The 57,671-nt window shown below is 41.4% G+C and carries 51 protein-coding genes (2 of these 51 cut by a window edge); 9 read left to right on the forward strand and 42 right to left on the reverse strand.

Features of this window, described 5'->3' with window-relative positions; translation table 11 throughout:
* A protein-coding gene (locus tag IGJ28_RS04495; RefSeq protein WP_003129298.1) for an ABC transporter permease crosses the window boundary here: on the forward strand, positions 1-557 show its 3' portion. It extends 535 nt beyond the left edge of the window; 557 of the gene's 1,092 nt are visible here — the last part of the coding sequence; its start codon lies beyond the left edge, outside the window; its stop codon occupies positions 555-557.
* Position 558: 1 nt separating this feature from the next.
* Positions 559-1,266 (forward strand): ABC transporter ATP-binding protein, encoded by a 708-nt coding sequence (locus tag IGJ28_RS04500; RefSeq protein WP_113849050.1) that lies wholly within the window; start codon positions 559-561, stop codon positions 1,264-1,266.
* Positions 1,267-1,363: 97 nt separating this feature from the next.
* On the opposite strand, the gene IGJ28_RS04505 is transcribed toward IGJ28_RS04500, so the two are convergent.
* The 33 genes from IGJ28_RS04505 to IGJ28_RS04665 form a co-directional block, all read right to left on the reverse strand.
* Complete coding sequence (locus IGJ28_RS04505; RefSeq protein WP_113849049.1) at positions 1,364-3,229, reverse strand: beta-glucoside-specific PTS transporter subunit IIABC; 1,866 nt, start codon at positions 3,227-3,229, stop codon at positions 1,364-1,366.
* Between the two features lie 137 nt (positions 3,230-3,366).
* On the reverse strand, positions 3,367-4,206 hold the full coding sequence (licT, locus tag IGJ28_RS04510) for a BglG family transcription antiterminator LicT (RefSeq protein ID WP_156247603.1): 840 nt from the start codon (positions 4,204-4,206) through the stop codon (positions 3,367-3,369).
* 280 nt (positions 4,207-4,486) lie between these two features.
* Positions 4,487-5,383 carry an EamA family transporter RarD gene (gene rarD / locus IGJ28_RS04515; protein ID WP_021150690.1) on the reverse strand — a complete coding sequence of 299 codons (897 nt, stop codon included), beginning with the start codon at positions 5,381-5,383 and terminating at the stop codon, positions 4,487-4,489.
* 242 nt (positions 5,384-5,625) lie between these two features.
* A complete protein-coding gene (locus IGJ28_RS04520; RefSeq protein ID WP_003129292.1) occupies positions 5,626-6,432 on the reverse strand; it encodes a MurR/RpiR family transcriptional regulator in 807 nt (268 codons plus the stop codon).
* 61 nt (positions 6,433-6,493) lie between these two features.
* Positions 6,494-7,375, reverse strand: coding sequence for an N-acetylglucosamine kinase (locus IGJ28_RS04525; RefSeq protein WP_176333263.1), 882 nt, complete (start codon positions 7,373-7,375; stop codon positions 6,494-6,496).
* 281 nt (positions 7,376-7,656) lie between these two features.
* On the reverse strand, positions 7,657-8,013 hold the full coding sequence (locus tag IGJ28_RS04530) for a PTS lactose/cellobiose transporter subunit IIA (protein ID WP_021150693.1): 357 nt from the start codon (positions 8,011-8,013) through the stop codon (positions 7,657-7,659).
* A gap of 2 nt (positions 8,014-8,015) precedes the next feature.
* Positions 8,016-8,288, reverse strand: coding sequence for a hypothetical protein (locus IGJ28_RS04535; RefSeq protein WP_003129289.1), 273 nt, complete (start codon positions 8,286-8,288; stop codon positions 8,016-8,018).
* A complete protein-coding gene (locus IGJ28_RS04540) occupies positions 8,285-9,547 on the reverse strand; it encodes a PTS sugar transporter subunit IIC (RefSeq protein WP_003129288.1) in 1,263 nt (420 codons plus the stop codon). The genes IGJ28_RS04535 and IGJ28_RS04540 overlap by 4 nt, the downstream gene beginning before the upstream one ends.
* 16 nt (positions 9,548-9,563) lie before the next feature.
* Positions 9,564-9,872 (reverse strand): PTS sugar transporter subunit IIB, encoded by a 309-nt coding sequence (locus IGJ28_RS04545; RefSeq protein WP_003129287.1) that lies wholly within the window; start codon positions 9,870-9,872, stop codon positions 9,564-9,566.
* 5 nt (positions 9,873-9,877) lie between these two features.
* Positions 9,878-11,314, reverse strand: coding sequence for a glycoside hydrolase family 1 protein (locus tag IGJ28_RS04550; protein WP_086268939.1), 1,437 nt, complete (start codon positions 11,312-11,314; stop codon positions 9,878-9,880).
* A 177-nt stretch (positions 11,315-11,491) separates the two neighbouring features.
* Entirely contained in the window at positions 11,492-12,913 is a 1,422-nt protein-coding gene (locus IGJ28_RS04555) for an MDR family MFS transporter (RefSeq protein WP_185079657.1), read from the reverse strand.
* Positions 12,897-13,352: a MarR family winged helix-turn-helix transcriptional regulator gene (locus tag IGJ28_RS04560; RefSeq protein WP_029486225.1), complete on the reverse strand. Its 456-nt coding sequence runs from the start codon at positions 13,350-13,352 to the stop codon at positions 12,897-12,899. The genes IGJ28_RS04555 and IGJ28_RS04560 overlap by 17 nt, the downstream gene beginning before the upstream one ends.
* A gap of 148 nt (positions 13,353-13,500) precedes the next feature.
* Positions 13,501-14,514, reverse strand: a complete 1,014-nt coding sequence (locus IGJ28_RS04565) for a tRNA dihydrouridine synthase (RefSeq protein WP_005469887.1) — start codon at positions 14,512-14,514, stop codon at positions 13,501-13,503.
* Positions 14,515-14,625: 111 nt separating this feature from the next.
* Positions 14,626-15,801, reverse strand: a complete 1,176-nt coding sequence (locus IGJ28_RS04570) for a multidrug effflux MFS transporter (RefSeq protein WP_113849046.1) — start codon at positions 15,799-15,801, stop codon at positions 14,626-14,628.
* Positions 15,802-16,131: 330 nt separating this feature from the next.
* Positions 16,132-16,752 carry an AAA family ATPase gene (locus IGJ28_RS04575; RefSeq protein WP_113849045.1) on the reverse strand — a complete coding sequence of 207 codons (621 nt, stop codon included), beginning with the start codon at positions 16,750-16,752 and terminating at the stop codon, positions 16,132-16,134.
* On the reverse strand, positions 16,749-17,621 hold the full coding sequence (locus IGJ28_RS04580) for a class II fructose-bisphosphate aldolase (RefSeq protein ID WP_081131127.1): 873 nt from the start codon (positions 17,619-17,621) through the stop codon (positions 16,749-16,751). The genes IGJ28_RS04575 and IGJ28_RS04580 overlap by 4 nt, the downstream gene beginning before the upstream one ends.
* A 21-nt stretch (positions 17,622-17,642) precedes the next feature.
* Complete coding sequence (locus IGJ28_RS04585) at positions 17,643-18,032, reverse strand: tetratricopeptide repeat protein (RefSeq protein WP_438845214.1); 390 nt, start codon at positions 18,030-18,032, stop codon at positions 17,643-17,645.
* Between the two features lie 20 nt (positions 18,033-18,052).
* The gene (locus IGJ28_RS04590) at positions 18,053-19,342 is read right to left on the reverse strand and encodes a PTS sugar transporter subunit IIC (RefSeq protein ID WP_438845215.1); all 1,290 of its coding nucleotides are present in this window, start codon (positions 19,340-19,342) and stop codon (positions 18,053-18,055) included.
* Between the two features lie 21 nt (positions 19,343-19,363).
* Complete coding sequence (locus tag IGJ28_RS04595) at positions 19,364-19,666, reverse strand: PTS sugar transporter subunit IIB (RefSeq protein WP_081131130.1); 303 nt, start codon at positions 19,664-19,666, stop codon at positions 19,364-19,366.
* Between the two features lie 28 nt (positions 19,667-19,694).
* On the reverse strand, positions 19,695-21,773 hold the full coding sequence (locus IGJ28_RS04600) for a BglG family transcription antiterminator (RefSeq protein ID WP_195957742.1): 2,079 nt from the start codon (positions 21,771-21,773) through the stop codon (positions 19,695-19,697).
* 322 nt (positions 21,774-22,095) lie between these two features.
* On the reverse strand, positions 22,096-24,783 hold the full coding sequence (locus tag IGJ28_RS04605; RefSeq protein WP_137264757.1) for an HAD-IC family P-type ATPase: 2,688 nt from the start codon (positions 24,781-24,783) through the stop codon (positions 22,096-22,098).
* Between the two features lie 349 nt (positions 24,784-25,132).
* Positions 25,133-25,600 (reverse strand): GNAT family N-acetyltransferase, encoded by a 468-nt coding sequence (locus IGJ28_RS04610; RefSeq protein WP_081131133.1) that lies wholly within the window; start codon positions 25,598-25,600, stop codon positions 25,133-25,135.
* 147 nt (positions 25,601-25,747) lie between these two features.
* Positions 25,748-26,596, reverse strand: coding sequence for a PRD domain-containing protein (locus IGJ28_RS04615; RefSeq protein ID WP_005469876.1), 849 nt, complete (start codon positions 26,594-26,596; stop codon positions 25,748-25,750).
* A 17-nt stretch (positions 26,597-26,613) separates the two neighbouring features.
* Positions 26,614-28,080: a glycoside hydrolase family 1 protein gene (locus IGJ28_RS04620; RefSeq protein ID WP_438845216.1), complete on the reverse strand. Its 1,467-nt coding sequence runs from the start codon at positions 28,078-28,080 to the stop codon at positions 26,614-26,616.
* Positions 28,081-28,123: 43 nt separating this feature from the next.
* On the reverse strand, positions 28,124-29,959 hold the full coding sequence (locus IGJ28_RS04625) for a beta-glucoside-specific PTS transporter subunit IIABC (RefSeq protein WP_438845217.1): 1,836 nt from the start codon (positions 29,957-29,959) through the stop codon (positions 28,124-28,126).
* Between the two features lie 318 nt (positions 29,960-30,277).
* Complete coding sequence (locus IGJ28_RS04630; protein ID WP_438845218.1) at positions 30,278-32,908, reverse strand: calcium-translocating P-type ATPase, PMCA-type; 2,631 nt, start codon at positions 32,906-32,908, stop codon at positions 30,278-30,280.
* A 132-nt stretch (positions 32,909-33,040) separates the two neighbouring features.
* The gene (locus tag IGJ28_RS04635) at positions 33,041-33,388 is read right to left on the reverse strand and encodes a 2-dehydro-3-deoxy-phosphogluconate aldolase (protein ID WP_029486217.1); all 348 of its coding nucleotides are present in this window, start codon (positions 33,386-33,388) and stop codon (positions 33,041-33,043) included.
* A gap of 45 nt (positions 33,389-33,433) precedes the next feature.
* Complete coding sequence (locus IGJ28_RS04640) at positions 33,434-34,717, reverse strand: SLC13 family permease (RefSeq protein WP_081131137.1); 1,284 nt, start codon at positions 34,715-34,717, stop codon at positions 33,434-33,436.
* A gap of 252 nt (positions 34,718-34,969) precedes the next feature.
* Positions 34,970-35,878 carry a 4-hydroxy-tetrahydrodipicolinate synthase gene (gene dapA / locus IGJ28_RS04645; protein WP_081131138.1) on the reverse strand — a complete coding sequence of 303 codons (909 nt, stop codon included), beginning with the start codon at positions 35,876-35,878 and terminating at the stop codon, positions 34,970-34,972.
* Between the two features lie 142 nt (positions 35,879-36,020).
* The gene (locus tag IGJ28_RS04650) at positions 36,021-37,145 is read right to left on the reverse strand and encodes a sialidase family protein (protein ID WP_096711094.1); all 1,125 of its coding nucleotides are present in this window, start codon (positions 37,143-37,145) and stop codon (positions 36,021-36,023) included.
* 92 nt (positions 37,146-37,237) lie between these two features.
* Complete coding sequence (pdxA, locus tag IGJ28_RS04655; protein WP_096711084.1) at positions 37,238-38,266, reverse strand: 4-hydroxythreonine-4-phosphate dehydrogenase PdxA; 1,029 nt, start codon at positions 38,264-38,266, stop codon at positions 37,238-37,240.
* A gap of 28 nt (positions 38,267-38,294) precedes the next feature.
* Complete coding sequence (locus tag IGJ28_RS04660; RefSeq protein ID WP_081131140.1) at positions 38,295-39,452, reverse strand: iron-containing alcohol dehydrogenase; 1,158 nt, start codon at positions 39,450-39,452, stop codon at positions 38,295-38,297.
* A 20-nt stretch (positions 39,453-39,472) separates the two neighbouring features.
* Positions 39,473-40,696 (reverse strand): four-carbon acid sugar kinase family protein, encoded by a 1,224-nt coding sequence (locus tag IGJ28_RS04665; RefSeq protein WP_438845219.1) that lies wholly within the window; start codon positions 40,694-40,696, stop codon positions 39,473-39,475.
* Positions 40,697-40,877: 181 nt separating this feature from the next.
* Here IGJ28_RS04665 and IGJ28_RS04670 point away from each other — a divergent pair, with 181 nt between their 5' ends.
* Positions 40,878-42,656 carry a PrpR N-terminal domain-containing protein gene (locus IGJ28_RS04670; protein ID WP_438845220.1) on the forward strand — a complete coding sequence of 593 codons (1,779 nt, stop codon included), beginning with the start codon at positions 40,878-40,880 and terminating at the stop codon, positions 42,654-42,656.
* A 111-nt stretch (positions 42,657-42,767) separates the two neighbouring features.
* Here the strand turns inward: IGJ28_RS04670 and IGJ28_RS04675 are convergent, their stop codons facing one another.
* Entirely contained in the window at positions 42,768-43,703 is a 936-nt protein-coding gene (locus IGJ28_RS04675; protein ID WP_005469848.1) for a helix-turn-helix transcriptional regulator, read from the reverse strand.
* A 78-nt stretch (positions 43,704-43,781) separates the two neighbouring features.
* Here IGJ28_RS04675 and IGJ28_RS04680 point away from each other — a divergent pair, with 78 nt between their 5' ends.
* The 5 genes from IGJ28_RS04680 to IGJ28_RS04700 all read left to right on the forward strand — a co-directional run bounded on the left by IGJ28_RS04680 (position 43,782) and on the right by IGJ28_RS04700 (position 47,738).
* Positions 43,782-44,237: a VOC family protein gene (locus tag IGJ28_RS04680; protein WP_086268930.1), complete on the forward strand. Its 456-nt coding sequence runs from the start codon at positions 43,782-43,784 to the stop codon at positions 44,235-44,237.
* A gap of 11 nt (positions 44,238-44,248) precedes the next feature.
* On the forward strand, positions 44,249-44,761 hold the full coding sequence (locus tag IGJ28_RS04685; RefSeq protein ID WP_096711087.1) for a ClbS/DfsB family four-helix bundle protein: 513 nt from the start codon (positions 44,249-44,251) through the stop codon (positions 44,759-44,761).
* Between the two features lies 1 nt (position 44,762).
* Positions 44,763-45,254 carry a MepB family protein gene (locus IGJ28_RS04690; RefSeq protein WP_279282031.1) on the forward strand — a complete coding sequence of 164 codons (492 nt, stop codon included), beginning with the start codon at positions 44,763-44,765 and terminating at the stop codon, positions 45,252-45,254.
* 446 nt (positions 45,255-45,700) lie between these two features.
* A complete protein-coding gene (locus IGJ28_RS04695) occupies positions 45,701-46,702 on the forward strand; it encodes a bile acid:sodium symporter family protein (RefSeq protein WP_438845221.1) in 1,002 nt (333 codons plus the stop codon).
* Positions 46,638-47,738: an iron-containing alcohol dehydrogenase family protein gene (locus tag IGJ28_RS04700; RefSeq protein WP_113849035.1), complete on the forward strand. Its 1,101-nt coding sequence runs from the start codon at positions 46,638-46,640 to the stop codon at positions 47,736-47,738. Before IGJ28_RS04695 ends, IGJ28_RS04700 begins: the two co-directional genes overlap by 65 nt.
* 263 nt (positions 47,739-48,001) lie before the next feature.
* Here the strand turns inward: IGJ28_RS04700 and IGJ28_RS04705 are convergent, their stop codons facing one another.
* Positions 48,002-48,958, reverse strand: a complete 957-nt coding sequence (locus tag IGJ28_RS04705) for an L-lactate dehydrogenase (RefSeq protein WP_003128957.1) — start codon at positions 48,956-48,958, stop codon at positions 48,002-48,004.
* A 107-nt stretch (positions 48,959-49,065) separates the two neighbouring features.
* Positions 49,066-50,034, reverse strand: coding sequence for a TDT family transporter (locus IGJ28_RS04710; protein WP_113849034.1), 969 nt, complete (start codon positions 50,032-50,034; stop codon positions 49,066-49,068).
* A gap of 151 nt (positions 50,035-50,185) precedes the next feature.
* On the opposite strand from IGJ28_RS04710, the gene IGJ28_RS04715 reads away from it, so the two are divergent.
* On the forward strand, positions 50,186-51,025 hold the full coding sequence (locus tag IGJ28_RS04715; RefSeq protein ID WP_438845222.1) for a LysR family transcriptional regulator: 840 nt from the start codon (positions 50,186-50,188) through the stop codon (positions 51,023-51,025).
* A 603-nt stretch (positions 51,026-51,628) separates the two neighbouring features.
* On the opposite strand, the gene IGJ28_RS04720 is transcribed toward IGJ28_RS04715, so the two are convergent.
* From IGJ28_RS04720 to IGJ28_RS04745, 6 genes are all read right to left on the reverse strand, one after another.
* Complete coding sequence (locus IGJ28_RS04720) at positions 51,629-52,882, reverse strand: MrcB family domain-containing protein (protein WP_438845223.1); 1,254 nt, start codon at positions 52,880-52,882, stop codon at positions 51,629-51,631.
* Between the two features lie 70 nt (positions 52,883-52,952).
* Positions 52,953-53,993, reverse strand: coding sequence for a helix-turn-helix domain-containing protein (locus tag IGJ28_RS04725; protein ID WP_103300499.1), 1,041 nt, complete (start codon positions 53,991-53,993; stop codon positions 52,953-52,955).
* Positions 53,994-54,245: 252 nt separating this feature from the next.
* A complete protein-coding gene (dagF, locus tag IGJ28_RS04730) occupies positions 54,246-54,986 on the reverse strand; it encodes a 2-dehydro-3-deoxy-phosphogluconate aldolase (RefSeq protein ID WP_003128951.1) in 741 nt (246 codons plus the stop codon).
* A 12-nt stretch (positions 54,987-54,998) separates the two neighbouring features.
* On the reverse strand, positions 54,999-56,090 hold the full coding sequence (locus IGJ28_RS04735) for a DgaE family pyridoxal phosphate-dependent ammonia lyase (RefSeq protein ID WP_438845224.1): 1,092 nt from the start codon (positions 56,088-56,090) through the stop codon (positions 54,999-55,001).
* Entirely contained in the window at positions 56,080-57,186 is a 1,107-nt protein-coding gene (locus tag IGJ28_RS04740; protein WP_081131148.1) for an amidohydrolase/deacetylase family metallohydrolase, read from the reverse strand. The genes IGJ28_RS04735 and IGJ28_RS04740 overlap by 11 nt, the downstream gene beginning before the upstream one ends.
* 15 nt (positions 57,187-57,201) lie before the next feature.
* Positions 57,202-57,671, reverse strand: the 3' portion of a protein-coding gene (locus IGJ28_RS04745; protein ID WP_003128946.1) for a DUF4310 family protein. The gene runs 208 nt beyond the window's last position; 470 of the gene's 678 nt are visible here — the last part of the coding sequence; the start codon falls outside the window, past its right edge — the gene reads right to left on this strand; it ends in the stop codon at positions 57,202-57,204.

The following is a 57,671-nucleotide window of genomic DNA, read 5'->3' on the forward strand; positions in this document are numbered from 1 at the left end:
ATGCCTATGCTCAGCTTAAATATGGTAATCAAGAGTTTGATCAAAGCAACGGCCCTATTTCATTGATCGCTACTAAAGAGCCGAAATCTGACGTCAAACTCATCCAATCAAAGGATCAAACAAAACTAACGGCATTGACTTTTGATGATTTTGTTGAGAACTTGCCTGGTTATTCTGCCGAAAAATTGACGTTGAATGCAATGGTTTACTTTCTATTTGTAGTGGTAGCAGCAATTGTCGGGATTTTCCTCTATGTGATGACATTGCAAAAAACAGCCCTCTTTGGTGTATTGAAAGCACAGGGAGTTTCTACCGGCTATCTCGTTCGTTCCATCGTGGGACAGTCATTGATCGTAAGTATTGCTGGCGTTTTGATTGCTTTTGTTCTCAGCTATTTGACTAGTCTAGTATTGCCAGCTGCGATGCCGTTTACAGTCAATTTACTACAGTGGTGTCTTTATGGCATGGTTCTGATTTTTGTCTCGATCATCGGTGGTTTATTCTCCATTCGAACAGTCACAAAAGTCGACCCGATTACAGCGATTGGAGGCGAATAAGATGGCACAAACAGTCTTATCTATGGAACACATTACAAAAACATTTGGTTCTGGCCATACCGCAGTTACCGCTCTAAAAGGAATCGATTTTTCAGTGACAGTCGGTGAATTCGTCAGCATCATTGGACCTTCTGGATCTGGCAAAAGTACGTTCTTAACGATTGCCGGCGGACTACAACGCCCCTCAGAAGGTAAAATCATCATTGGTCAGCAGGACTTTACTGATTTACCTGACAAAAAACGATCTGCTGCCCGTTTCAAAGAAATCGGCTTTATTCTGCAAAGTTCAAACCTCGTTCCTTTTTTGAAAGTCAGTGAACAGTTTGAGTTTGTAAACAAGCTGAACAAAGACAACCAAAAAGAAGCAGCGTCTCTTTTACGTTCCCTCGATATTTGGGAGCTCAGAAATAAATTCCCTAAAGAACTCTCAGGAGGCGAACGTCAACGAGTAGCAATCGCACGCGCATTGTTCAATGATCCTTCACTGATTTTGGCAGACGAGCCGACGGCCAGCTTAGATTCGGAACATGCTTTTGATGTTGTCAAATTATTGGCTAAAGAAGCGCATGAAAAACAAAAGGCGATCATCATGGTAACCCATGATCCAAGAATGACCCAATGGAGCGATCGGGTCTATCGCATGCAAGATGGACTTTTAGTCGAAGAATCCATCAACCCGCACACTTCATCAAAAACTTCAGAAGAATAACTAAAAAAGCTATCCAAACATAGGGACTCGCGACTGCGATGTTCCTTCCGTTGGATAGCTATTTCTATTACAATTCACTGATTAAGACGCACCAGGTTTATTTGATGATTGCTAAGAAATCTTCCCCTTGCAAGACGTCTTCTTGATTCATATCCAACACATCTAAATAGTTCGGCGTATTCGTAACAACAATTGGCGTAACGGTTGAATACCCGGCTTCTTTGATTAGGGAAAGATCAAATTTGACTAATAGATCACCTTTTTTCACTTGATCCTCTTGTTTGACAAAAATCTCAAATCCTTTGCCCTCAAGCTCAACAGTATCCATTCCAATATGCATCAAGATCTCTACCCCATCTGTCGTTGTCAAACCAATCGCATGTCCTGTTGGAAATAGCGTAGTAATCGTCCCGTCAGCAGGCGCGACTAATGTACCGTTTGCTGGATCGATGGCAATCCCTTTGCCCATTGCTCCAGATGAAAAGACTTGGTCTTTCACTTCATTCAGTGGAACAACTCTACCAGCCAATGGACTGCTTAATACGACCCGCTCATTGGTAGTGGATGGTGCAGGTACTTTTGATTTTTCTGTATCTGTATCTGCGGGATTCGGTTGATCTTCAAAGCGCAAAACAAAAGTTAAGACAAAAGCTGCGCCAAAAGCAACGGCCGTTCCAATCGCAGCGGCAATCAAACCACTCATATCTTGTGTGTCTTGAGGGATAAAGGATGGTAAGCTCAAGAGACTGACTAAACCAAAAGTATAGTTCTTAACTTGACTGAAACCGACGATTGCACCACCGATCGCACCACTAATACATGCAGCAATAAACGGTTTTTTCAATGGCAACGTTACTCCATATACAGTTGGTTCCGTGATACCAAACAATGACGTGATCGTTGATGAAAGAGCCAATCCTTTCAGCTTGACGTTTTTGGTGATAAAGAAGACGGCTAGTGCTGCTCCACCTTGTGCCAATACAGCTGGCAATAGCATCGGCACCATTGTATCAAAACCAAATTGTGTCAAGTTCACCATCGCAATCGGCACAAAGCCCCAATGCATTCCAAACATCACAAATACTTGCCATAATCCCCCCATGATTGCTCCAGCAAGAATTGGGCTGAGATTATAGATTGCATCATAGCCGCTGCCTAACAAGTTCCCAACGATCGTTCCCAATGGACCCACAACGATAAATGTCACTGGTGCCATGATCAAGAAGACAGCTAACGGCACACAGATGATCTGTAGGAAACTAGGAATCACCTTTTTAAAGAAACGTTCCACATAGCTTTGTAAAAAGACGGCCAAAATGATCGGAATGACCGAGGAGGTATAGGCGCTGGCCCCAATGATTACTGGAATACCTACAAAACTCAATGTTTGTCCTGCTAATTCTGTGATACTTGGGTGAACAAGTGCCATGGCCAAAGAAACAGCTAGAAATTCATTGGTTTTAAATTTTTTCGCTGCTGTAAAGGCCAACATCACAGGTAAGTAAGTAAAGAGCCCATCAGCAATGGCATACCAAACCGTGTAGACGCCAGAATCGGCCGCCAGCCAATTCATCGTCACTGCTAATGTCAGAAATCCTTTGAGAACCCCGGCCCCAGCCATTGCGCCTAAAAATGGGGTAAAGATCGATGAGATGATATCGATCAATTGATTCAGCGGATTTCCTTTTTCAGCAGATTTTTCTGATTCGCCATCAAAATTGGCGACCCCTGTTAGTTCGCGATAGACATCACTGACATGGCTGCCGATGACGACTTGATATTGTCCGCCACTTTGTACGACTTGGATCACGTCATCGTCTTGATTCAACCGATTTGTATCCGCTTTCCCTTCGTCTTTTAGTTTGAAACGCAAGCGCGTCGCACAATGGACCACACTGTTGACATTTTCTTTGCCGCCGACCGCATCCAGGACGCGGACTGCTATTTCTTTGTTTGTACTCATTTCCAAACACTCCTTTTTTAATAAAATAAAAAACCCAGATTGAAAAAACACGGTTAACAAGCGCAAACTTGCTAACTGCTGTCTTTTCAATCTGGGTCTTGCCTGCTGTACAGTAACAATCCGTTAATGATTGAATGTTAATTTGGTTCGTTGACAACGCGTTCAATATGGATCGTCAAGTAGATCATTTCTGACTCGCCGATTGGCTTGCCATACGTTTTGATCAGATATTCGTTGATCCGCTGGACTGTCTGAAAGGCTTTCGGGTATTTTGCCTGAATCAGTTCAAACAGGAATTCGTCCTTCTCGCCTGAAAGGTCATCACTTAAATACCGTTGAGCGAAATAGTGAAGATGAGTCGTGATCCGTTGATAATTCAAGGAATCAGGATTAAAGACTTTGCCATAGAAACGACTGATGATCGCTAACACATCACGAACGATCTCAACGGCTTGCATCGTCGTCTCCATTGTTCCATTGGCTTGCTCACTATTGACAATGTGAAAGGCGATAAATCCTTTCTCCGCTTCGGGAAGCGAAACACCAAAGTTCTTTTCAAAGCGTTCGACCGCTTTAGCAGCGATAGCGTACTCCTTAGGATAAAATTTTCGAGTCTCAAACAATAGTGGATTCGGTATTTCGATTCCTTCTCGAGCCCGCATCAAAGCATAGTGAATATGATCCGTCAGCGTTAAGTAAATATTCGGTGAAAGTTCGACTCCCAACACTTGCTCTGCTTCGTCGACCACTTGCTTGACTACTTCGACCTCTTCTGCAGGAATATCCGCAAATAATTGTTGAAATTGATTTGCGGTGAAAGAGTCCTTCAAAACAAATTCTTTCTCCACAAATGCGTCGTCGATCACATCGCCGATTTTTTTCTTAAATGCGATGCCGCGTCCCATATAGATGACTTCTTCGCCGGCATCATTGGTGGAGACCACGACATTATTATTCAATATTTTTCCAATAACCATCGTTTTCCCTCATTCCAAAATAAAAAAACCTAGAATTTCCCCATAAATCTGCGGTCAATTCTGGTTTTGCCTGCCGAACAGTAACAATCCGATGTAACTGAAAAAATAATAGCACATCCTTTTTGAGATTGCAACCCTTTTCACGCAAGATTCTTTCTCCAAAAAATTAGCGGTTCTAATGGACAAGCTAGATAGTTGTTTTATTTTTCAGAATCTTGTTCGCTCGCAACAACTCCGTTAAGACAATTCATTTCCAAAAATCGTCTTAACGGAGTTGTTGTCAGTTGTTGCTTAGGTCTCGCCGGCGTTTCCATACTGCACCTAAAGTGCCATACGTGAATACTGCGATACCTAACCAAATAAATCCAAACGCGGTGAACTGCGCCAAAGAATAAGATTCGTGAAACAAGAAAACAGCTAGTAATAGCATGATCGTCGGATTTACATACTGGATAAAGCCTAATGTGATGTAAGAAACGCTTTTCGTTGCTTCCGCAAACAGCAGCAATGGGATGGCAGTCACGACGCCGGCACCAATAAGTAAAAGATTGGTAGATAATGGATAAGCCATCAATCCAACAGAAGAAAAACCTAAAATATAAATCAATGCCGCTGGCAAAATAACAAAGGTTTCAACTGTTAATCCCGTTGCAGAACTGATTGGTATGTGTTTTTTGATGAGACCATACGTGCTGAATGAAAAAGCCATGATCAGTGAAGCATAAGGGATCGCACCAGTTTGCACCGAAAGCATGATCACTCCGACAGCTGCCAAACCACAAGCAATCATCCCCGACCGACTCAACCGTTCTTTCAAAAAAACAGTTGCCAACAAAACATTGACCAATGGATTGATGTAATAACCTAAGCTAGCTTCCATAACATGGCCGGCACTGACAGTAAATATAAAAGTAAACCAATTGATTGAAATCAAGATCGCCGCCAAAATGATCATTCCTGCAAACTTTTTATTTTGCCAGATCCGCTTCAATTCAGAGACAAACTGTTGCCATCTGCCGCTAAGTCCGATAAAGCCAAGCATAAAGACAAATGACCAAATAATACGGTAGCACATGATCGCCAATGGCGAGACACCAGTGATCAGTTTCCAATAGAGGGTGATCAGCCCCCACAACACATACGCTGTGATTCCCAACACGGTTCCTTTATTTTTCATTTTCCTAGTCGCTTTTTACCTTGTCAACGTACCCATAGTCCAAGAAAAAAACTTCCCTCCTCAAATATAAGTTATCTTATTATAACGAAAATAAAGTTTTTTCCTAGTATTTCATGAAAAAAACAAAAAAAGTCCCAACCGATAGCTTTCAAAATTTGAAAAATCGGTGGGATTTTTGAGAAACAGCGTTTAATCATTTGTTGCTTATACTCTATTGGTTACTAACTTCATAGCAGACGACCTTATTTTTCTTTTACCGATAAGCGGCGCATATAAAAATAGAAAAGCAAATCAATCGTAACAATTTGCAAAATAATCGAATGAGTGGCCCCACTTCCGTAATGACCATTCTTGATATCTTCTGTCCGTGCTGTATGAATAGGTGTATCTACTTTTTTAGTCAGCTGGTTCTGCCCTAATTGAGACATTCCTAAGGTCGGCATACCAAGGCTTTTCGCTATTTCTACTAATGATAAAACATCGCGGTTTTTCCCTGAATGGGAGATTCCCCAAAACAAACTGTCTGCGCCATCATTTTTCATTTGTTGTGTCAGAAGATACCGATCTTTATCAAAAATCACTGTTTTTCCAATCCGAGTCCATTTTTGACGAATATCCTCTGCTGCTAGAACGGAAGTTCCTACACCATAAACATAGATTCGTTTAGCATGAAACATTTTGTCTACTACTTGTTGCACGGTTTGTTCATCTAATATAGGATCCGTTGCGTCAATAATCATCTTATTGTTTCTAAGAATCTTATTTTTAGCCGTTTGAAACGAATCATCATTTTGAATATCGCTATATTCATTATAGATTCGATTTTCAATATCTTTGGTTAAGGCTAACTTAAAGTCAGAAAATTTACTGAATCCCAATTTTTTAGAAAATCGAATGACCGCTGCTGGACTTGTATTCGAATGAACGGCTAACACATTAGATGTCATAGTAGGTATTTCATCAAGATTCTCGACAATATAATCTGCTAACTTCAAATCCGTAGTCGAAAGTTCATTTTTGATACTTTCAATAGTTGTTACTACACTCATTTCTGTCCCCCTCTACTGCATAGTTGCTTCAGCAATTAGTTACTTCTATTTTACATTAAATTCATGTCGAACTGAGAAGTTTACGATAAAAATAAAAGGCACCTTTTGTATTTGGTGAATCACTTAAAACCACTTCCGTAATTTGATCTTGGAGACGAGCAACAACCGATTCTCGAATAAAGTGATTTTTTTCTAGCACTGAACCTGCTAAAGCTAACTTCACTTGGGTTTGGTTCATTCTGTTTAGTAACAAACGAATCATTTCGATCAGTTCGTCAGCAGTTTCTTGTAAAAGTTTATGAGTGATGGGGTCGTTTAAATGCGCCTTCGAAAAAAACAATGATTTTTGTGCAACTTCAGCCTTGTTCATCTGATAAAGTTCACTAATTGCTTTAGCTGGATCGTTCATATCTAAAAAAGATAGAAAGTCTTGGGAGAATCTAGACAAAGGTGAACCATGGTCCATTTCTTGTGCAATATGGCGATAGCATTTCAGTGCTAGAGCATAGGCACTTCCTTCATCCCCTACTAAATGTCCCCAGCCCCCTACTCGATAGAAGTTTCTGTCAACAGATCCATAGGCGACTGATCCGGTCCCAGAAATAATCAAAGCGCCATCCGATCCTTCAAGTTTATTGATTAACCCTAAGTGAGCATCAGAAATCACTTTGGTTTTTTGAAACTGCTGCAGCTCATGTTGAACAAGATGATGTAACCCACTCGTCTCTATACCTGCAATTCCAGCTAAAACGCCGATGCAATTGCCTGATTGATGTTCTAAAACAGACTGGATCCCTTGTCTCAAAACTGCTAATGTACGATTTGTATCTACCACAATATTTCCAGCTGACAGGTGCAAATCAAAGAGTGCTCTTCCCTTTTTGTCATAGGTAGTAAATTGGGTCTTTGTCCCCCCAGCATCAATTCCTAGTACATAATTCATTTCTTTTCCTCCTAAAAAACTGCAATAGAAACGTTCCGACAATCTAGTGAGTATCTGATCAGTGATAAAAAACGACTATCAGCATTCGAACAGTATTCGAAGATAATGGATCATTATATCTCCTTTAGTACTGCTTGCTAAGAAGAGAGGATTTCCCCAATAGGTTTTGGCTTATTCATTAAATCCTTATCAAACCATTGCTTTATGAACAGCTTTATTCAGCAGATTATGAGTCACTGTATCATTTGTCGAGGATCGTTTCTATCACAGCTTAATGGATGTTAATTCTGATTGAATTGATTCAATTGCTGTTGCATTTTAATCAGTCGTTCAATCAATGCTTGCTCGCTCATTGTTGTCATTAACTGGTCTTGCGCATGAATCAACAAAAGACTGATCTGCCCTTGACCTTTTAGATCATCTTGAATCAATTTCGTCTGCAAATTATGAGCAATGGTCATCTCTGCTTCTGCCTGTTGCATACACATTACCGATTGCTCATGATTGTCTGCTTCTGCTGCATCCAACGCTTCAAAAAGCATTCCTCGCGCATTGCCACTATGAACGATTAATTCAAAAATCACTGCTTCGATATTTTCCATGATATCACCTACTTCATTTAAAATCATTTTTTTCATGGTTAGAACTGATAAATAAACAACTCGCAAATAAGGAACATTGCTGCAAAGGTTACAATCGAAAAATAAGCATATCGTTTCATGGTAAATTTTTCTTTTCGGTCAACATATAACGCAATCGCTGGAAAGATAAGACTGATAGAAACCAAATTCCCTATAAATAAAAACGTCTCAGACTGAACGTATGAATTGATTGCAATCAACAGGATGTTCACGCTAAAAACAGTTCCTAAATAAAATAATGCACCTTTGAACTGCATTCTTGTTTTTCTCATGCTTCGCCTTCCATTTCTTGCATTAATTGTTTATTGTCATAAATCTTGAAGAAGGGATAATAAACGACCGTAGCGATCAATATGTTAACAATGACCAATAGAATAGCTCGCCAATCTCCTCCGGTAGCCAAATACGCGCCGATTGGTGCCGGTAAAGTCCATGGTGGCTGCACAAACATCAAGTGCACCCAACCAGCTTTAAATACCAGCCAAGTAACCGTTGTCATCAAAATCGGTGCTAACACAAAAGGAACAAAGAATATCGGATTTAGCATGATTGGAAATCCAAAAATCACTGGCTCATTGATATTGAAGATGCTTGGAATCAGACAAGCTCGACTAATGGACTTGGTATACTTGGCTTTTCCAAAAAGAATCGCGCAAATAATCAAGCCAATTGTCGCGCCAGATCCTCCAATCCAAATGAACCATTGAAAGAATGTTTCTGGAGCAATATGGGTAGGGGTTTGATGGTTTGCAACTTTTTCGGCATTCTCAGTAAAAAATTGAAGCCAAATCGGACGTGCCACTGAGCCAACGATCGAGTCACCATGAATCCCAAAAAGCCAGAAAAAAGTAACCAAGAAAACTGGAACTAGGACCCCTAAGAAAGTATCTCCTGCTTTTACTAAAGGTGAAAAAAGAGTTTGGATCACTTGTTCAATATTCACTTTAAAGACAACATTAATCGTTCCAATCACTATGATAATAATTGCTGCTGGAATTACGGCCTCAAAGGAGCGTGCGACAGAGCTAGGAACTTGTTCCGGCATTTTAAACATAATCTTTTTGGTTTTACAAAATCGTAAAACTTCAACCGCAAAAATGGCTAAAACCATACACGGGAAAATCCCCACTGATCCGAGTGATTCCATTGGCAACATCAATCCTTGATCGAACTGTACCGGCATAATACTTAATAGAAAAGCTGCCACCGATAATTGTGCTCCGGTCAAAGGATCTAACTGATAACTTTTCGCTAAATTGTATCCGATTCCAAAACAAATATACAGAGACATAATCCAAAATGTCATCCGATAGGGAATTAGAATTTCCGTAATATGATCTGTTGCCCATTGGTGAATTGCCCAGTTTTCTGGAACAGGTGGAAAAGCAATGATCAGAAAGAAACTACCAACAATAATAAACGGAATCGCCGAAACAACCCCATCACGAAGCGCTCGAAGATGTCGTTGCTCAGAGATCTTCGACATTGGTAACGCAACCTTGTCCTCTAGCATTTCAAAGAAATGATTCATTTTTATCCTCCTTTTCTCAACTCAAACTTTCAATAATTTTCAAGAGATTCTTGCCACCTAACGGACTGTAATCTGTGGGTTTGATCAATTCAATAGGAATATGTGCTTCATCTGCGGACTGTTTAAACAAGCTAAAGCGATGCTTTACTTGTGGAGCTACAAAAATAATGTCCCAATCTTTTTCTTGGATAACTGAATCCGCCTCACCACTTCCTACTGCAGAACTTGTTAGAGCAATTCCTTTTTTTTCGGCTTCTTTGTCTAGCGCTTTTTCTACAATTGCACTAGACATCCCACCAGAACAGATAAATAGAACTTTTTTCATTTGATTTACTCTCCCTTCTTATTTTTTTCAATAAAAGAACGATACCAATAAAAGCTATCTTTCTTGTATCTACGATAATCTCCATTCCCCTCATTATCAGCATCAACATAAATGACACCATAGCGTTTATCCATCTCACAGCTGCCTGCGGATACAATATCAATGATTCCCCAAGCAATATACGCAATAACGTTAACCTGATCGATATCTCTAGCTTTAACTATTTCAGCAAAGTGCTCTTTGAAATAATCAATTCTGTAGGAATCATGAATTGTGCCATCTGCCTCGAGTTGATCTTTCGCACCGAAGCCATTTTCAGCAATTATAACTGGTTTTCTATAGCGGTCATAAACTTTATTTAATGTTGTTCGCATACCGATAGGATCAATTTGCCATCCCCAATCACTTGCTTTTAAGTAAGGATTTTTCGTTGTAACTACTAAATTCCCTGCAGTTTTTTCTGCTTCCTCGGTTGTTACCACACTGGAAGAATAATAAGAAAAAGAAACAAAGTCGCAAGTATATTCCTTCAGAATCTGGCGATCTTCTGCGGTTATATCTAGATCAACAGAATTTTTCTCAAAAAAAGAATGCATATAATAGGGGTATTCCCCTTGCATAAGCACATCACTGCAAAACCACTGATTAATCTGTTCCTCTTTCACTAATTTCAAATTATCTTCTGGTTTTGGTGTCAACGGATAATAGCAGAAACACGACACCATGGAACCAAAGATTCCAGGAATACCCATTTTTCGTGCCAGCTGAATCGTTTTTGCATTTGCAACAAATTGATAATGTAGTGCTTGAAATACATCTTGATAGATATAGTCACCATTGCTTGGTTTGATTAATCCTGTACCGTTATAGGGACTAAAAAAGCCGGCATTAATTTCATTAAATGGCAACCAAAAATCCACTTGATTTCCCCATCGAGACAAAACAAACTCTGCAAAAGAGAGGTAATGGTCAATCATTTCACGATTCTTCCACCCACCGATGCTTTCCACCAAATAAAGTGGCACCGCATAATGATTCATTGTCAAAAAAATTTTGATTCCTTTCTTCTTTAATTCCCGAAAAATCGAATCATAATATGCCACACCTTGTTCATTTGGTTGCTCTTCATTCCCCAGTGGAAATAATCGTGACCAGCTAATCGAGAAACGATATAAATCAATCCCTAACTCGCTTAGCAGCTGTAGATCTTCCTCCCAGTTTTCGTATCCTTTCGTCCCTTTTCTAAACGGATAAAATTGGGTAGTTTCTGATTCTTTTGCTTCATTGATCACCTCTTGAGTCAACAATCGCGTTTGGATTGTTGCATTATTACTTCGAGGAAGATAGGGACGGCAATCTTGTGTATCTATCCCTTTCCCATCCTTATATCCACCTTCATATTGACTAGCTGCGGTTGCACCGCCCCAGTAAAACGTTCTCAATAGTATTCACTGCCTTTCTCTTTGTGACAGCTTCATTATAGATCTTCTGATTATTTTTTTCAATATTTTATTAAATATTTTGATTATTTTTTTCAAATAGAGATTTTTCATATGAAAGAAACATTCAAAATTAAAAAAAAACCGCTTCGCAAAAAGCGAAGCGATTTGACTAGTTGATTAATTTTCTACTTCTATCAGAACTTCTGTGCGACTATCTTTGATCAAAAATAATCCCGTGAACAATAGCAGTCCCGAAGCGACGGTCATGACTAAAAACGAAACATTCATGCCGTGGAGCAAAGCGGCGGAGCCAGTCAATGTATGACTGTTGCGGGCGACCGTATTCATGATCCCAACAAAAACAGCTGTGCCGATGGCGCCGGCGACCGTCCGCAGCGATGTCAGTAATGCGGTACCATGAGCAGTCAATTCTGGCGGGATATTTTTATTGCCCCAGGTAACAAATGGCATCAATAAACAGCCCGTGGCGGCACAGCGCAAAATATTCAGGCAGACCGCCATCCAAATTCCTGTATGTATATGAATAAAAAACATACCGATATTACTTAAAACTAACGAACTGCCGCCAATGATCGTTAAGATGCGGATACCGACTTTGTCATAGATACGGCCAGCGATAGGACTCAAAAAGGCAGAAACTAACGAACCTGGCAATACCACCAACCCTGAGATCGTTGCAGATTTTCCAAGAATGGATTGTACATACAAGGGCATCAGCATTGAAGAGCCCATTAAAACAAGATAGAGTAAAATACTCCCAAACACACTTAGCGCATACTCTTTCGTTTTGAGGACCCGCAGATCCAAGAAGGGCACTGCCGCTTTCATTTGGCGGCGGGCAAATAAGATGCCGCCAATCAAACCTACGAGCAATGCACCCAAGACAGGGAGACTGGTAAAGCCATAGGTTCCTAGATTCCCGAATCCTAATGTGAAGCCGCCAAAAGTCACAGCGCTGAGTAAAAAGGAGAGCAGATCAAATTTTTTCTTCGTTACATCCAAGACATCTTCAAAGACATTCAACGCCCAAATCAACGAAACAAAAACAATGGCACCGACAATATAAAAAATGGCATGCCAGTTCAATTTATCAACGATCATTCCAGCTAATGTAGGGGCGATCACTGGTGCGGCAGTGATCGATAACCCATACCAACCCATGATTGCACCAATTCGATCCATTGGATAGATCGTCAATAGAATCACTTGAGCCATTGAGATCAAAATACCATTACCAATGGCTTGGAGGATACGAGACATCATCATAATGGGGAAATTCGGTGCTAACGCACATAGAACCATCCCAATAAGAGCGATTACCAATGCGGAAAGATATAATTTTTTGGTAGGTACCCGATTCATCAAAAAAGCGGTCAACGGCATGACGATAGCCATGGCGAGGGAATAGCCGCTGGTCAGCCACTGTCCAGTGGTCACAGAAATTTGCAAGTCAGCCACGATGGCCGGTAATGCGGTGGTCAATGCGGTGGATAACATCGTTAGTGCGATACAAGTAAGAATCAGATTAATAAAAATAAATGTTCTTTTACGGTTTGTCAGATTACTCGGTTGGTTCAATAGATTCCGCCTCCATGCGTTGGTAATAAGCTTCAATTTTTTCTAACCCGCGACCAAAGGCTTGTTTTTCTTCTTCTGTTAGATCGGTCAGCATATCTTGGTGTGCTTTGCTGCGTTTTTGTTTCATCGCAGCAGCTTCAGCTTTTCCTTCTTTCGTTAATGAGATCAACTGGATTCGTTTATCTTGCGGAGATGTTTCTTTTTTGATCCAGCCTTTTTTCTCCATTTTTTTTAAGAGCTCCCCTGCTGATGTTGAGCGGATCGCCAAATAGGCGGCTAAGTCTTTCTGATTCAGTGTGCCGCGCTCGTCCAAAACTAACAAACAGTTGAACTGACCCCGCCCAGGCATGAAGGGACCATATTTTCTTTCAGAATAACGACGATTCAATTTATACACTTCAAAAAACCGTTCAACGATCTTTTGCTCTGAGTAAGACATATGTATTGCTCCTTTTTTGTTCATTAAAACCAATTAAATAGGTACCTACTTAACAGACTGCTCTCTATTTTACATAGGTACCTATCTATTGTCAAGATTACTTCTACATATAAAAAAAGCATTTCTCTCCTTGGAGAGAAATGCTCAATTATTTGTGCTCTTCAGCAGCATCAGACACTTCTTCAGACAATGTTCCCGCAGCTTTATTAGCATGAAACTCTGCTAGAAGTCTGCGAACTTCATCTGTCGACTTAGTCGTCATCAATTGTGCGCGCAAATCGCTCGCCCCAGGAAATCCTTTGACATAAATCTTAAAGAAGCGATGCAATCCGGCAATGGATCGGGGAACCATCGTAGCATAATGGTCTTGCAGGTCTAGCTGCAATTGCAGCAACCCTAATAATTCCTCCGATGAGTGTTCTTTTGGTTCTTTCTCAAAGGCATAGGGATTTTTGAAAATGCCCCGTCCAATCATGATTCCGTCTACGCCATACTGTTGGGCTAACGCTAGTCCTGCTTGACGATCTGGAATATCGCCATTGATAGTGATCAATGTTTGAGGTGCCACTCGATCACGAATCGCTAGAACTTCTGGGATCAGATCCCAATGGGCAGGGACTTTACTCATCTCTTTGCGGGTCCGCAAATGAACAGAAAGATTGGCAATGTCTTGCTGCAACAAGTGAGTGATCCAAGCTTCCATCTCAGCCATTTCTGTGTAGCCGATCCGTGTTTTGACGCTGACTGGCAACCCACCTGCTTTTGCCGCTTCAATCAACTCAGCCGCCACATCGGGACGCAAGATCAAGCCGCTGCCTTTGCCGCGACCGGCAACATTTGGGACAGGACAACCCATATTGATATCGATCCCTTTAAATCCCATTTCCGCCATTCCAATACTCATTTGCCGGAAAAATTCCGGCTTGTCTCCCCAAATATGGGCGACGATCGGTTGCTCGTCTTCTGTGAATGTCAGTCGACCACGAACACTCTCGATCCCATCTGGATGGCAGTAACTATCTGAATTGGTAAATTCCGTAAAGAAGACATCTGGCGCCCCTGCTGTCTGCACAACATGGCGGAACACTACATCTGTCACATCTTCCATTGGTGCTAAAATAAAAAAAGGCTTCGGTAACTCCGCCCAAAAATTTGTTGTCATGCTTTCCGCTCCATTTCTTAGTGACCGGATCACTTCTTTGATCCAACTTACAAAAACATAGTCATTATACTAGGAATAAGCAAAAGAAGCAAAAAGCGAGACCATCCGCACTCATGGTCTCGCTTCTTGTTTCATTACTCGATAGACGCCTAATGCACCGATTTCGCACAAAAAGATCAGTAACGCTAGTGGAAGATAGGTATGACTGCCCATGATACCCACTAGCGGCGTACAGATGATCCCGATGCTGTACATGCCGATCCCTAAGATCGAGGAAGCGACCCCAGCGTGTTCACCTTGCCGATCCATCGCTAATGTAGTTACCACCGAATTGACGATCCCTAATGTCGCCACGACCAGAAATAGCCCAATGATCGCTAATGCAATAGAATTTCTGATGCCACTCAGCATCACCAGTACACTGCCAATAAAACCGATCACCAATCCGCTGCCTAATTGCTGGACTAGGGACAATCGCCGCGATAAAATCCCCGAAAGCTCCGCAGTCACAATGATACCGATCCCGTTGATACCGTACAAGAGGCTATACATTTGATCACTGAGCCCATAGACATTTTGGAACATGAAAGAGGATCCTGAAATATAACTAAACAATGCACCATAAATAAATCCTTGGATAAGCACCAGTAACACAAAGATGCGATCAGACAATACTGCCCGCCAGCCAGATTCCATCTGATGGATGTGTTCTTGCGGCTGTAATGTTTCCTGATAGCCAAAGAGAATACCAAGCAATAGCAGGATGCCTAAACCACCCAAAAAAAGAAAAATCGTTTGCCAAGAAGCCACTGCCAAAATCGCACTGCCTAGCAGTGGGGAAATGATCGGGAAAATACCGTTCACTGCAATCAGCATCGCAAAAAACTTCGTCAGCCGTTCGCCGGTAAATAAATCTTTCGCAATCGCACGGGTCAAAACGATCCCTGCGGAACTGGCGATTCCTTGCAAGAGACGCAAAGCTAGGAATAACCAGATATTTCGCACGAAGGGAACAAGTAAACAGCAAAGAATCGCTACGGTTATCCCTATAGCAAGAGGTTTCTTGCGCCCAATCCGGTCACTAAGTGTTCCGATTGCTAATGGACCTAATGCTAAACCAATCAGACACATGGTCAAACTCATTTGTGTGAGAGAAGCACTGATTCCTAATTCTTCTTGAATGACTGGAAAAGCCGGTAAATAAGCATCCATTAGTAAAGGGCCATAGGCGCTCAATGTGCCAAGCAATAAGGACAGCCAAATGATCCTACCTTTTGATAACTCCATTTTTCCTTCTCCTTTCCTATCTAAAAAACCTACCTCTAGAATACTAGCTGATTCCGTGGTGATTTTCAATGAGAATTTTTCTTAATTTCAGATATTTTTAAACAACTAAAACAATTCGATTGGATATGGCTTTTTTTTTGGTTCTAAGAAGCTTTAAAGACAATAGGGCGTTTCACCCTTCAATTCCTAACAGATCTCGAAAAAAGCTTATTGCCTTCTCCCTACCAAAAAACTAGTAGTAAGAAAACAATAAGCATTTCACATGAAGATAATTATTGAGTGATTTGAGCGATGAAAAGCCAGTGGCAGTATTTCAGCGATCATTTTTACTTACTCATCGTGTTGAATCTGGTACACTAACTGATCGAGCAATGGACCATAATCTACTTGCTGATAATCCGTCACATCAAATTCATAGAGCGTTCCCAAAGCAAATTCAGCGTACTTTCGTTCATTGATGATTCGTCGGAATTCTTCCTTTGTAATATGATTGGTTCCTAATGAACGGTCTTCTAAACTATCGCCATAATGATAGTGATCCATGATATAGCTCAAATGCCGTTCCGGCTCCCGATCTCGCTGGTAACGCCGTTCCCACAACACTTCGAAATCAGCCGTTAAGCGAATCGTGATTACTTCATAAGCATAAGTATCAGCAAGGTCTCGCAAGCGTCCTTTTTGCTTATCGCTAAATGGATACTCCGAAACAATGACTTTTTTCCCCGCTTCCATATATAACTCTAATGCGCGATAAAAGAACGGATAGACTTTCGTTCTTTCTTGCTCGGCCCGTTGAGATAAATCATCAAATCCCACAGAATCCGCATAATATTCTTTGATTTCGTCAATGGTGATCGTATACATGTCGGGCAACCGTTGCTTCAGTAGCTGCAGGAGATATGTCTTGCCAGTTCCTGGGCTGCCAGCTAAAAGAATAAGATACTTTTTCATTTTACTTTTCTCAATGACGTTGGGCTTTCCACATTCATGAACAAGCCGATTTTATGTTTCACTGTTTCTTTGATGGCTTCGTTTGCCGGAATGACATTGTGTCTTAAAGACTTGTTGATTTCTGTTTCACCAAAGGTCGTTTTAGCAGCTTTCGTCCACTGTACCAACAGCTCGGTCCCAACATTGAATTTGCGGATGCCATTGTTGATCAATGCCGGATAATCTTCTTCTTTGACTCCGGTTCCCCCATGGATCACTAGTGGAACATCTACTCGTGCATCAATTTCTTTTAGCAAGGGAATATTGACTTCCGTTTTTGATTTGAATTGTCCATGGTTCGTCCCAATAGCAATTGCTAATGCATCCACTCCGGTCTCTTTGACAAAGACCAACGCATCTTCTGGTTTTGTATAAACTTTGTCATCTTCAGCCACATGGATCCCTTCTTCTGTCCCACCAATCGTTCCCAACTCGCCTTCTACCGAGACGCCATGCGCATGGGCATATTCCACCACCGCTTTTGTCTTCAAAATGTTTTCTTTGAAGGGTAAATGAGAACCGTCATACATCACAGAGGTATAGCCGCTGTCGATCGCTTCTTTGATATCATCAAAATCCCGTGCATGATCCAAATGCAAGACCGCATCGACCATTTCCTCCTCCGCGATAGCTTTCATCACATGGACCAATACATTCATCCCAATGTATTTAGCAGTATCGACACTCGTCTGAATAATGATTGGTGCTCCCATTTCTTTGGCCGCGCGCAGCATCGCAGGAAGCATCTCTAAATTGTGGGTATTAAAAGCCCCCACCGTAAAATTCAATTCTTCCGCTGTTTTCGTAACTTCTTTTAACGTTGTGTACATAATCAAATCCACCTTATCTTATTATTTATTACCGGTAATCGTGACTTGTTTCGCGATTTGCCGCATCTCATCCATTTTCCCCATATAATAATCGATCCCTTGATCATCACCGGCTCGGGCTGCTTCGGCTCGTTTCTTATTGTATAAATGCATCAATTTCTTATACCCATCGCCAATACTTTTTTGATTCGCTAAACTCTGCTCTAAAAGTTGGATCGCTTGATCGCATTCATTCAAAACTGCATAGTTAAGACCAGCTTGTTCTAAAAGTGCTGCTAATTTTCGTGAGTCTTGGCTCACGGCTATTTCTTGATTCAATTGATCGATCTCTCTTTGAAGCTGCTCCACTGTCTCAGGTGCTAATTCAGTTATTTCTTTTGCTTCCTTCTTCTTGTTAAAAAAACCAAACATCACGTTTCCCTACTTTCCGATTAAAAGGCTTTTAGGATTGGGCTTAAAATCCAGGCATACAAGAGTGCAGCAACCACAGTGTCGACATCCGTCGCAGTTGCATTGACAAAGCCCATTGAATTGAAGATCGTTACGAGTAATGCTGGCAATAAGGTGATGAAGAATCCGTGAGCGATACCGCCGATGATGGCACCGCGTCTACCGCCAACCGCATTTCCAAAAATACCAGCTGTCCCGCCGGCAAAGAAATTTGTCAACATCCCCGGCAAAATCATTGCTAGTCCAAACATTGGCAATATAAACATCGCAATTACCGTTCCAATAGTCGTTGTGATAAATCCTAAGATGACAGCATTTGGACTATAAGGGAAGAACACTGGACAATCCAGTGCTGGAATCGCATCAGGAACCAGCTTCATCGCGATCCCTCGGAATGCCGGAACAATCTCCCCTAACAATAAACGGACGCCCGCCAACAATACATAGACCCCTACGACAAATTGAATCGCTTGAAGGAAAGCAAACATGATATAGTTTTGCCCACCAGATAGTTCAGAAGCAAAGGATTCCCCTGCGAATAAAACAGTCACAATATAAAGGGGAACCATTACGACCATCACAGATAAGTACGTATCTTGGAGAAATTCAAAATGGGAAGGTAGTTTGATGTCTTCAATCGATTTCTTGTTTTCGCCTCTTTCCCCAAAAAGCTTAGCGACGCCTGCTTCAAATAAATAGCCGATGGTGCAGAAGTGTCCTAATGCGATATCATCAGATCCGGTTACTTTGCGGATGATCGGTTGTGCGATCGCTGGCATAGCCACGGCGAAGACTGCGCCGACAAAGCCACCAACTAAAATCAGGACAATCCCGCGTAAGCCAGCGAAATAGCCAAATACCGTGGTCATCGTAGCCATCCACAGAATGGCTTGTCCCGTCAAGAAAATGTATTTCCATTTTGTAAATCGTGCCAGCAAAATATTAAAGACAAAAATAGCTAAGAAAGTTAATGCAATATCTCTGCCTAGACCAAGTTCATTCATTGCTTGCCCATTGATTGCTTCAATGGAAGGGATAATGCCTTGCATTTGAAACCCTTCGGTAAATATTTGACCAAAATAAGTCAAACTACCGACAATAATGCTGGAACCCGCACTTAATACTTGGAAGCCTAGAAGAGTTTTCAATGTCCCCGAAATGATTTGTCCGGTTGACTTCTTTTGCAGAATCAGCCCTAACATCGCAATCAATGCAATCGTGATTGAGGCTTGTGTCAAAATATTCTCGATAATAAAATTGATAACGCCCATCTTTTCCCCCTCTTTCCTTTCTTAAATAACGCCCTTTGCTTGTAACACCGGTGTTAGCTTCTCTTCGATCTCTGCTTTAGAAACAATATTCTTCAAATACACCATGGCAGTCTGTGGATCAATGGAGAATTTCTCGAATTGGGTTCGGAAATTTTCTGCCGTGATGATAACATCCGGTTTCATGGAAACTGCGGATGAAATATCACAATGATCCAGTTTGGCTGTCACTCCTAGCTTGGTCAAAACATCTTCTGCTGACATCTGCGCTGCAAAACTGCTGCCTAATCCTGCCCCACATACAAATAAAATATTCAGTTTGTTCATCTGTCTTCTCCCCTTTTTTTATCCTCACTTAAAAAAGTAATTGTTTAAATTGATCAATGGTTGTACATGCAATCAGCTGATTGAGTTTTGCTTCATCATTGATCAGTTCAATCAGTTCTTTCATGATCGCTAGATGTGAATAGGAATCCACCGCGGCTAAACAAAAAATTATTTTCACTGGGTCCATTTCCGGATTGCCAAAATGGATCGGCTGATTCATGGTCACTACACTAACACCTAATGTATTGACACCATCTTCGGGTCGCGCATGGGCCAAAGCCAAGTGCTTCCCGATGACGATATAAGGCCCGTATTCTTCTACTGCATGGATCATTGCCTGAACATAGTGTTTCTCAATGATGTCCTCTTTGATCAATGGCTTGGCGGCAACTTCAATAGCTTCTTGCCAAGACGCGGCCTGGGCCTGTATCAGAATGTGATTGTCTGTCAGAATATCTTTTAACATTGGCTGGATCTCCCTTTTGTTGATTTCTAAATGATTGTTTTCAAATAATGTTTCTAATTTGGAATAGATCCTGCGATCGACTCGGCCGCCGCTTTCTGCTACCAGGTCCAAAACCTTGGTAAACAGAACTGTCGGTTCATTGTCGCTAGGTTCTAGCCGCTGATAGGTTTGATGCCGATCCAAGAATTCTGAAACGATTGACCGATTGGCATCCGTTAAGATCGGATCGACCACCAGCAGCGGTTTATTGCTATAGGGCAAATGAAATGTGCTGAAAATCAGATCAACATCCAATTTGTCAACGAGAGCAACTTCCTTTGAACTTAATACAGCCACGACTTCGATCTGGGGAAACTTTTCTTTCAAGTTCTCCGCCAATAGATTTCCGGTCGCCATCCCATGATTACAGACCACTACCGACTTGTAGATCGACGCTAGATCACGCTTGATCACACTGGCAATCGTTGAAAAGTGAATCACCAGAAAAGCGATCTCATCCTCAATGACTGTTGCTCCAATCACTTCGGCGATCGTTGGCATAAACAAAGTGACTGCTCGATAAATGGGTCCATAGTTCAAACGGATATTTTCTTTCAGAGGATTCATGACTTGGATCTTATTCTTTATCCTTACGATCAATGCAGCCATGTGCTTATAAAGATTTTCACATAATGTTTCTTCTTTTAAATGAAAAGGAATATGCGTTTCTTGCTCCACGAATTGAATCAGTTGAATGGTCAATAGTTGTGCTTGCACCCATTCAAGAGAATTGGATATATCTCTTGCGTTGAAAGTCTCAATCGTGAAACGAATATAGTTGCGCTCTACTTGAGGGACTGCTGTCAATTGAAATTCTTTGATGACCTGTTCAACAAAGTCGGAAAAACCGTCCTCTTGGTAATCGATGGTTTTCCAATTTACTGCCGAAATCAGCTCGTGCCTTTTTATTCGCTGAATCCAAATCCAAGTAAACAACAAAATCTGGTTTTTATAGATATCATCTTCTTGCTTGACGATTTTTTCTGAATAGATTTTCTCCAGTCGCAGACTTTCTTCTCGGGGGAAATAATGATGGAAGATCGCCCGTGCTGGCGTAGTTTTTTCTTCTCTATTTTCAGAAAAATCGACTCTACCCAAATTTTGATTAACGAAATCATAGATCATTGTCCGAATGGCTCTTTCTGGTCCTTTATACAGCAGTCCTTGTTTGCCATAACTGACGATCTCGATCCCATACCTTAATAAATCTGCTCTTAAGCGACGCATGTCCTCATCCATCGTACTTTTAGAAATTTGAAAACGTGCTTCTTTGCGATTCAGAAAAACCGCTGTTTTCTCATAAGCGATCGATAAGACTAAATCGAAGGTCCGCTCTTGACGATTCAGCAAGTCTGCTTGTAAATGGTCTAACTGCGTTCTCACCTTTTGTTGTTGGCTGACTGTCAGATCTAAGAGGAAGCCTTGATTACGAATAGTTGCAACCTCAGGTAGCTGCTGCTGCCTCAACCACGTATTGACCTCCAAGACTTCTTGACGGATGGTCCGTTGACTCACATTGTATTCTGCAGCCAATTGTTCCGCTTTGAGCGGGTAGTGAGAAGAAATGAATTTTTGGATCAGTTCAACTGTTCTAGTTTTCATGATGGTTATTCCTTTCTGAATTCAGTATATGTTTCCGCTTACAAATAAAAAAGTAGACATTCCTTCCACTTGAACTGGCAGATACCTGCACCTCATCTGGTGGGATTGAATGATTAAATCATTTCTCTTGTTACTACCACAGCAACTGCTTTTTGTGAAGAGTCTGCTTGATAAAAGAAACAACAGCGAATAAAAAAACAAAAAAAGGAGGCTCTCATACATCGAGAGGCCTCCCTTTATAGCACTATTCAAAAAACTTACTCTTGTAAAATTGACTTTCCTAAAGAAAAGAGTTGTTCTGATTCAGTCAATGGTTATCTCGTTATTCACGAATCTCTTTATAGCTTACATTGTATTCTTTCCTATTCCGGAACCATTTGTCCAGTTCCGTGACTAGCAAAATAACGGCCCCGGAAAGCAGTGCGATCCCCCAACCGGTCAGTGATAGATTCGCCGTATGGAAAGCTTTTTGCATAAATGGCACATAGGTCAAGACAACTTGTAAAGCCACCATCACACCGATGATCAAAAAGGCTTTCGGATTGGTAAAGGACGCCTTCGAGAAAGCAGACTCGCTCGTACGAATATTGAACAAGTAAAAGATCTTACTTAACACAACAATGTTGACCATCATGGTACTCGCAACCGCTTGGTCGACGTCTTGTGTCAACAACCATTCATAGGCTAAAATGCTGATGACTGCCATCAACACTGAGACATAAGCCATTTGCCAAATATCATGAGTATTCAATAATCTGTTCCCAGTTTTTCGAGGTTTCCGCTGCATGATTCCTTTTTCTGCCGGTTCAAAAATAAAGGCAAACTGGATCGTGATTGCCGAAACCATATTGATCCACAACAGCTGAGTGGCTTGCAAAGGCATGTCATTTTGCATCAAGATCGTAAAAGCAATGATCAAGCCTTCCGCAAATGAGGTAGGCAGCAGAAATAAAATGCTCTTTTTGATATTATCATAGATTCTTCGTCCCTCTTGGATCGCCGAAGCCATGGTGCCAAAGTTGTCATCAGTCAAAATCATATCTGCAGAATCTTTGGCGACGTCTGTTCCGCTGATTCCCATTGCTACCCCAATATCGGCCCGCTTTAAGGCAGGTGCATCGTTGACCCCATCCCCGGTCATAGCTGTCACTTTCCCTTTGGCTTGCAAGGCTTTGATAATTTCCAGCTTATTTTTAGGTGTTGTTCGAGCAAACACTTGATTCCTGATGACTGCGTCTTGAAAATCACGCTCTGCCATTTGGTCCAGTTCAGAGCCAGTCACTACATTGATTTCTTTGGCCAATCCTAACTTTTCACCGATTGCTTTTGCTGTTAAAGGATGATCCCCGGTGATCATTTTGACTTGGACCCCAGCTTGCTTCATCTCCTGCAAAGAAGCGATGACTTCTTCTCGAGGCGGATCGATGATACCGGCGATGCCCAAAAGCTGCACACCTTCAGCAAAGACCGTTTCATCCAGTGAATCGACCGTCTGCTGGTCTGTTAGCGAACGATACCCCACTGCAACCACCCGTTTTCCTTCTGAAGACAACCCTTGGACCTTAGCAGACCAACTTTTTTCATTAAAGTTCTGGTCGTAGACCTTCGCCATGGCAAACAGCTTGTCTGGTGAACCTTTAACAAATAATAGGCGTTCCCCTGCCTGATTTTGTACCAGCTTTGCCATGTAGCGGTAGTCGGAATCAAAAGGCAGCATAGCGATTTCTTGATAGCCAGGGGTTTCGGGATAGGCAAATTTTTTGTAATAAAGGGTCAAGAAAGAGCCATCGGTTGGTTCGCCATTGATCCCCCAATGGTTCTCTTCTTCCACTAGCACAGTGTCATTCGCTTCAAATCCTGCTTCTAGGAATAAGGCTAGCTCCTGTTCATCTGCTTCGGTAACAGGAGAAAGCGGGAGAATCTCCCCTTTCGGCTGATAGCCGTCGCCAGTGATCTGGTATTGCTGATGTGCTAAAACGATGTCCTTAACGGTCATCTCATTTTTGGTCAAAGTTCCTGTCTTATCCGTAGCGATCACATCGACAGAACCTAATGTTTCAACAGCCGGCAATGTTTTGATGATGGTCTGCTTGTTTTTGGCCATTTCGCTGACCCCCATTGCTAAAACAACGGAAGTCGTTGCTGGTAAGCCTTCCGGGATCGAACCTACGATCATTGTCACAACGGCTAAAGAAAGTACAGAAAGAGCATAGGTTTCTAAAAACAGACTGACCACAAACAGGACAATCGCGACCCCCATGATCACATAGGTGATACCCTTACCTAACCCATCTATTTCTTTCATCAAAGGAGTCTTGCGTTCTTCTGTGCGGTTCACTTCAAAAGAGATTTTGCCGATCTCTGTTGTTTGACCTGTAGCAATAACGATTCCTTTCCCGCTACCAGAGGTAACCGATGTCGACGCAAAAGCAATGTTGCTTTGTTCTGCTAAAGCGATAGCATCTTCTAGCAATGGCATGCTCGTTTTCTCAACCGAATCAGGTTCGCCTGTCAGCGGAGATTCCTGTATTCGTAGATTGTCTGCTTCAATGATCCGTAGATCCGCTGGTACATTGTCACCAGCTTCCAAGAAAACCACGTCACCGGGAACCACTTCTGCTGCTGCAATATCTTGGCGAGTGCCTTCCCGATAGACCGTCGCTTGTGTAGACAGCATTTGCTTGATGTGTTCCAGTGCGTCCGAGGCATTGGCTTCTTGATAATAGCCAATCAATGCATTGACCAAGACAACCGTTCCGATAATGATTGCATCCGAAAGGTGTCCCATGAGTAATGTCAATAGTGCAGAGAAGATCAAAATATAAATGATCATATTGTTGAATTGCCGCAACAACAATTTCCATTTAGGGGTCTTTTTTGTTGTTAGCTGATTCAAACCAACTTCTGACAAACGTTGCGCTGCTTCCTTTTTAGTTAATCCTGTCCTATCCTTAAGTCCATATTTTTCCATTGTTTCTTCAATAGTAAGTTGATAGTTCTTTGTCTGCATTTTTTGCCTTCCTTTTTTAATTGAATTTTTTCCAACACAAATAAGCCCTCCATTCAGTGAGACACACTAAACAAAGCGCTGCTTCTTGTCCTATTCAATCAAAAAGTAAGGCAAATCAAAATAGATTTTCTGCTCACCGTCACTCGAGTCACTAGACATTCCTTTACCACCCCCTTTAAATTAGAATCAATAATAGCGTATTCATTTTTTTTAGTCAAGTCTGCAACTCCAACTCAGTTTGCCAATTAAAGCAGAACAACTATGAGGAGCACAGAAGTGAAACTGCATGGTTCGAATCGAAAAGGACGAGTGCCCCTGCCCTTTTGTTACCCATTCAGTAAGAAACAAGTCAAAGTGGATAAACCAAAAGATGCTGCGGTCCTTTGGGTCCCATTTTCTCTTCACCACTATCTACAAAACCCATTGAATAATACAGTTTTTTTGCTGCACTATTTTTTTTATTGACTGCAAGAACAATTTGTTTAGTTGCTGGAAAATGAATTTTTACAAAATTAGGCAATAATCGCAATGCTTCTTTTGCATATCCTCTCCTTAGATATCTCGCATCAGTAGAGAAACTCCGCAACAAAAGAGCGTCATTTTCATCCGTATAGTCTGCTTTTTGGGGTCCTGCATCCAAAACAAAAAAAGTCACCAATTTCTGTTGGGAAAAAGCCAAGATCGAATGATGCTGTCGATTCTTTTGGGAGATTGCAATATTTTCTTGTGGCGTCCCTGTGAAATAGGTCATTTCGTCAGTCAGAAAATAATTGACAACATCTTCTTTGTATTCATCTCGATATTTCATTAGTTCCATCTTTTATACACACCTCTTCTGGTCTAAAACAATAGCCCATTCATTTGTAGGTCATTTTATCAAGTATTGCTTGAAATTACGAATAAAGTCATATACCTGATCGTTACACAGGTATATGACTTACAGACAGGTCCAAAATCAGGCTTCTTATTGTTCAATCGCCGAATGATTCATTAAACGATTGATATGGACACCTAGAAAAACGATCTCATTCTCAGGGATTTTCGTTTGATATTCATTATCTACATACGCCTTTACCTTTGTTGCAATCTCCATAGCATTTGGGTAAAGGGCCCACATTTGCCGATACAGTCCTTCGTCTTTTTCTTGCAATAATCCTTCTGTAAAGAAACGATCTACAAAAAAACGGACATGTGTGATAAAGCGGCTATAATGAATCGAATTTGTATTCACATCTTGCTGGATCGAATAGCGGACAAGGTTTACGATAATCCCAATCAATTTCGCTTTCTTCAACCCATCCTGATTATCCGCAGACGCAGATTGGGCATTGATCAAATGAAAAGCAATATTTGATGCTTCTTCTTCTGGAAGAAAGATTTGATACTTTTCACGTAACAAAAGCAACGCTTGTTCTGCAACTGCGTATTCTTTTGCATAATAGTTTTTGATTTCCCAATACAAACGATTGGTGATACTTAACCCCTTCTCTTGGCGTTCAACAGCAAAATGCAAGTGATCCGACAACGTTAAATAGATCGTAGAGTTTAGCGGATTGGGCATTAACTGTTGGGCCAATTGAACGATTTCTTTCGTCATCTCAAAAAACCTAATGGGTATCTCATCAATTAATTCAGCAAACTGCAGAGATCTCGTTTCATCAATTGGGAGAAATACTTGATCAATTTGAGAATCCGTTATCTGCTCTCCGGCTTTTTTCCCAAATCCAATGCCTTTTCCAAGTGCAATCATTTCTTGGCCTTCATTGTCAACAAGTACAACACTTGAATTTAAGACTTTCTTGATATAAATCATGCACTATCGCTCCTTCGTCATTCTCCTGCTAGGATTGCGCCATTAGTCTCAATCACTTTTTTGTACCAGTCAAAAGAGTCTTTTTTGGATCGATCATAAGTGCCATGTCCTTCATCATCTGCATCCACATAAATAAAGCCATATCGTTTTGACAGTTGGGAGGTACCAGCACTAACTAAATCGATTGGTGCCCAGCTTGTATAACCAATCAGATCTACGCCCTCATCAATCGCTTCTTTCATTTGTTTAAAATGCGCTTCGAAATAGTCCCTACGATACGGATCATGAACGTTCCCCTCTTCAAGGATATCTTTTGCTCCCATTCCATTTTCGACGATCATCAATGGAATTTGGTAGCGATCATATAACTCGATCAGCGAAATCTTTAGTCCTTTAGGATCAATCTGCCAGCCCCATTCAGTGGATGGTAATTTAGGATTTTTCACCCCTAGTACAGTATTTCCTAGTGTTCGTTCTGCTTGCGGATCCCCAGATTCCGCCATAGACATATAATAGCTGAAAGAAAGAAAATCCACTGTATAATCTTTTAGTATTTGAGGATCTTCCGGTGCCATTTCAATCTTGATGCCACGTTTTTCCAAGTCTCGCAAAATTAAGCGAGGGTATTCTCCTTTTACTTGAACATCTGCATAAAAATTATTCTCTAGGTTCTTCTTCAATGTCAATTCCACGTCTAGTGGATCACAGGTTAACGGATAAGTCATTAATTTTGTAATCATACAGCCTATTTTGTTTTGAGGATTTTTTTCGTGTGCAACTTTTGTAACTAGTGAACTAGCGACAAATTGATGATGCAAGGCTTGATAGATCTCTTGATGCTCTTTCCCTGGAGTACATTGTTCAGGAATAATTCCAGCTGTTGTAAAGGGATGACGATGAATGCTGTCGATCTCATTAAAGGTCAGCCAGTATTCTACGTATTCCCCAAATTCCTCAAAGCAGACTGTGGCAAATCGGACAAAGTCAGCGATAACTTTGCGTTCAACCCAACCATTATATTTCAAACTCAACGCGACTGGCATTTCATAATGTGAAAGTGTCACGATCGGTTTGATTCCTAAACGCTGCATTTCTTGAAAGACATTTCGATAAAAAGCAATGCCCGACTCATTTGGCTCCAGTTCTTCTCCTGTGGGAAATAATCTCGTCCATGCAATCGATAAGCGTAGTACTTTGAAACCCATCTCAGCAAATAACGCCAAATCTTCTTTGTAACGATGATAAAAATCGATTCCCCGACGTTTAGGATAAATCGTGTCTGTTGGATCAGCGATTGCTTCTTTCACGGCGTTTACCGTCACATGCATATGGGCTGCAAAATTTTTGGTGTCGACATCTGGTTTATACGTGGCGATATCTGCTACAGACAACCCTTTCCCGTCTAAATTCCACCCACCTTCCACTTGATTGGCAGCAATCGCTCCGCCCCATAAAAAATTCTCTGGAAATGTTGATTGACTCATAGTTGTATTCTCCTTCACGTTTTTTGATTATGCTGCTTGAATTTTACGAAACAAATGGAGAGATGGATAAAACACCCTCGCTTTTAGACATATTTTCTGTTTGTTCAATTGGTTTGATAATGAAATTTTCTTTGTTAGTCACAACGCAGATAACAGTCGGGTCATACCCTGCTTGTTTGATGGCTTCTAAATCGAATTGAAGCAATGGTTGTCCTTTTTTGACATAATCCCCCGCACTGACAAGCGGTGTGAAATATTTTCCTTCTAATTGCACCGTGTCGATCCCTATATGGAATAGGATTTCAGCACCATTCTGGGTCTTTAATCCAATCGCATGATTGGTTTCAAACAACATAGTCACTTCTCCATCCTCTGGTGCTGTTAGTTCGCCAGATGTGGGGATAATACCGAATCCCTCACCAATCATTCCGCTGGAAAAGACATCGTCTTTTATTTCGGCTAGCGTAACAACTTGTCCCGCAACAGGCTGACTGAGAACTTCTGATTGAGGGTCTTCTTTTCCTTCAAAGGCCTCCATGACTTTATCTTTAAAAAGAAACAGGACTAAAACAAAAGCCGCAAGAAAAGAGACTGCTAAAGTGACTAATGCCCAAACTAAATTCATACTATTTGATTCATCAACGAACATGGTGATACTAGCAAGACCCGGACCCACTAATGCAAACGCTTTGATTGTAAAGATGCCAGCAACTGCTCCACCAACCAAACTAGAAGCCATCACCCCATATAATACCCGTTTGTTTAAAATCGTTACCCCATACAATGCGGGCTCTGTAATGCCAAACAGTGCAGAAATTCCAGCAGAAATAGCTGTTGAGCGAAGCTTTTGATCTTTTGTCCGCAGACTGACAGCAAAACATGCCCCAGCTTCAGCAATATTATGGGCAAGTGAAGCCGGTAAATAAAGCAATTCTGCCCCCATCTCGCTCATGGAAGAGACCGCATAAGGGATCATTGCTTTGTGCATACCGGTCACAACCATCAATGGTAACACAGCTGCTAAGATACCTGTTGCAACCCAGCCTAGATGAGTATAAAGCCAAATAATCGCTGCAGAGAAAACTGTACCTACCTCAAATCCTAAAGGTCCTAAAATCAATAGCGCCACTGGAACTGTGATTACTAGACTCATCATCGGAACAAAGAAGATGCGAATCGGTTTTGGAGAAAAACGAGTAAATAGTTTTTCGACTTGCGAATAAAACAAAACCGTTAAAATTGCAGGAAAAACTTGTGATGCATAGGCAATATTCTGTAATCCGATCCCCAAAAAGGTTGCTCCATCTGTCAGCAACGCTGTTATTTCAGGCAAAATCAGCGCCCCGACTGCTGAAACAGCCACTAATTGATTTACTTTTAATTTATTTGCCGTGGTCATAGCGACTAAAATCGGTAAAAAGTAAAGGGGGGCTCCACCTATAAGATTTAAAATTTGATACGTTTGGCTTTGATTATCAAGCACTCCTGTAACAGAAGCGAGTAACAGTAGTGATTTTAAAACACCACCTCCGGCAACCGCCGGTATAAGTGGCTGAAAAATGGAAATAACAAAATCCAACAGGACAGCTCCCCAAGACTGCTTTGTTGCACTTCCGCTGTCCGCATTGTCTAACTGATGCCCCAACAGTGACATCACTTCGTCATAAACTTCCACAACATCATTGCCAATGATAACTTGACACTGGACATTCTGCCGGACTCCGATGACACCCTCCACTTTTTCTAGTGCTTCTTTTTGAACTAGAGCATGATCTTTTAGGGTAAACCGTAACCTCGTTGAACAATGTTCCAAATGAGAGATGTTTTCTTTTCCGCCAATCAATTGGATGATGGTAGTTGCCGTTTCCTTTACATTCATTGTTTTTTTCTCCTTTAGATTATTTTTCTCTTCGTTGGCCAAACAAAGAAAAAAGCAGACAACACCTATTAAAACAACCAAATGAATCAGAACGATTCACTCATTGCTTTATATAGGTCCTGCCTGCTTAACCAGTCACATGCCTGTTTATTAATTGCATAATACCACGAAGAAATTGGAAACGCAACCACTATTTTTGATCCATAAGTTTGCCACCACAGCCAAATGTAAAACTCTAGGAATGAGGTAAGTACAAATTTTTAACATTCAAAAAAGGCATTTCCCAAAAGGAAAATGCCGATAAATCAGTGACGTTTGTTACATTGAAAGTTTGCCTTCTAAAACTTTCGCGTCTTTGCTGCGAAAAGCTTTAGTCAATTCACTAACAATCAGTGGGACTAATGAGAGCAGAATCACGATCACCCATTCAATTCCTGTCAAACTTTGAACTTTGAAAATTTCTTGCAAGAATGGAATGAACAAGACCGCCAACTGCAAAGCTAAGCTGACTAGAAAGGCTTTATTCATCGCACTGTTGGAGAAGACACCAATGCTGAAAATAGAACGTGTTTCGCTGCGGACAGCAAACGCACGAGTCAATTCCCCAAAGACGAGTGTAGCAAATGCCATCGTATTTGCTGTGCCGTCAGCAACGGTTGGATCTGACAAGACGTATTCCCCTAACCAATAAGCTGCCAACGTGATTGCTCCTACCAAAACGCCGTAAAAGATCATACTTGCAGCAAAGCCATCAGCAAAAATGCTTTTCCGGGAATCGCGAGGTTTTTGTTTCATCACGCCTGGCTCAACTGGTTCCATTCCTAAAGCCAATGCAGGTAGTGAATCAGTGACTAGGTTCAACCAGAGGAGTTGGATCGCAACTAATGGCATCTGATGGAAATTCAATGCAGTTGCAACGAAAATCGTGATGATTTCACCGATATTACAACTCAATAAATACTGAATCGATTTCTTGATATTGGAGAAGATCCCTCTTCCTTGTTCGACCGCATGGACGATCGTGGCAAAGTTATCATCCGTCAAGATCATATCCGCTGCCCCTTTAGCCACATCCGTCCCGGTGATTCCCATCGCACAACCAATATCGGCTACTTTCAAGGCAGGCGCATCATTGACACCATCACCTGTCATGGCGACGACCATGCCTTTTGCCTGCCAAGCCTTAACGATCCGCATTTTATGTTCAGGCGAAACTCGCGCATAGACAGAATACTTTTCTACTTCTTCTTCCAATATTTCTTGCGGCATCATGTCCAGTTCTGAACCTGTCATAGCTAGATCTCCAGAGCGGAAAATATTCAATTCTTTGGCGATTGCAACCGCAGTCAATTTGTGGTCACCAGTGATCATGACGGGGCGAATCCCTGCATCGTAACATTGAGCCACCGCTTCTTTGACTTCTTGACGGGGAGGATCGATCATTCCGACTAACCCGACAAATGTCAAATGGTTCTCGATGTCTTCTGAAGTCAGCTCTTCGGGCACTTCAGTAATGTCTTTATATGCAACACCTAGAATGCGCAAGGCATTTGATGCCATGTCAGCATTTTTAGCAGCAATTTTTTGAGCTTCTGCTTCATCAATCCTACAGCGATTCAGCAAAACATCAGGTGCTCCTTTGACCATGACGCGATAGCCTTGTTCGGTTTTATGGATCGTGCTCATCAATTTGCGTTCCGAATCAAAAGGAATCTCAGCCACACGAGGCATGTTTGCTTCTAACTCATTTTTGTCTAATTTTTCTTCGTACGCTTTGCTGACAAATGCGGTTTCTGTCGGGTCGCCGGTCACTTGGAACTTACTGCCATTGACCGTTAACTTAGAATCATTACACAATGCTCCGATGGCCAATAGTTGCTGCGGGGTTGCCGATCCATGAACGAAGGTTTCAACTACGGTCATTTTGTTTTGCGTCAATGTACCCGTTTTGTCACTGCAGATCACTGAAGCAGCCCCCAAAGTTTCGACTGCAGGTAGCTTCTTCACGATGGCATGACGTTTCACCAATCGTTGGACACCTAATGCCAGAACAATCGTAACGATGGCCGCCAGTCCTTCGGGAATAGCCGCTACCCCAAGGGAAACAGCCATCATGAAGATTTCAAGAATTGGCCGACTGTATAAAAGACCTACGATAAACATTAGGACACAGATCCCTAAACAGATAATCGATAACAATTTTGAGATTTCTGCCATTTTTCGTTGTAGCGGTGTCGTATTGTCATCTTCAGAGATCAACATGTTCGCAATACGACCAACTTCCGTTTTCATCCCGGTACTAGTAACGACACAAGTTGCACGCCCATTAGTGATCACTGTGGAGGAAATCAGCATGTTCTTGCGATCAGCTAAAACAGTATCTTCAGGCAATGCTTCTAGTGCTTTTTTGTTCACAGGAACTGATTCACCTGTCATGGCAGATTCATCTGCTTTTAGATTGGCTGCTGACAAGATCCGCACATCCGCTGGTACTAAATCGCCAGCTTCTAATTCAATGATATCTCCCGGAACAAGAGTAGCTGTTTCAATATGTTCCAGTTTCCCATTGCGAATCACTTTAGCCAACGGGGCTGACATTTTTTGTAATGCTTCCAAGGATTTATTGGCATTGTTTTCTTGTGAGATCGAAATGATGGCATTGATCACGACGATCAACAAAATAATGACGGAATCGATCCAGTCTTCAAAACCGCTGGAAACATAAGAAAGAAAAGCAGCGATCAATAGTACGATAATCATTGGATCTTCTAATTGCCCGATCACTTTTTTCAATAAACTTTCTTTCTTTTTCACTTCTAATTCATTTCTGCCGAAAGACTGCAGCCTTTTTTCAACTTCTTGACTGGATAGCCCTGCAGCTGCATTGGTATCCAACGAGCGTAAGACTTCTTCTTTCGATTTGGTAAACCATAAATCCACTGTGTTCATCTCCTAATGTTAGTTTCATCGTTCATTCGGTTTTACCAATCTGTCTTCCTTTATCAAAAAATGTCATAGCAGAAAGAAATTCCGTTCTACTATGACTGATATTCAATAAGGAGCAGATCGCAAAGGATGCTTTTATTTTCTTAAAATATGAATAGCAAATCCGCCAAACTCGCCGGCAAGATAAATATTTTTCAATTTGTTTTCTTCGTCATAGGCAGCTGTATCCATATTAAAGGAGAGTCCTTTGGCTTTTAGCTCCTCTACTGCACTTTCCAAGTTGGAAGTCCGCATAGCGATATGTCCATTTTTTCCTAAGAAAGGTGCTTTCATACATTCGAAGTAGTCACCGGCAAATTCTGATTTCTGTCCATGTCGTGGCGTCAGATTAAAGATCATGCTCAGTTGGGTGGCAAGTTCTTGTGCTTCGGTTTCATTTTCCATGTTGATACCAATATGTTCTAATTCAAAGTGATTTTCCATTGTCTTACACCTCTTTCATACTTGTTGAACAGTTGATTCCAGTTATTACATCGGGAACATCAAAATCGATCCCACGGTTAGAAATACGAGACGGATAAAGTATTGCGGAATCGTAAATTTCCAAAATTGTGCGGCTGTGTATTTCCCAGTTCCTAAAATCATTGCTGGCATCCCATCAATTGGCAGGAAGTGACCACACCAACCTGAGATCACGATGGCGCAAGCTGCGGCTGTAGGATCTAAGCCTAAACTTCTGCAAGTAGCGATCGCTAGTGGCGTAAATACATAGACTGTACCAATGGTCGATCCTGTTAATGTAGCCAACAGACTGGTCAAAATACAGAATGCAAAGATCATCACAAAAGGATTCACGTTGGTTCCCAACATTCCCGCAACCGAAGTCCCAACTAAATTGGTCAATCCTGTACTTCCTAATGCGTCTGCCACACCAATGACCCCGGCTGACATCAAGATGATCGGTGCACTGATGGCATCACGGATTTCTTTAAAGTCTAAGACACCAATCAATAAGATCACCGCAACAGATAAACCAGCCATCGCATAGCCGGCATCGCCGATTTTACTTTGTAGCAACATACCGATGACCGCAAAGATAAATACACCATAAGTCGTCAATTCTTTCCATCTCGGCAGACGGGAAGCGGTAACATTTCCGTTAGTGACATCCACATCTTTACAGTCTTCAGAAGTAGGATGATCCGGAAGAAATTTGTATTGAATGATACAATTGACTAAAAAGCCAATGGATAAAAATAAGTTAACAATTGCAAATTTAAAAACAGAAACCTCTGCCATGATCCCAGCAGAATTCAAAACAGCGATCACGATCCCATACTGCAATGCGGTATTGAAAGGAATCAACGGATGATTGGTCGCAAATCCCGCAGTCATAATCACTTTTGATGGGGGTAATTTTTTTGAATAAGGCAGTGTAGATAATAACCCAAGTGTCAGTACATAATACGCAGTTGAACCCGTTCCGAACAAACTACATCCTAACATCACTACCAGAATGATCAGAATATAAGACTTGAAGCCACCTTTGTTTGCCATCGAGAACATGGCTTTTTTGAAAACGACGATAAAACTTGTCTTCTCAAGGGCAGCGATAATGGCCATGAACTCAGCTAACATGACGATGGTCGAATTCGAGAAACCGGCAAAAGCCCCTTTAATATCCGTAATACCAAAAATGACTAGCAACAAACAGGCAAATAATGGCGCCGCTCCAAAGGGAATTTTTTCAATCATTACTAAAACAATCATTACTACGGTAATTGCTAATGCAATCATCATTTGAATAGTCATAGTGTCCTCCTACTTCTAGTCATACGCATGTGCAGGAGAGGTGACGTAAATTAGGCGGCGAATGAACGCAGATCCGCTCCTTCGCTGCTGTCACAAGGAGAGGGACAAGACCACTCTTCCTGTGAGCACTTTATCTAGCTGATTCGCTAACTCATTTTAAAGCCAACACGCTAGCGAAATTGAGCTATTCCTCCCTTACGCCACACCTCTCAGACTGCTTTTGCCTACACAAAACAAATGCTTGTGGACTTCTTAACGCATGCCTTTCGCTTTGTCTTCCTCTAATACTTTTTTCAATGCTTCGATTCCTTCAGCTGGAATTTGGTTGAATGGTGCCCGGCATTTTCCTACATTGTTGCCAAGTAACGCTGCGGCTGTTTTAACAATGGTATTGGGATTGCCATATTTGAAACAGTTGCGGAAGTTTTGAATCCGTTCATTGGCTGTCTTCGCTTCTTCGATCTTGCCTTCTACGAAAAGGTCATAGATAGATGCCATTGTTTTCGGATAAACATTGGCACAACCCGCAATACCGCCAGTACCTCCTGCTAATAGCGTCCAGATAATCAATTGGTCATTGCCTGATAATGTGTAGAATTTCCCGTTCGTTTTTGCCTTTCCTGCTTCAATATAGCCTAAAATATTGGCAAAGTTGCCGCTAGAATCTTTTGCACCAATGATATTTTCGATTTGTGCCAGACGAGCGACAGTCGCTGGTGCAATAGCATTCCCTGTTCGAGCAGGAATATTGTAAAGCACGATCGGCATATCAACTGCTTCGGCAATCGTTTTGTAGTGCGTATAGATTTCTTCTTGGCTCGCTGCTGCAAAACTCGGTGCAATGATCGATAAAACATCTGCGCCAGCTGCCTGTGCCATTTTACTTTGGGCGATTGTTTCTTTTGTAGAGATGGCTCCTGAACCAGCATAGATCGGTACCCGGCCTGCAGTTTGATCAACAACGACTTCTAAGACAAGCTTTTTCTCTTCTGCAGACAAGATATAGCCTTCCCCATTTGTACCAAAAGGAAAAATCCCGTGGACCCCATTGTCGATCATGCGATCTACTTGGTTGCGCAGTTCATCAAAGTTGATACTTTCGTCTTCATACATTGGGGTCAAAATAGGGCTGATGATGCCTTTTAATTCGATTGGTTTCATAGTAATGTCTCTCCTCTTTTATAGAACAAGTATGGAATACGGTTTCATTTTCATTAAATTGACGGATGCCCGCGCTGCCGCTTTTTTCAGGGGACCAAGCGCGATATTGGGCTGTCTTTCCGTCAATGTTACCGACGTTTGTTTATTTCTCGACACCTTCACCGGAGGTTGGATTATACACACCTACGGATTCCCGTTTTTCGCCAAACAGATCAGCAACGGTGAAACGAACATACTTCACACAAAGACGATTGCGGTAGGCATAGACCAGATGTAAATTGCCCTGGCTATCCTGGTAAAGGGTTGGGTATTCATGTTGTGAATTGTTGGTTTTGTTTTCCGCACCGATATAGCCTTCTGCAGCTTCAAAAATTCGTCCGATCGGCCATGTCTTGCCGAAATCTTCACTTACAGAGACAGCGACTGGATTCCGCAATCCCGGCCAAGCGACTTGTCCAAAAGCAGCATTTGGTGCGGCATTGACATTGTATGCCAATGCGATTTCACCGGAGTTCAGTTTGATCGCACTGATACTAGCATTGTTATTAGGTAAAACAGTTGCTGTCGGCACAGACCAACGATCGCCAAAATCAAAGGATTCACTGCTGTAGACGAAATCTGCGAAGCGGCTTCTCATGAAGGCAACTAAATGACCAGGCTCGACTTCCACGACATTGGCATGGACCCGACCGTTGCTATCTGGCATCCGAACAGCACGCCAAGTCTGTCCTTGATCATCCGATACTTGGAACTCTGTCGGGTCATTCGTCAACCCATCGGCTGAATCTTCACACAGCCACGTGCTATACAGCCAACGGCCATTACTTAAGATTTGGATTCCTTGACGGCCAAAAGTGCCTTCTTTATCAAAGAGAACTTCTGGTTTTCCCCATGTTTTTCCTTCATCAGCTGATTTTTGAACCATGATGATTGAAGTGAACTGCATGTTGTCTTTTCCTTCTTGGCGGCTGACTTGGGATGTGTAGATCAGCCAAATCTTGCCATCTGGCGCCCGGAAAAAGGACGGATTCTGTTCACTACGGTCTATGCCTTCTGAAACAGTAACGGGAACCGACCACTTCTGTGTTTCTGGGTCTAATTTTGAGACGACGATCGAGATGTCGCCGCTTCCCTCAAAGCTTCCTGCAAACCACCCACACAACATCCCGCCATCTGCTGTTTCGATCAATGCGGGTGCGTGAGCTGTGTTGTTGCCACCGGTAGGAATCAAACCAAAATCAACATTCAAAAATGTATCTCGGTACATGACACCGTTCGGCTCTGATTGTCGCACTTGTTCTAAATGAGTCAACGTGTTTCTCCCCCTAACCAAATTTTTATGTTGTGCTGCATTTGTGCTTATTTTGAATGTTCTGCCAACCGAATAGCGTAATCGATGGCATTTTCTAAACTGGCTTCACTAGCCGTCCAGTTACCTGCTTGATCAAAGGCCGTTCCATGGTCGACAGAAGTCCGAATGATCGGAAGGTTCAACGTAATGTTGACGCCTTGCACTGCTTTCCAGTTTTGTGCTTCTTGATCGTAGACAAAGCCTAAAAGTTTCAAAGGAATGTGGCCTTGATCGTGGTACATGGCGACGACGATGTCATACATGCCCCCATTGGCTTTTGAAAAAAGAGTATCTGCAGGCAATGAACCAAACACATTGATTCCTTCCGCTTTGGCTGCTTCTACAGCAGGATTGATTTCATCGATTTCTTCACGGCCGAACAATCCATTTTCGCCACAGTGTGGATTCAAGCCAGCAACTGCAACGCGAGGATTTTCGATCCCTAGATCTTTGCAAGCCTGATCTGCGATACGAATCACATCGAGGACACGTTCTTTCGTGGCCCGGTCACACGCTTCCCGTAATGACACATGGGTCGAGACATGTACGACTCGCAAGTTGCCATCTGCCAACATCATGGTATATTTATCGGTACCGGTTAGGTCGGCATAGATTTCTGTATGTCCCGCATAATGATGACCGGCAGCATTCATGGCTTCTTTGTTCAATGGATTCGTTACCGTTGCATCGATTTCTTTGGCTAAAGCTAACTCGATGACTTTCTTCACATATTGAAACGCTGCGTCACCACCGACATGAGAAACTTCCCCAATGTGAAAAGTTGCCATGTCTACGATCTTTAAGTCGATCAGGTCGATCGTTCCAAATGCATAACGCCCATCCTTGGGCTGGCTGATCACATTCACTTCCAAAGCTAATTCAGGATGTTTTGCTAAATAGTAATCAACAACACTTTTGTCTCCGACTAATAATGGGCGGCACTTGTCATAGAGTGCCGGTTTGGCAAAAGCTTTAAGGGAGATTTCAGGTCCGATCCCTGCAGGATCTCCCATTGTGATGCCGACAATTTTTTTCATGACACGCTTCATCCTTTCTGAGTTCAAATTATAAAATTTGCAGATAGATGGCCCGAGCATCTTCTGGTGTGACTTCTCGTTTGTTGTTGACCAGTAGACGTGTTACTTCCATGCCCGCTGCTACTAAACCATCCAAGTCTTCTTCTGGTACATTGAATGTTTTCAAACTCGTTGGAATTTCCAAAACTTTGACGATTTCGTCTAACTGGCTGATCATATACGCTGATTTTTCGTCAACCGACCAGTCTTGATGTCCCTCTTTGATGACACGATCATAAGCAACAGCGAGTAAGTCTTTGATTGCTGGTTCATTAAATTTCATCACTGGTGTCAACAAAATCGCATTGGAGACACCATGAGCAATATGGTATTTGCCGCCTAGCGGATAGGAAAGGGCATGAACGGCTGTCGTGCCTGATGCTGTGATTGCTACCCCTGCATAAAATGAACCAAGCAACATGTTCCGTTTTGCTGTTAATGCTTCTGGATTTGTGCAGGCTTCGATAATGTTGTTCATGATCAAATCCAATGCTTCCAGCGCAAAAGTATCACTGATTGGATTAGCTTTGGCAGATGTGAAACATTCAATCGCATGACACAATGCATCTACACCTGTGGCTGCTGCGATTGGTTTTGGCAAGTTTTTGATCATCCGTCCATCTAATAAAACGAAGTCGGCGATCATTTCAGGATTGACGATCCCGATCTTCAAGTCCTTTTCTGGAACACCCACGATAGCATTAGGAGTTGCTTCAGCTCCAGTTCCAGCAGTGGAAGGAATCATCAAACTAGGTACTTGTTTTTTTGCCAATAATGGATTATCTAATAAATCTTTGACCGTGTAGTCATCCGTTGCTAAGATCGAAGCCAATTTCGCCACGTCCATGACCGATCCACCACCGACGGCAATCACTAAGTCAGCAGCTTCTTTCTTAAAGGCATCGATTACTGCTTGCGCTTCGTGATAGTTTGGTTCCGCTGGAATATCAGCAAGAACCGTGTAATCGATTCCTGCTTTTTCAATGATTTGAATAGGCAGATCGACCAAACCTAAATCTAGAAGTCCCTTATCTGTGAAAATAACGATTTTATGAACACCACTGCTAATGATTTCTTTTAACTGCTCAAGCGCATGTTCGCCTGCCTGAATATTTTTTGGCATTTTTAAACTGTAGTCTGTTAGCATAATAAATCCTCCTTAATCATTTAATACCATCTAATTTCTTCAAGTAATTCTTCTGTCCCAAAACCACCTGATTTCGTAAGCACTTGCATCTTTTGGTTATTCCATTCGATGGCAGATAAAACAACGCCCGGTTTGATCTCAGTCAACGGCTTGATTCCGGTCACACCCAAGACTTTCATTGATTGGAACAAGGTATCCCCGCCGGTAAAGAGAAAGGTATTCTCTTGATGTTGTGACCAAAGGGCTTTGGTCAACATGCCTAATGCCTCCCCTATTCTAAACCGACAAGTTTCAGCAGATAAGCCCATTTCTTCGCTATAAGCCACAATTTCAGCTGTTGTTTGTTCGCTATAGGTTTCAAAAATGACTAATGGCTGTTTTTCCATCAACTGAAGATAACTAACAATCTCTGTTTGTCCTGCGGTTGTTTGCCAATAGGTAGGATGCAACAGTTGTTGCGCTGTTAATGAAATCCGCGGATAGTCTTGCTCAACATACTCAATTTGTTTCTTTGTGATCGGGTTGACGCTTCCACAGACAACCACTACTGGCTTTTGTAATTTGTAAGCTACTTCTTTGCCGTTGGGGAACAACTGTTGCGCGAGAACTTTTGCGAACCCTGCACACCCGACCGTCATACCCAAAAGATCGTTCTCTGCTAGGCGTTTTGCGTGGACCTGTAACATATCATCTGTCTGTGCATCAAAAACCATTACACCTGTTTCCGGCAACGACTGGTCTTTGACTAGCATTGCCTTGATCCCTGCTTCCGACTGCAGCCGCTGCATCACATTGCTTTCGGTCACAGGTTCATACGGATCATTTGCAAAAACACTTTCTGATACCAAGACATCTTCTATATATAAATGACCATCGATCACTACCCGATTCATTTCTGGATATGCGGGTAAAAAAGGAAGGGCCTCTTGTTCGCTCATATCGAGAATCGCTTTGATCTCCGCGCTGATGTTTCCTCTTAATGCTGAATCTACTTTTTTATAAATAAATGGAACCTGGGCAACTTTTGCATCTTCCAAAATCGTTTTTGTCTTCTCATATGCTTGATCAAAAGTTAGGTGCCGACTCTCGGTATTGAGAACCAACACTTCGATCTCCTGCGGAAGTGTGTTATATTGGACGACTGTTTCCGTTGAGACTAACGTTTGAATGCCTTGTCTCGAAAACTGGACCCCAGTATCCAGTGCTCCTGTAAAGTCGTCTGCAATAACTAACAACTTTAACATCTACTCACCACCTCGTACTTCATGATTTGATTATAGGGACAAAAATCAAGCGTTTACATTCTAAAAAAACGAAAAATCGTTTAATTTAGAAACGATTTCTTAAACAAGGGATATTTTTTACGTTTTACATGCTATTATTGTTCATATATGAAACAACTATCGATTGATGGAGGGAAAAGGGATGAAACGAAAGATTTTAGGTATTGCACCTTATGAAGAATTAAATCATTCCATGCATATGATCGGCGAACAATATCCGGAAGTGGAAACGACCATCTTCACCGCTGATCTGGTCGAAGGACAAAATCTTGCTGCTAAACTGTATACTGATGGCTATGACGCGATCATTTCTCGGGGAGGAACCGCTAAACTGATTCGCAAAGTTGTATCTTTACCGGTCATTGATGTCTCATTATCCATTTATGATGTTCTAAGTTCGATTCGGCTAGCAGAAAATTATACTCAAAATTTTGCGATCGTCGGCTATCCCAGCATCACCGAAAAAGCCCATTTGCTCTGTGATCTTTTAGGATACAAAATTGAGATCCACACCATCGATGAGACCATTGATGCCAATGAGATCCTTGATACATTAACAGAAAAAAACTATGAATTGATCTTATGTGATGCCATCACCAACCGCATCGCTCTTTTGAAATCTCTGAACACGATTTTGATCACTTCAGGATTGGAAAGCATCAAAAGTGCTTATGAAGACGCTTTGTCGATCATTGATCACGTCCAACAAGTCAAACACAAAAAAGAGATCCTCGAAAAAGGGATCTTGAGTCAACAGCAAGACTTGCTGCTTTATGATGATACGTATACCATTGAATTTTCTACATTAGAACCAGATTTTGCAGAAGAGATCCTCAAAGTTCTACAGGCCAAACCAGAAAAGAAAGAAATCCAGCATTACTCGCAAACACAAAATAAGTATGTTTCCTTATTAGTCAAACCGTATACTGTCGATCAGCAGCATTATCACAGCTGCGCTGTTCAAGAGAATAGTGCACCACCTGTAACCAACAAACTAGATATCACTTATCAGAAAAAAACAGAAGTCGCTGATAGTTTTTCAAAAAAGTTATTGTTTTCGCAATTTATACCTGACCGCGTCAAGCATGAAGTGAAAAAATACGAAGATTACTATTCTTCTTATCTTGTCTTCGGGGAGAGTGGCACTGCCAAAAAAAATATTGCTTACCAAATTTATCTAAATCAGACCAAAAATACCAACTACCTGATCTCGATCAATTGCAAACTCGTCACAGATAAACTTTGGAAATTTCTAGTCAATGCCACCAATGGTCCCTTTGTCGACAGCCATAACACCATTTTCTTTGAGAATGTTGAGCAATTGAACGCAGCAGCAATCGAACGCATTGTCTCATTGATCAAAACCACCAATGTGCGGAATCATAATCAGCTGATCTTTACCTATGACAACAATAAAGCAGCGGATCAAACGACTTTCAACCGACTGGCAAGCCAATTAAACTGTGCGAAAATCTATGCACCAGCGATTCGGGAACGAAAAAATGAATTAAGTATCATCACGACATTGCTTTTGAATAAAATGAACATTGCCTGCAACAAAGAAATCATGGGCTTCGAGCCGAAAGCCCTCGAATCATTCATAGCTTTTGACTGGCCTGGCAATTTCGATCAGCTGCAATACTGTATCAAAGAATTGGTGATCAATGCCCGCACCCATTATATTACCGAACACCAAGTCACAGAATTGCTGAACAAAGAACGACTGGTTCAAAATTTTACCCATCTCAAGGATCATTTTACTGCCAAAAATCCTTTACATCACCCCACGTTGTTTGACTACACCAAAGAAATCATTTTGAGCGTGTTAGAACAAAATGAAGGCAACCAGACCAAGACAGCGAATCAGTTAGGAATCAGCAGAACCACCCTCTGGCGCTACCTGAAAGAAGAGCAGTTGTAGTGAGAGACCACAAAAACGAAAAATCCCTTGCTAGCACTTCTGAAAGAATAGTCGAAAGTGTAAGCAGGGATTTTGCCCTGTTCATTACTTCTGATTCTCTAAAAACGCTCTTCACTCATAACTAGCCATGATCTTTTTGATACAGTCTAAATAATCCTTCCGCAATATCTCTGGGGAAATAATTTCTACGTGTTCACCGAAGCCGAGAAAATAATTGGTCATAAACCGCAATTCTGTCTGATCGAATTTCCCTTCGATCCACGTTCCTGTTTCTCTTTGGCAAAGAGACATATTGGAAAATGGATGCTTCAAAAAATATTCTTTCCCTGTTTCACTGACCTTAGCCTTGAAGGGAATGTTTCGATAGGTTTGCATTTGCTTCTGGTACGAATCCAGCAACTCCTCTTTTGCATACAAGGTTTGATAGGATGTTTCCACCACGATCGATGCCATAAAATCGCAACGGTAGGTCCGCCATGCTTCTTTTGTTAAATCAAATGCCGTACAATACCAGTAGCCATCCATTAGAATCAGTCGAGTCGGCAACAGCCGTTTTTGTTGCAAACCGTAGCGTGTATACTCCACTGTGATGATCGCATTTGTCAAAATACATTCAAACAACTGTTCCAAATTTTCAGTCGTGGCGATTTGACTGATTCCTTCATACTGCACACAATCCAACATAGTCGCGATTTGCTGCTGTTTCTCCTTTGGGAAGGTATGCAACAATTTTTCTTGTAGCTGGCCATAAGTAGCGCCAAATGGTGAATCGGTCAATAATTTCAATAGTTGTAAGGAATAAAAAATGGCGAAGACCTCTTTTTCGCTAAAGTAAATGGGCGGCAACAACGTATTTTGCAAGACCTGATAACCACCATAGCGTCCATTCTCGACATATAGTGGCACCCCTAGTGCTTCAAGTTCTTGAATATCACGAAGTGCTGTGCTCTTTGAAATAGCAAAAGTCTCCATCAATTCCTTTAAATGAAAGACTTTCTTTTCATTGATATAAAACATTTCTTGTTGGATTCTTTCTGTTTTTTTCATATTCTCCTCCAAAGGTGTCATGAAATGAAACCATTAACTGTTACAGTTAGTTTATCATAGAGAAAAGGAGAATTGATTATGGCATCCATCGATGTAGCACTTTTTTTGACCTTAGAAGGAAAAGGAACAGAAGCACTGGCTTTCTATCAGGATATTTTTGATGGAAAACTATTATTTAAAATGACGTTCCAAGAATTTAAAACCCAATTGGCTCCCGATACTGTGATTGAAACTGGCACCGAGCATTGGCTTTCCCACGCAGTACTGCAAATAGGCCAGACGCAAATGCAGTTGACAGATCAACCCATTGATCCTAGGATTCCTTGCCAGCAAGGAAATACCTTGTCATTGAGTGTCATTACGGATACGATCGAAAAAGCACAAACCATTTACGAGAAAATGAGCCAACACCAATTGAGCAAGATCTATCAGTCTCCTATTCAAAATGAATTTGCGGACTTCTATGCCATCTTGCAAGATCCGTTTGGTCTGGTCATTCAAATCACCAAAGAAAAAACACTTTCTGATGAGTAGGAGGAAAATCAATGCGTCAGTATCAAACAAAAGCAGAATTGATCCAAACCATTCAAGACACGTTTCAAAAATACATTACCGAATTTGAGGAGATTCCAGAAGAATGGAGACACCAGCACCATGATGAGGTAGATAAAAGTCCCTCTGAAAATTTGTCTTATCAACTAGGGTGGCTCCATCTTCTATTAGACTGGGAAGCCCAAGAAAAAAACGGCGTTGCTGTGCAAACACCAGCAGCAGGCTATAAGTGGAATCAGTTAGGTGCACTTTATGAGCAATTTTATCAGCGCTATGGGCAGCTTTCCCTAAAAGAACAACAACAGCAGTTGACCCAACTGGTGGAGGAACTATGCCAATGGATCAGCACACTATCAGATACCGAACTGTTTGAGCCCGGACAGAGAAAGTGGGCTACAACCAAAGCACAATGGCCCCTGTATAAATGGATCCACATTAATTCAGTGGCGCCATTCACTAATTTCCGAACAAAAATCAGAAAATGGAAACGATTGGTGATGGCCTAAAATGCGGCAATCAGAGAAATTGATGACTGCATTATTGAAGATGCACCATATAGCTGGCCCCACTAAGATTCAAACGGAGAGACAAAACAGCGTGTATGAAGGCATGACTTTCGTTGTTGGAAACACGACTTTTCGTAGCCGTCTGGCGAAGAAAACACCAAAGAAAAAAGGCTATTTCACTGCATTGTGGGAGCACCCTCATGAAAAGAATCAAGCTTATTCATTAAGCGGCTATCCAGACAAACTAATGATTACTGTCCTTGATGGCAAGCAAAAAGGCCAATTTGTCTTCCCATCTTCTGTTCTTGTCGCCAACGGCATCATCAAAACAGAAACAACCGCAGGAAAAATGGCTTTTCGCGTGTATCCACCATGGGTGCAGGACTTAAATCCTACCGCATCCCGAACACAAAACTGGCAAACGCCTTATTTCCTCGATTTATCTGAACCTCTCAAGCAGACTGAAACCCTAGAAAAGTTTTACTTTCACTGAAAAAAGGCTTAGAAGATATCCGCGCTTCTGAGCTTTTTTCTCTCATCCTGTCTCTAATTTCCTTTATTAGCAAAAATCTCATTTTCCCTTTGACAGATTCCAAACTATTTTGTACACTAGATAAAACAATTTAAATATTCTGAAAATTTAGACAAAGGAAGTGATTGGATGACTGTTAGTAGAAGAGAGGCAATTATTTTATTATTATAGTCGGGACTGTTTGAGTATTTTATTCAAAGAGTCCCTATTCACATTGCACCAGAAGAACAGAGAATCTTCTTGGGTGGAATGTTTTTTTATACCCTTTTTAAAGCTTTGCTTGTTGAAAACTTTTGCTGGTAGCTGTGCTGGTTTTCTATTGATTCCTCTGATCCGCAGCATCTCAGGTGTTGGAAACGGTGATAGGATTGCTAGTCCCTTTACGTCAAGATGGAAGGAAAGTCTTAATGAATACAATAAATTCGATTGCCGAATTTGTGAATAAATACCTGATTTATCTCATGGTCCTTTTGATGCTGATCTCCTACCTGTTTCCCCAACCATTTTTGTGGATACCTACGCGCACAACAACGTTACTAAGCATCATCATGTTTTGTATGGGAATGACGTTAAATGTCACTGCTTTTAAAATGGTGGTGATTCAGCCAAAAGCTTTTATTTTAGGTTTATTGATCCAATTTACCATCAGCCCGCTTGTTGCTTATGGCTTGGCACAGCTTTTCGGATTATCCTCCGGACTGATCATCGGTTTTGTCTTGCTGGGTTCTGTTTCAGGAGGAACCGCCAGCAACGTGATGACCTTCATCGGCAAGGGAGATGTCGCATTGACGGTCTCTTTGACCACTGTCTCCACACTAATGGCAACGGTGGTGACCCCTTTTCTTGTCTATTTTTTAGCTGGACAGTATACAGAAATCTCATTTTTCGCCATGCTTTTGTCGGTTTTGCAGATGGTACTACTGCCGATTCTTTTAGGGATCATCGTCCATAAGCTTATTGCCAACTATATCGATGCGTGGATGCAGGCTTTTGTCTTAGTCTCTTCCGTCAGCATCCTTTTGATCGTTGCAGGAACCGTGGCAAAAAATGGGGCAGTGATCGTTCAGTCTGGAATAATCGTCATCTTCCTTGTCTTGCTGCATAATCTTATCGGTTACGGTGCAGGCTACGGGATTAGCCGCCTACTAGGTGTCAGTGATCAACAGGCCAAGTCGATCATGTTTCAATTAGGAATGAAAAATACCGGATTAGCCATCTCCTTAGCGAATGCTCATTTCGCCACGATCGCAGCTGCCGTTACTCCAGCTGCTGTCGGCATGATCATTCATCAGATCACAGGACCAATATTAGCGAATATCGTCGCAAAGAAAGAAGGAAAACAATATGAGTCAAAGTATCTTTTTGCCAAATTATACGATCGGAACAGACGCTTACGAAAAAGTAAATGATATCGTTAAAAGTTATGGGACAAAAGCTGTTCTGATTGGTGGAAAAACAGCACTAGCGAAAGCAGAGCACAAAATCAAGTCTGCCTTGACACAAGACGTATTCGTCATTGACAGCCTATGGTATGGTGGAAATTCTACCTATGAAAATGTAGCACGCTTACTGCAGGAAGAAAGTGTCCAAGCAGCAGAGGTCCTATTTGCCGTTGGAGGCGGCCGTGTGTGTGATACCGTCAAAGTCGTAGGTGAGAAATTAGCCAAGCCCGTCTTCACATTTCCGACGATTGGCTCAAATTGTTCTCCCGTTACAGCCGTGTGCGTGATCTACACCGAAGCAGGCGAAATGCATGGCTTGTTCTTTCCTTCAAAACCGCCGGTCCATGCCTTTATTGATACAGCTATTATCGCCGCAGCGCCGGATAGTTACCTGTGGGCCGGCATCGGTGACGCCTTATCGAAAGAAATCGAAGCCACTTTTTCTTCTAGAGGGGATCAATTGGATCATACCGATGCATTAGGCATTCAGATCAGCAAAATGTGCACGGAGCGCTTATTGACCTACGGCACGCAAGCGTTGAAAGACAGTGCCGCCAATCGCCCCTCGGATGCCATCCAACAAGTCGTCTCAGATATCATCGTGACCACCGGGTTAGTATCTGTCTTAGTCATCAATGACTACAATTCTGCCATGGCCCATTCGTTCTATTATGGTACGACTGTTCTGGAAAAAATGGAGAATTATCTGCATGGGGCTTCTGTCAGCTACGGCGTTCTAGCATTGTTGATGATGGATCAGCAAACCGAACTCTTTCAACGAGTCTATGCTTTTATGAAAGAAAACAAACTGCCCGTCTGTTTGGCTGACATGCACCTCAATGCCCAATCAGACTTGGAAGCCATCTTAGATAAAGCCATGACCACCAACGACATTGTTCATGTACCTTATCCCATCACTCGCGAGATGTTCCAGCAAGCCATTCTTGCTGTAGAAGCCTATCACGCCAGACAAGAAAAGCAGCAGTACACTACTATTGGATAAATACCACGAATAAACCAAGAATCTTTCTACCAACAAAGTAAGCAAAAAAGAGCAGCTCGAGTTGATTCGCGCTGCTCTTTTTCTATTACGGCTTATCAATTAACTAAGGAATTCATTCATTTTCAACTAATCGTGGTCTTATCGGCTGAACAATCGTTGCGCCATTCTACTACCTTTTGGAAATAGTCATTTGTTATGAGAGAGAAACGACTGACCAATTACTTTGGCGGATGATCGCCGATAGTGATAGAATCTCTCCTTTCTCAATGAGTCGTTTTGTCCAGTGATTGGATCACTTCTCTAAGTTGGCTGCAGGATTGGGCAAATTTTTGCTTCTCGGCTGGGTCGATATTCAGCTCAATGATTTCCCGCACCCCTCCTTGGTCAACCACCGAAGGGACACCTGTAAATAGATCCTTTTCGCCGTATTCCCCATCGAGATAGGCAGAGACGGGCAATACTGCTTGCTCATTGTTCAAGATTGCTCGAACGATTCTGGCAACACTCATACCGATACCATAGAAGGTGGCTTTTTTACGATTGATAATCTCATAAGCGCTATTTTTCACCCGATCAGAAATGGTTGTCAGATCTTCGACAGTCAATCGATGGTTTTTGACGATAAACTCTAGCAACGGTTTTCCCCCTACTGTCGTATGTGACCAGACTGCTACTTCAGAGTCCCCATGCTCGCCAATAATGTAGCCATGGATACTTCTTGGGTCAATCTCTAATTTTTGCGCCAATTCTTTACGGAATCTGGTGGTATCTAGCGTTGTCCCAGTTCCAACGACGCGGTTGCTTGGCAGACCCGATGCTTGCCAAGCAACGTGTGTCAATACATCCACAGGGTTAGAAGCAATGACTAAAATCCCATCAAAACCTGACCCCATCACTTCTCTTACAACACTAGTCATGATCCCCGCGTTGACATCGATTAGTTCCAACCGTGTTTGTCCTGGTTTTTGGTTGACACCTGCCGTGATCACCACGATATCTGCATCCTGGCAATCAGTATAGTCGCCAGCCCAAACTTTGATGTTTTCCTGGGCCCATGACATCCCATCCAATAAATCAAGGGCTTCTCCTTCCGCCTTTTCACGATCCACATCGATCAAAACCAATTCATTGATCAGCCCTTGGTTGATCATTGAGTAAGCAATACTTGTTCCTACAAATCCAGTTCCAACGACAACTACTTTTCTACTTGTATTTCTCATATGAACCCACATCCTTTTCTATTATTTAGAAACAATATGACTTTCATTTATCCCGCAATAACAACAATTTTCTTACTCTAACTTACAAAGACACGTCCATTAATACCTTAACATTCATGATCTGCGATCAAACTCTTTGTCTGACTATACAAATGAACGAAGTATTTCAGCAATACATAGCAAACCATTGCGATAGCTAATACTGTTTCAACTATACTCAATAACTCAGTCACTCCAAATAAAATTGGGCGATCCATAAAGAATTGAGAAGACTTGAACATTGCTGTTGCTGAAATGACTAATGGGAATGTGAAGGCTGCATAACTTGGATAAAAGCCAACTTCCAGCATTTTTTTCATGTAAAATACCACGCAGAAATAAATTGCTTGGGACAATACCAGCATCAAAGCTACAAATAAAGCCGATCCTTCTTTAAAGACTGACAGATAGCCAGCTAAACAAAGGGAGCCAGGGGCGGTCAAAATCGTGATCAAAGGTACTGCTGAAGCTTCTGTCATCTTTTGGAACATAATTCGTTTTAGAATCACTGGTAGTAGAGCAAAATATAGAACCAGTGCAATCCATACAACGATTTCCCCAAGCTCTTTGATAAAGACTGCTGATGTATTTGGAATCACTCCAATGCCGACAAAAGTAATAAACCAGCTTGGATACACATATTCCAACGTAATGTCGACAGGTAAAATATGAACGACAACAAAATAAGTCATGAGACCCAAATGCAACCCGATTGATGTCAGCCATAGCAAGTCATTCATCAGTAAATTAGGAAATACTCGCTCCAACACTACCGAGATCACCATCAAAGACATGGTAAAAGTAGGTGCAACAGAAGCGATGATCGGATTTTTCAAATCCGCTAATGTGTTTTTAAATGTGAAAAACAGCTTAAGAAGGAACAATCCCATAATCAAAATACCAATCAAACAAAAGATATTGCCGATTGCTTCGAACCCTTCGGCAAACAATAAATTTCCTAACGAAACCGTTCCTAAAATCAACCCACAAATAGGTATCGGAATTGCATTCAAAAAATTTTTTAGTGCTTGATTCATTGATCCATCCTTTCTGAACGATTAAAAATTTCTATCGTACTTGTGTTATCTTTTATAGTCATCTATAATATAACCACGAATTAACTATTTGTAAAATAACGATTTTATATATCCGTTATAAATTATATTAATAGAAAAAGGTGGGATTCTTTTGTTTGAACTATTAAAAACATTCGTTGTCGTTTATGAAACTAGGAATTTTAGTGTTGCCGCCAAACAAATGTTTAAGACCCAGCCAACCATCTCCGTCCAAATTCAAAAATTGGAGACCGAGTTAGGGTTCAAACTCTTTGAACGCAAAGGAAAACAATTGATTCTACCCACGAAACAAGCAGAATTCTTGTACCCTAAAGTGGTAGATTCGTTAAATTCGTTAGCTAGTGTCTTTGCACAAGCTAAAAATGCCAAAAATTTCAAGACGGACTGCGTATTGGCTTGCTCCAATACAACTGGTGTTCACCTACTCCCAACGATCATGGGCCAGCTGATCGAACACTTTCCATTCATTGCTTTCGAAATCAAAATCATGAATTCTCAGGAAGTCATTGATGCCGTGGAAGCCAACAAAACCCATATCGGACTGATCGAAAAAGCCATCGTCTCTCCTTTGATCCAAAAAGAGTTCGTCTATAAAGACGAACTTGTTCTAGCAGGAGATATTGATTCCGATTTCTGGATCCTCAGAGAGAATGATTCCGGAATGTACTATATCAATGAAACGTATCTTTACTCGAATCATTTGAACCCGCAGATCATTAAAGCCAACAATAGCGAAATGATTCTAGCACTACTGGAGAATAACATCGGCAAGTCGATCATTTCCAAACTTGCCCTCACAGACACATTGAATTGGCAAGAACTAGCCCCAGAATACCGTTACCGAGACCTGTTTATTATCCAGAACGTCCAAAGCCCCTACCCAGAAACAGCCGCAGTTTATGATGTGATCAAAGACTTACTGATTCAGCTGTCGGAAGAGGCAGATGCATAAGAAAACAACACAAAAAGCAGCTCACCTACTTATGAGCTGCTTTTTATTCCTATCTCAAAATTATCTGAAAAAATGTTTTTATTAGGGTGATTAGCAAGGTTGTCAATTATAGATTTCAGCTACAAAATTTAACGTTTTTTTGTCTCTTAAGCATTGGATAATACCCGGACACCCTACCAAACAGCAAGAGATAATGAAGCGTTTCAATGATCCGCAAAAATAGCAAAAAGATTTCCTGAATGATTAATCAACAGCTCATACACTTCAACTAAAAAAGATACAGCCGATTAAAAACATAGGAAGTACCATTTTATCAGATTAGCTAGACATTACTTTCTGGGTATCTGGCCATTTTTCAAGCTTCTTTATTGATGCTTTTGTTCTAAATCCAGCAAATTGATTGATCTTTTTTCTGGTGGTGTTGAAAACAAGAAGCAAAAAAGGAGATCATTCCCTGTTTCCCTGTAAATAAAGCATTTAGCGACTACAGATTACCTATTTTTCTTTGACAACATTTTTGGATAAACAGCTAGACTTTCTCTTCTCATTTTATCTTACTCGTACTTTACTTATTGAAAAACTTGCATGAGATAAGGGGAAAATTTATTTTGGCACTACTAGATACTGAATAGGCTTATATTCAATATTGTAGAATGGATCATTTAGTACATAGTAATCCCACTTATTTTGAGCATTCTTAAATATTCTGTATATTGAATACTGCTTTCCTTTTTCTCTCGCGACTTGTAGCTCATTCTCAGATAAATAAAAAGGAGTGTCGATTCCTCCTGTGGTTGATTTTACTTCAATATAGTACTCAATTACGTCACCTGTTGCAGCATCATAGTCAAAAGATTGAATATCATATCCTGCTCCATCGCCTTCATCCACAGATACATGAATAATTCTTTCAGAATATTTTTTTAGCATTGGATTCATTTCCAATCGATTTTTTTCAATTTCCAATGCAATAGTCTCTGTTAATACCCCTTGTTTGGTATTACGCTTTAATTCGTTTTCATAGTTAGGTTTCCTTCTCTGTTTGCCATGAGTAAGTGTTTCATTTAATTGTAGATTTTTAGGAATCTCTACTTTCTTTCCTACTTGGGGATTTATGATATCTAACTCTAGATTTTTTTCGGCAATTTCTTTTTCCAAATCAAAAGTAGAAGTGTCATGAACTATTCGATAATTAAACTCCTCGTAATTTTCAGGTAGTAATGCTCTTAGTTCAGTAAATACCATTATCAGATATTCCAAATCCTTTAACAAAGTAGAGGTATCAATTGTTTTTAAATCTTCAAGGCTATAATACTTACTATAGATATTTCCAAGTTCATACCCTTCTGGCAGATCTTTTTTACCTGACGCATGTAATTGAATAGGATCAGTTGTAAATCCTAATTTATTGCTATCTTTAATTAAGTTTAGTTTTGCCGACCAATATTTACTAACTTTTTTTATTTTTTCCTTAGGGCTTTCTCCTTTGAAGCGTTCTTTGTAGAACGTATATCCTTGATTCAAAGATACATAGACTCCTTGACTATCTGCACAAAACAAGTAAACTATGTCATACCCTTTCTGTGCTGAAACACTGATATCTTTAAAGAATATGCCCATCCATGGAATTTCTGCCCATTGTCCTTGTCCACAAGAAGCTGATATCTTATATTCGTTTCTATCTAAAAAATGCTGTGGAATACCATTGTTCGCCTCTTGCCTTATAAAGTTTGCTAGCTGGTTATCTTTAAACGATTTTGTTTTCTCTATCTGATACTTGGTTAATACTTCTAATAAGTATCCTCTCAATGAAGCCATATTATCCCTTCTTCCGTAACGATAATAAAATTCTATCACTTCACAAAAGAATTCGCTTGATAATTAATTATGGCAACGATAAATTAAAAATGAGGAAAACACTCTTCCTCTATCTTCTATCCCCTACCAACACTTGCCATCGTTCACTCGTCTTCAACCAAGAAAAGGTTTCTTCATCACTAAACATGTGGAATAAATTCTCGTAAAGTTCGTTAACGAAGTTGCTGTCGATTTCCTTAAATGTCATGTGTTCATACAACGTTGAGTGGGTGAAATCATTGATTTTAGCAACACTGGCGATGATTTTCTCCATTGTTTCAACCGTTCTCTCCGCGTCTTTTTCTGCGATGGCTAAGTCAATATCACTGGATACCTCGTGATATTCCCCCATTTCAAATAATTTTGCTAATTCTGACTGTTTCTTTATTAGCAGATGTGCCTTTGCATTATTCTCATCCTTCATAGCCAAAAGATATAATTGTTGGAATACCATACTCATCCTTTGATAACTTGAAAACAGCAGCTCCTCATATGCTTGATAGGCTTCTGCTACTCGTCCGGTCTTACTGTAAAGATAGGCTTGTTTGATTTTTCTCTCTGGGTTCTGATTGGAAAAATAATGGAGGTAGCTTTCTGCTTTCTCGTACGCTTCTTTTCGTACGTAAAATCCAAACAAAGAATCGGCTGCTCGATTTCTGGTATCTTCATCCCGACTTTCTAACGCCCGTTCGTACCAACGATGAATGTGCTTCTGGTATGTTTCTTTAGCGGGAACAGCTTGTTCCAATAGCTGTACATCTAAAAGCAGTGCTACTTGGCCAATCAATTGTTCACAATTTGGGTAGGTATCCAAAATTTCTTTGGCCCAGCGAAATACATCTTCAAAAGGTTGAGTTTTTAGCTTACGATCCAGTTCACGAATGATCTGATTGATTTCGGTTACCGTGAGTTCTTTTTCAAATGAGAATAACGTATCAAGACTAATATCTAGTAAGCGTGCAATTGGCGCTAGCAACAAGATATCTGGATGTGAATGCCCCTTTTCCCACTTATTTACTGCTGGCGCTGTCACACCAAGGCGCTTGGCTAACTCTTCCTGTGTTAATCCTTTTTTCTTCCGGTACTGGCGAATCACTTCCCCCATTTCCATCGCTGTGGTCTCCTTTTCGGTGAATATTGATAACTACTTTGATCATAACAAGAATCCGAACACGCAACAATTGACTAAATGATTCAATTTTCTAAAAAAAATTAACCAGTGGTTATAAGAGCAATTAAAGCGGACTCAGAAAACTTGTCCCTTAGTTGTTTTTGTAGCAATCTTGACGCAAAAAAGACACCCATCTCTGAGTGTCTTACCAATGACTGATTCCCCATCTAGTAAACAGTCTTTATGCTTCACTTATTTGACGATTTTCTTGACCATGTCGAATAATGTTTTCACATCTTCTGGTCGCGTATCGCCAGTTTCTTTGTCAATAATCGAACTGTAAATATGCGGAATCACTTTTTTAACGCCTGCATCAATGGCGATTTGCAGAATTTCTTCGAAGTTTTCCAGATCAATTCCTCCGGTTGGTTCTAAATAAAAATCATATTTGGCGCAAGCTTCCGCAACTGCTTTGAATTCTTCTTTGTGCGCTAACCCTTTCATTGGGAAGTATTTAATGGAACTTCCACCCATGTCTTGCAGCATTTTAATGGCGGTCTCGATGGGGACCTCTGCCGCCGGTGCTTGTGAACTTAAAGGTCCAGTGGCAATATTGACGTACCCTACCTTGCCTGTTGGTGAAACCAATCCATTGATGACTGTATCGTTTTGTCCCAATAAAGCACGGGAAGTTCCTACACCAGTGAATACTTGGTTGACATGTTGCGGTTGTAAAGTACCAGATAGACGGGAAACCATCTGACTTTGGTTGGGATCTCCGGCGCCCAACCCAACGGACAATGCATTATCCGTTGCCGCTTGATATTTTTTCATGTCTTCGATCGCTGCTTCATCGCTAGTATAGTTTTTTGATAACACACCTAGTACGACATGTCCTGCTGCTGCTTCATAACAAGCCTTCGCATTTTCAACTGAATGAGCCAATACATTTAAACATACGCGATCTTTATAATAATTTGGAATAACTGACAATTTAAAAGCCTCCTACATGATTTCTTTTAAGCGTTTAATGATTTTTTCCATTTCGTTTTGGTTGACCGAGCGAATATCAAACTCAATAATTCCATTATTTGCTTTATATTCACGTGTGTAGACTGCTGGGTTTTGTGCCTTTAGTTCTTCAATGACTTCTTTCGCAGATTTCTTGCCAGCAACCGTGACACTTGCGCGATAAATATCTCTCCCGGCGCCATCTTGAACGATTTTCGCTGATAAATCAGGAAGTTGATTGATCGCCGCCACGAAAGGTGCCAATCGTTGTTTCATGGACTCACCGGATTCACTGCCATTTTGCAGGTAATCTTCTACTGCTTGTGTAAAGCCTAAAATATTGTCTTTGCCGATTTTCATTGCCCGACCGATCCCTTTAGACTGTAGACGAATCCATTGAATGTATTCCTTTTTCCCTATGACCAGACCGGCACTCGGACCTTCGATTGCTTTGGCGCCAGAATAGATAACAAGGTCGGCACCCATTTCACTGTATTTGAACAAGTCTTCTTCCGCGGCTGCGTCAACGATCAATGGCAAGTGATGGGCTTTGGCAACTTCTACCATCTCCGACACCGTTAGCATACTTTTCTGCACGGTATGATGGCTTTTAATATATAGAAGTGCGGCTGTTTCTTCCGTGATCATCCTAGCGACATGCTCCGGTGTACACATATTTGCATATCCCGCTTCGACGACTTGTCCACCCCCTTGAGCAACCATTACTTCAACCGGTGTGTCGTAGTCTACATTGTGACCCTTAGGTACGACGATCTCCCGTCTCGTGATTTTTCCCGTGTAGGGATGATAAACATGGTACAGGTCGCCTTGACCAATCAAAGCCGCGACAGATTGGGCAATCCCTGCTGAAGCAGAAGAAACGATCTGCGCATCTTCCACCTTCAATAACTGAGAAAGGTAGGCGCCAGTTTTCACAGCCAGATCACTCATTTCAAAAAAATGTTCGCCGCCAAATCGTTGTGCGGCTAGCACATTTTCAGATACTTTCGAGACACCGAGTATCGTCATTTTTCCCGAGGCATTGATGACTTCCTTTAAAGCAAACTTTTCATAGCTAATTGTCATAAATGACGCCTCCAATAATTGTTTTGACTGGAACAATTTGTTCTTTCGCTATCCGTGTAAACCCATTGGAATCTTTCAGTTCTTTTTCATTTTCGACAATCTCAAAGATCGTCAAATCGGCATCAAAACCAACAGTCAATTGACCTTTCTTCGCCAAGTGGAAATTTTTAGCAGGAACTGCGGTAACTTTCTCAATGATCTCTTCCCACGAGTAGCCTACTACTCTCAATTTTTCCAGCGTAGTAGCCAGATCAAAGACTGGCCCATTCGTACGATTGCGGATATAAATATCTGTACTGATCGAGTTTGCTTTGAGACCTGCTTTTAAAGCTGTTTCGGCAACGTGGAAATTAAAGCTGTCTGTTCCATGACCGATATCAAAGACAACGCCTTTTTTATACGCATCCCAAACAAAGTCTTTGATTTGATCCGTGGCTTGGTCTAAAATGCCGTTCGGTTTTCCATTAAAACAATGGGTCAATACGTCGCCTTTTTCCATTCTTGTCAATACTTCTTCTAATTCAGGAGGCGCGGAACCAATATGAACCATCAATGGCAAGTCATTGTTTTCTGATTGGATTTTTTTGGCTAACTCTAAGGGTGTGATGCCATTCTCTCCGACAACTGTTTTGCTCATTCTTGCCTTGATCCCTACAATAAATTCCGGAAGCTCTGCTAATGCAGATCTGACTAGATCTTCTTGGATTTTTGTTAGATCGGCAAGTTCATCTTGTTCGACGATCCCCCATTTAGAGATGTTCATTAGCGCATACACATTTGTTTTGACTGATTTCGTCAGTTGATAAAAATCGCGAATATTTTCTGCACCAGTAGTCCCTGCATCAATAACCGTTGTTACTCCCTTTTGGACCCCTATTTGATCGGGATAATCATAATACAGGTTCATCTTTTCATAACAGTGGACATGGTCATCGATCCAACCGGCAGAGAGATAGGAATTGCCGGATAAATCAATCACTTCTCGTGCCGGCTCATTGATCTCTGAAGCAACTGCTTTGATTATGCCTTTTTCCAACGCAACTTCCACTTTGCTGCCATCGATTAATTTGCCATTTTTGATTAAAGTATCAAACATTTCATTGCCTTCTTTCTATTGAATTACCGCTGGGAAGATCGCACCTAAGATCATTGCGCCTAAAATAGCGCCACCGGCAATTGGTTTTTTCCAAGCATAAAAAGCCAACGCGCCTAATGTCGCCCCAATGCCAATGGGAATAGAGGCTGCACAAGCACTTAAAATGATCAATGGGCCTAAAAACCGGCCGGAGGAATTTCCGGCGCCCATCATAACATCTGCGCCAAAAGTTGAATTTGACTGATTGATGGTGAATTTGCGAATCAACACGATAATGCCGCCAACGATCAGACCCAAGACCAATCCGGTCAATAACGAGAGGGCAAAATTATCGATAGGCGCTGTTATTTTCATACTTAAGAGAATGGCTGGAACGCCAATTCCGATCCCAGTTAAAATCGAACCGCCTAAGTCCAAGATCCCTACCAAAGAGCCTTCCAAAATCCTAGCAAATAAGAAACTCGCCCCAAAAGCTGCCGCAGCCC

The sequence above is a fragment of the Enterococcus sp. AZ091 genome, assembly GCF_051714805.1.
In the GTDB taxonomy this organism is placed as follows: domain Bacteria; phylum Bacillota; class Bacilli; order Lactobacillales; family Enterococcaceae; genus Enterococcus_D; species Enterococcus_D gallinarum.

Coding starts and splice junctions, on each gene's coding strand:
- IGJ28_RS04635 (WP_029486217.1), bottom strand. CDS start 33,388: ATGGAAAATCACTTTGAATTAGAACATATTGGTATCAACATGGAAAAT.
- IGJ28_RS04610 (WP_081131133.1), bottom strand. CDS start 25,600: ATGGAACTAATGAAATATCGAGATGAATACAAAGAAGATGTTGTCAAT.
- IGJ28_RS04620 (WP_438845216.1), bottom strand. CDS start 28,080: ATGAGTCAATCAACATTTCCAGAGAATTTTTTATGGGGCGGAGCGATT.
- dapA (WP_081131138.1), bottom strand. CDS start 35,878: ATGAAACCAATCGAATTAAAAGGCATCATCAGCCCTATTTTGACCCCA.
- IGJ28_RS04670 (WP_438845220.1), top strand. CDS start 40,878: ATGAAACGAAAGATTTTAGGTATTGCACCTTATGAAGAATTAAATCAT.
- IGJ28_RS04690 (WP_279282031.1), top strand. CDS start 44,763: ATGCGGCAATCAGAGAAATTGATGACTGCATTATTGAAGATGCACCAT.
- IGJ28_RS04625 (WP_438845217.1), bottom strand. CDS start 29,959: ATGAATGTAAAGGAAACGGCAACTACCATCATCCAATTGATTGGCGGA.
- IGJ28_RS04705 (WP_003128957.1), bottom strand. CDS start 48,958: ATGAGAAATACAAGTAGAAAAGTAGTTGTCGTTGGAACTGGATTTGTA.
- IGJ28_RS04675 (WP_005469848.1), bottom strand. CDS start 43,703: ATGAAAAAAACAGAAAGAATCCAACAAGAAATGTTTTATATCAATGAA.
- IGJ28_RS04500 (WP_113849050.1), top strand. CDS start 559: ATGGCACAAACAGTCTTATCTATGGAACACATTACAAAAACATTTGGT.
- IGJ28_RS04725 (WP_103300499.1), bottom strand. CDS start 53,993: ATGGAAATGGGGGAAGTGATTCGCCAGTACCGGAAGAAAAAAGGATTA.
- IGJ28_RS04735 (WP_438845224.1), bottom strand. CDS start 56,090: ATGACAATTAGCTATGAAAAGTTTGCTTTAAAGGAAGTCATCAATGCC.
- IGJ28_RS04545 (WP_003129287.1), bottom strand. CDS start 9,872: ATGAAAAAAGTTCTATTTATCTGTTCTGGTGGGATGTCTAGTGCAATT.
- rarD (WP_021150690.1), bottom strand. CDS start 5,383: ATGAAAAATAAAGGAACCGTGTTGGGAATCACAGCGTATGTGTTGTGG.
- IGJ28_RS04505 (WP_113849049.1), bottom strand. CDS start 3,229: ATGAGTACAAACAAAGAAATAGCAGTCCGCGTCCTGGATGCGGTCGGC.
- IGJ28_RS04585 (WP_438845214.1), bottom strand. CDS start 18,032: ATGTTTGGTTTTTTTAACAAGAAGAAGGAAGCAAAAGAAATAACTGAA.
- IGJ28_RS04535 (WP_003129289.1), bottom strand. CDS start 8,288: ATGAGAAAAACAAGAATGCAGTTCAAAGGTGCATTATTTTATTTAGGA.
- IGJ28_RS04580 (WP_081131127.1), bottom strand. CDS start 17,621: ATGTACACAACGTTAAAAGAAGTTACGAAAACAGCGGAAGAATTGAAT.
- IGJ28_RS04740 (WP_081131148.1), bottom strand. CDS start 57,186: ATGTTTGATACTTTAATCAAAAATGGCAAATTAATCGATGGCAGCAAA.
- IGJ28_RS04665 (WP_438845219.1), bottom strand. CDS start 40,696: ATGTTAAAGTTGTTAGTTATTGCAGACGACTTTACAGGAGCACTGGAT.
- IGJ28_RS04530 (WP_021150693.1), bottom strand. CDS start 8,013: ATGAAAAAAATGATTTTAAATGAAGTAGGTGATATCATGGAAAATATC.
- IGJ28_RS04650 (WP_096711094.1), bottom strand. CDS start 37,145: ATGTACCGAGATACATTTTTGAATGTTGATTTTGGTTTGATTCCTACC.
- IGJ28_RS04615 (WP_005469876.1), bottom strand. CDS start 26,596: ATGATTTATATCAAGAAAGTCTTAAATTCAAGTGTTGTACTTGTTGAC.
- IGJ28_RS04630 (WP_438845218.1), bottom strand. CDS start 32,908: ATGAACACAGTGGATTTATGGTTTACCAAATCGAAAGAAGAAGTCTTA.
- IGJ28_RS04680 (WP_086268930.1), top strand. CDS start 43,782: ATGGCATCCATCGATGTAGCACTTTTTTTGACCTTAGAAGGAAAAGGA.
- licT (WP_156247603.1), bottom strand. CDS start 4,206: ATGGTTATTGGAAAAATATTGAATAATAATGTCGTGGTCTCCACCAAT.
- IGJ28_RS04540 (WP_003129288.1), bottom strand. CDS start 9,547: ATGAATCATTTCTTTGAAATGCTAGAGGACAAGGTTGCGTTACCAATG.
- IGJ28_RS04695 (WP_438845221.1), top strand. CDS start 45,701: ATGAATACAATAAATTCGATTGCCGAATTTGTGAATAAATACCTGATT.
- IGJ28_RS04595 (WP_081131130.1), bottom strand. CDS start 19,666: ATGAACAAACTGAATATTTTATTTGTATGTGGGGCAGGATTAGGCAGC.
- IGJ28_RS04685 (WP_096711087.1), top strand. CDS start 44,249: ATGCGTCAGTATCAAACAAAAGCAGAATTGATCCAAACCATTCAAGAC.
- IGJ28_RS04700 (WP_113849035.1), top strand. CDS start 46,638: ATGAGTCAAAGTATCTTTTTGCCAAATTATACGATCGGAACAGACGCT.
- IGJ28_RS04660 (WP_081131140.1), bottom strand. CDS start 39,452: ATGCTAACAGACTACAGTTTAAAAATGCCAAAAAATATTCAGGCAGGC.
- IGJ28_RS04570 (WP_113849046.1), bottom strand. CDS start 15,801: ATGGAGTTATCAAAAGGTAGGATCATTTGGCTGTCCTTATTGCTTGGC.
- IGJ28_RS04605 (WP_137264757.1), bottom strand. CDS start 24,783: ATGCAGACAAAGAACTATCAACTTACTATTGAAGAAACAATGGAAAAA.
- IGJ28_RS04525 (WP_176333263.1), bottom strand. CDS start 7,375: ATGAATTATGTACTAGGAATTGATGCTGGGGGGACAAAGACCCAATTT.
- IGJ28_RS04710 (WP_113849034.1), bottom strand. CDS start 50,034: ATGAATCAAGCACTAAAAAATTTTTTGAATGCAATTCCGATACCTATT.
- IGJ28_RS04575 (WP_113849045.1), bottom strand. CDS start 16,752: ATGAAAAAGTATCTTATTCTTTTAGCTGGCAGCCCAGGAACTGGCAAG.
- IGJ28_RS04590 (WP_438845215.1), bottom strand. CDS start 19,342: ATGGGCGTTATCAATTTTATTATCGAGAATATTTTGACACAAGCCTCA.
- IGJ28_RS04560 (WP_029486225.1), bottom strand. CDS start 13,352: ATGTCTTACTCAGAGCAAAAGATCGTTGAACGGTTTTTTGAAGTGTAT.
- pdxA (WP_096711084.1), bottom strand. CDS start 38,266: ATGAAAAAAATTGTCGGCATCACAATGGGAGATCCTGCAGGGATCGGA.
- IGJ28_RS04640 (WP_081131137.1), bottom strand. CDS start 34,717: ATGACTATTCAAATGATGATTGCATTAGCAATTACCGTAGTAATGATT.
- IGJ28_RS04600 (WP_195957742.1), bottom strand. CDS start 21,773: ATGAAAACTAGAACAGTTGAACTGATCCAAAAATTCATTTCTTCTCAC.
- IGJ28_RS04520 (WP_003129292.1), bottom strand. CDS start 6,432: ATGAGTGTAGTAACAACTATTGAAAGTATCAAAAATGAACTTTCGACT.
- IGJ28_RS04565 (WP_005469887.1), bottom strand. CDS start 14,514: ATGACAACAAATTTTTGGGCGGAGTTACCGAAGCCTTTTTTTATTTTA.